Source organism: Providencia hangzhouensis (genome assembly GCF_029193595.2).
Lineage (GTDB): Bacteria > Pseudomonadota > Gammaproteobacteria > Enterobacterales > Enterobacteriaceae > Providencia > Providencia hangzhouensis.
The window spans coordinates 346,028-403,698 of record NZ_CP135052.1; the positions used below are offsets into that span (position 1 = coordinate 346,028).

Here is a 57,671-nt window from a genome sequence, read left to right on the forward strand (position 1 = left end):
TCCCAGCCGCGTTAGTCACGGCATGGTTAAACCACTATGGTATTGTACCAACCCGCACGACTGATTTCCAAATTATGTTCTTGTTTTCTATGGGGATCACAAAAGGAAAATGGGGAACCCTGGTCAATGCGTTGCTGTCGTTTAAGCGCCATTATGACAACAATACGGCACTGAAAAAAGTATTACCTGAAGTGGTTGAAGCGTCTCCTGAGATCTATGGCGAGATGGGGCTACGTGATTTAGGCAATAAAATGTTTGTGTATCTACAAAAAAATAACCCAGGTGGCCAGTTAAATCAGGCTTATGAGCAACTCCCCGCCGTGATGATGAGCCCACGCGATGCCTATCAAGAAATTGTTGCTAACCGCGTTGAGGCGATTCCTTTAGATAAACTAGCCGGACGTATTGCCGCTAACTCGATTATTCCCTATCCACCGGGTATTCCTATGTTGTTATCAGGTGAAAGTTTTGGCGATAAAAATAGCCCGCATATCGGCTATTTGCATAGTCTTCAAGCGTGGGATAGCGAATTTCCGGGTTTTGAACATGAAACCGAAGGTACTGAAATTATTGATGGCCAGTATTATGTGATGTGTGTGAAAGAATAAGATTCAGTAATGATAAAAACGAAAAGCTATCAAAAGATAGCTTTTCGTGATTTTAATGGATTGTGATGTTTTATAACGAATTAATTTAATTCAAATTCACTGGTCATGGTTTCTAACTGCTCTTGCAGTTCCATCCACTCCATTTCCACATCTTCAAGAGCCGCTTTGTGTTCTGTTTGTTTTTTCAAACATTCCGTCAATTCGGCTTTCTTATCTTGTTCGTAAATGGTGGCATCAGAAAGTTTTGCTTCTAGCTCATTTAGGGCATTCGAGTGCTTATCCATTTGCTTTTCCAATTCCGTGATTTTTTTGCGGATCGGTTGAGTCAGTTGGCGGAACTCCGCTTCACGACGTTTTTGGTCTTTTCTATCTTGTGCCGTCACCGTTGCAGCGGCTGCTGGCTTGTCTTTTTCTTGTTGATCACGCGCTTGCTGTAATTCGAGCTTATTTTGCTCTGCCAGCCATTGTTGGTAATCTTCTAAATCACCATCAAATTGCTCTACAGAACCGCCGTGGACCAAATACAGTTCATCGGTAGTGGTGCGCAGTAAATGCCTATCATGGGAAACGACAACTAAAGCACCTTCGAAGGCCATTAAGGCTTCAGTAAGTGCTTGCCGCATATCTAAGTCCAAGTGGTTGGTTGGTTCATCGAGCAACAGTAAATTAGGGCGTTGCCAAACAATTAACGCGAGTACTAAGCGCGCTTTTTCCCCACCAGAAAAACGGCCGCTTGGGTCAGTAACTTGGTCGCCTTTAAAACCGAAGCCCCCTAAATAGTCACGTAATTGTTGCTCAGTTTGTTCAGGCGCAAGGCGAACTAGATGCTGTAGAGGCGATTCTTCAGGGTGCAAGTACTCTAATTGGTGCTGGGCGAAATAACCAAGTTTGATACCTTTTGCGAGGGAAATTTCCCCCTGTAACGGTGGCAAATCGCCCGCTAACATCTTAATTAATGTGGATTTACCTGCACCATTTCGGCCTAATAATCCAATACGTGAGCCTGGTACTAAGTTCAGCTTGATGGATTGTAAGATGACTTTTTCACCATAGCCTGCGCTGACTTTTTCCATTTTTAATAATGGATTCGGTAAGCTTTCTGGTTTACGGAATGAAAAATGGAATGGGTTATCCACATGAGCTGGGGAAACCATTTCCATTCTTTCAAGCATCTTAATGCGGCTTTGTGCTTGTTTAGCTTTGGTGGCTTGCACTCTAAAACGGTCAATATAACTTTGCAAGTGTGCAGCTTTAGCCTGCTGGCTTTCATATAGTGCTTGCTGCTGAGCCAGTTTTGTTGCGCGCTGACGTTCAAATGAAGAGTAGTTGCCCGTGTATTCGAACATGGTTTCTTGTTCGATATGCAGCACTTTATCAATAATCGGGTCGAGGAAATCCCTATCATGGGAAATCAAAATCAGGGTGCCTTGGTAGCTTTTTAACCATTTTTCTAACCAAATCACTGCATCTAAATCAAGGTGGTTGGTTGGTTCATCAAGTAGCAATAAATCTGAACGACATAACAAGGCTTGTGCTAAGTTCAAACGCATCCGCCATCCACCAGAAAATGATTTTACTGGAGAGTTTAATTGCGCTTGGCTGAAACCTAAACCATGTAGCAAACTGGCTGCACGGGAGCGGATGGTCCATGCATCAATGGCATCAAGTTGCTCATGAACCACAGCGATGGCATGGCCGTCATTTTTTTCATTGGCTTGTTGAAGTTTTTGCTCTAAAGCTCGGAACTCGCGATCACCATCAATCACATATTCAAGAGCGGGCACATCAAGGGCAGGGGTTTCTTGGTTCACCCATGCCATGGACCAATTGCTTGGAAAGGTTGCAGAACCTGCTTCAGCTTGTAATTCGCCTTTTAATAACGCAAGAAGTGTCGATTTACCGCAGCCGTTTTTACCCACTAAACCAACTTTTTGGCCGGGGTTAATAGTCGCAGTGGCATTGTCTAGTAGGACACGAACACCTCGGCGAATTTGGAGTGAAGAGAAAACAATCATAGCAACCGTCTATTAAAAATATGTTAGATTATCAACGTATATACTCTAAATAATTTACGGTGCTGTTAGGCGACAAGCACATGAGTCGCTAGGAGCCTAATTAAGTAGGTGACTAGTGCGAATGCGCGTAGTCAACAACACAGCAACGTGAAGTATGACGAGTATAGCAGGCAGCATGGTAACGGAAAATGTTCCGTCTGACACGCCTTTGAGGAGGGAAAGATGTCAAATACACCGAAAGTGCTGGTGGTCTACGCTCACCCGGACCCCGACGAATCGATGGCTAATAAGGCGTTATTGGAGGCAGTGCGTGATTTTGACCATGTGACTGTACACGATTTATACGCAATTTACCCAGATTATTTTATTGATGTAACCGCGGAACAAAAATTACTGTGCCAGCACGATATCATTGTTTTTCAACATCCTCTCTATACATATAGTTGCCCTGCGTTGCTGAAAGAGTGGTTTGACCGCGTGTTAACTCGCCGTTTTGCGACCGATGTAGGGTACCAAAAATTAAAAGGCAAATACTGGCGTTCTGTGATTACCACAGGCGAGCCTGTTCACGCTTACCAATATGATGGATATAACCATTATCCACTTACAGAAATACTTCGCCCATTTGAATTGACCGCATTAATGTGTGATATGCAGTGGTTGGAACCAACCATTATTTATGCAGCACGTCGGCAGCCTAAAGAACGATTTGAACAGATTATTGATGACTACCGTCAATGGATGCAACAGCCGCTAGGTGCGGGAGGGTTATCCTAATGTCAGAACTAGGGCTATTTGAATCCGTTATCATCTTCCTCTGCGCAGGGGTAGTCATGGTACCTATTGCACAAAAAATCCGCTTAGGTGCTGTACTGGGGTATTTGCTTGCCGGGATCATGATTGGGCCATTTGTTTTTGGCTTTATTCGTAATGTTGATGATATTTTGCACTTCTCCGAAATGGGAGTGGTGTTCCTGATGTTTCTCATCGGGTTAGAGCTAAAACCTTCTAAATTATGGGAGCTTAGGCGCTCGATTTTCGGTGTAGGTACGCTTCAAGTGGTTGTCACTGCGGCTATCATGGCGTCACTGTTGTTTTTAGCCAAATTTTCTTGGCAAGCTGCCATTGTTGGTGGATTAGGAATGGCGATGTCATCAACGGCAATGGCACTTCAGTTGATGAACGAAAAAGGGATGTCCAACAAAGAAAGCGGGCAACTCGGTTTTTCTGTTTTGTTATTCCAAGATATGGCCGTGATCCCAATTATGGCGCTGATCCCATTGCTAGCCGGGGACTCAGCAACCAGTGATTGGCAAAAAATTGGCTTGAAGATAGTGGCGTTCGCAGGTTTATGGGTAGTTGGCCGCTATTTATTACGGCCGATGTTCAGGCTTGCCGCTAAATCTGGCGTTCATGAAATTTTTACGGCTGCAGCGCTGTTGGTGGTATTAGGTTCCGCACTCATTATGGAAAGCCTTGGGTTTTCTATGGCTCTGGGAACCTTTATGGCAGGGGTCATGTTAGCGGAAACAGAGTTCCGCCATGAGCTGGAAATTAATATCGAACCGTTTAAAGGTCTGCTACTGGGGCTATTTTTTATCTCAGTAGGTATGTCATTGAATTTAGATGTGTTGTGGGCTTATTTACCACAAGTATTGATTGCTGTTGCGGTATTAGTCGCAGTCAAAGCGTTAGTGCTTTACGGACTGAGTTTAGCCGCTAGGCTTCGAAATGGAGCAAGAGCTCAATTTTCCGGGGTGCTTAGCCAAGGTGGTGAATTTGCTTTTGTGATCTATGCAACTGCTTTTGGTGCAAGTGTGATAAATGAACGGCAGATGGACTTATTACTGGTAGTTGTCACACTTTCGATGATGACTACTCCACTTGTGATGCAGTTGATAGATGCCTATTTAAACTACCGTTATAATCAACAACCAGCCTCGAGTGAAAAACCATTTGTAGAAGACAATGACCCACATGTTATTTTGGTCGGTTTTGGTCGCATGGGGCAAGTGGTTGGCCGCTTATTAATGGCGAATAAGGTTAAAATTACAGTACTAGAACAAGATGTTACAGCGATTAGTACCATGCGCCGCTACGGCTATACGGTCTATTACGGTGATGCACGTGAACTGCAATTATTGCGCTCAGCAGGAGCCGATAAAGCAAAATCTATCGTCATCACCAGTGATGTGCCTGAAGAAGTGATGGAAATTGTGCAAATTTGCCAAGAAAATTTCCCTAACTTACATATTATTGCACGTGCTAAAGGTCGCCTTGAGGCCCATGAGCTATTACAAAGTGGAGTGACTGATTTTAGCCGTGAAACATTCTCGAGCGCACTTGAATTAGGAAGCAAAGCGCTTGTTAGCACAGGGATGCATCCTCATAAAGCTTATCGCGCGAAGCAGCATTTTCGCCGTTTAGACATGAAAATGCTTAGAGATATTTACCCAGAGAATGAAAATAGTGACAGCGGGCAAATTTCACGCATTAAAGAGGCACGTCGTGAACTTAATGAACTCTTTGAGAAAGAAATGCAAAGAGAACATCGGCAGCCTCATAGCTGGAATAATGAACAATAAGGGTTAGAAATGGCTTCAACACGTAAACGCTTTATTGCCGGGGCGACGTGCCCTAAGTGCAAGTCACAAGACACATTAATGATGTGGCGTGAAGATAAAATTGATGTTGTCGAGTGTGTCAATTGTGGCGATCAGCAACGCCAAGCAGGGGATGAAGCAACGGGACATGTTAGGCAAAAAGAGCAGGTTATTGGAATTTTTACACCTGAATAATAGAAATTTGTCAATTCTCAATACATCACTATAGTTTTTCGGTACAATTGGCAAAAATTTTTCCCTTACGGGTAGTAGGAGATGTCATGAAAGTAGCAAAAGACTTGGTGGTCAGCTTGGCTTATCAAGTAAGAACAGAAGACGGTGTTTTAGTTGATGAGTCGCCAGCAAGCGCGCCAATGGACTATTTGCATGGTCGTGGGTCTTTAATTTCAGGTTTAGAAAAAGCATTAGAAGGTCGCTCTGTCGGCGAAAACTTCGATGTTGAAGTCGCTTCAGACGATGCATATGGCCAATACGATGACAACTTAGTTCAACGTGTTCCTAAAGATGTATTTATGGGCGTTGATGAGCTAGAAGTCGGCATGCGTTTCTTAGCTGACACTGACATGGGCCCAGTTCCTGTTGAAATTACAGGTATCGAAGGTGATGAAGTTATCGTTGACGGTAACCACATGTTAGCAGGTCAAAACCTGAAATTTAATGTTGAAATCATGGCTATCCGTGAAGCAACAGAAGAAGAAATCGCACATGGCCACGTCCATGGTGCAGGTGGTCACGACCATGACCACGACCACGAAGGTGGTTGCTGTGGCGGTGGCGGTCATAGCCACGGTTCAGAAGGCGGTTGCTGCGGTGGCGGTGAAGGTCACGGACACGGTCACAAACAAGGCGGCTGCGGCTGCCACTAATACTTCGTATTAGTGTTTATAAAAAAAAGGAAGCGAAAGCTTCCTTTTTTTAATTTAAAATCAATAGGTTTGCATTTTAAATTAATAATGTGGTGGCGGCGTTTCTTCTTCAGGCCTTGCTAAGTGAGAATCTTGGGATGATTTCAGCCTTTCAGCTACAATGCGTAAATGTTCCTGCAGACGGCTCATTTGCATTTGTTGGTCAGTAATAACCTGGTTTAGTTGTTCAATCGCCAGTTCTTGAAAGGCAACTTTACTTTCTAAAAGTTCTAGGCGTTGTTCAAATGTATCAGATGAGTCCATATTCGACTCTCCTTAAGCGTTTATATCGTAATTAAACCATCATAATAACTGAACATTACAAATCAATAGATAAGTTTTAGTTAAAGATATAGGCGACGAAACGACTTTTTGTTAATGTGGTCTCAGTAGTTATTATATTTTTTTAATACTCAATGGGGTAACGGGGTCTAAACTTAAAGAGCCCTACCCATAAAACGAATAGTTCGCTATTCGAATATAATCGAATAAAAGTTATCGGAGACTAGGATGAAATCACTGTTTAAGGCAAGCCTTTTAGCAACTACGCTAGCATTTACTTTTGCTGCTCCGCAAGTGATGGCAGCGGAAGCCAAAGCACAAAGCAGCGCATTCAAAAACGCAGAAGAGCGTAATGCGTATGCACTGGGTGCGTCTTTAGGCCGCTACATGCAGAATTCTTTAGAAGAACAAAAAACAATTGGTATTAATTTGGATAAGGCTCAATTACTCGCTGGTGTCCAAGATGCATTTAACGGCAAAAGCAAAATGACCGATGCAGAAGTTGAAGAAACATTGCGTCAGTTTGAAGGTCAAGTCAAAGAAGCTGCCGACAAAAAAATGAAAGAAGAATCAGCCAATAATGAGAAAAAAGGCGCTGAGTACCGCGAAAAATACGCGAAAGAAAAAGGCGTTGTTAAAACTAAATCAGGCTTACTGTACAAAATTGAAAAAGACGGTACAGGGGCGAAACCTAAAGCAGATGAAACCGTTGTGGTTCACTACAAAGGTTCTTTGATTGACGGTACTGAATTCGACAGCTCATATTCACGTAATGAGCCACTGACAATTCCATTAAATTCAGTGATTAAAGGCTGGACTGAAGGTTTAGTTAACCTGAAAAAAGGCGGCAAAATGCAGTTGGTTATCCCAGCTGAATTAGCTTACGGCGAAAATGGCGTGCCGGGTATCCCAGCAAATTCAACATTAGTCTTTGATGTTGAGTTATTAGACATCAAGCCTGCTGCTAAATAAGTCCTCACTAAGCATTAGCTAAGTGTATTTTGATGCCCAATGCATTCATGCCTTGGGCTTTTTTATATTTCTCATCAAAAAAACTCTCAAATTGTTTAAAACTTGTGATAAAACAGACTGTCTTGCATTCATTCGCTTGACGGCAACGCCGTGGAGTTTTAACTTCAGAAGACTCTATTTTATTTTTTATCATCACAATTGTTGGCTACAAACAAAGTAATGAAGGCCAAATAGTCGAATAATGAACGCCTTTTTAGTCAACAGGATGAGTTTTTACATTAGAAGGATGATGTTGAAATGTCTGATTCTATACAATCACACGACCTCAGCGATATTAACATATTGGATAACCAACCTTTTTCTGAGACAGACCATGAGATTTTAAAATCGTATGAAGCTGCTGTGGATGGTCTGGCAATGCTAATCGGTGGGCACTGTGAAATTGTTCTTCACTCTTTAGAGGACCTAAACTGCTCTGCAGTCAGAATCGCAAATGGCCAGCACACTGGGCGTAAAATCGGCTCACCGATTACAGACCTAGCGTTGAGAATGCTGCATGATATGGCAGACGAAGAATCGAATGTCTCGAAGGCTTATTTTACGAAAGCGAAAAGCGGTGATTTAATGAAATCCGTTACTATTGCTATTCGTAACCGTAAGCAACGTGTGATTGGCTTGTTATGTATCAATATGAACTTAGATGTGCCGTTCTCTGAAATTATTCAATCGTTTGTTCCAGAAACTAAGCAAGAAGTTACTTCAGATGTAAACTTTGCCTCTTCAGTTGATGACCTTGTCGCACAAACATTGGAGTACACAATTGAAGAAGTTGGCGGTGATCGTAATGTCTCAAATAATGCGAAAAACAAGCAAGTAGTTCTTAACCTATATGAAAAAGGTATTTTCGATATTAAAGATGCCATTAACCAAGTTGCTGACCGTTTGAACATTTCTAAACACACCGTTTATTTATACATTCGTCAATTCAAGAGCGGTGAATGAGTAATACAAATTCGTTAACCTACTGCTTAGTTGTGACAGGCCCTGCTTATGGTACACAACAAGCAGCGAGTGCGTATCAATTTGCAAAAGCCCTTCTTGAAGAAGGGCATATATTGAAAACACTCTTTTTTTATCGTGAAGGGGTTTTTAATGCGAACCAGCTTACGTCACCGGCAACAGATGAATTTAATTTAGTTTCAGCTTGGCAGGAACTGGCAAAACAATCTGGGTGCGAAATGCATATCTGTGTTTCTGCCGCATTGCGTCGGGGGGTTGTTGACCAAGAACAAGCGCAAAGTTTATCACTTCCAACGGCTAACCTTGCTGAGGGCTTTATCATGAGTGGGTTAGGAAGCCTTGCGGAAGCGATGATAACCACAGACCGGACAATTCAATTCTAAGAACAGCTCAATACAAGGTACCGTGTGAAAAAAATAGCTTTTGTCTTTACAACCATGCCCCATGGAAATGCCAGTGGCCGAGAAGGGTTAGATGCATTATTAGCAACTTCAGCACTGACAGAAGACATTCAGGTGTTTTTTCTCTCTGATGGCGTTTATCAGCTTCTAGCAAACCAACATCCCGCTGAAGTGCTTGCTCGAGATTACATCGTAACATTTAAAATATTGCCGTTATATGACATTGAAAAAGTTTATCTCTGCGGCTCTTCGCTACAAGAACGGGGGCTGGGAGAGCATTGTGAATGGGTTTTAACACCAACAATTCTTAGCAAGAAAGAGGTAAGCGCTAAAATAGCGGAATGTGATGTGGTGCTTAATTTTTAATCCATTGTGTGAATTTTGAGCTTGGGTTGTTTTTTGATCTATAGTAGGATCTTTTCTATGCTGTATACATTAGCAACATCTCCGTTTAAATGTGATTTTTCTACAATGGTAGGCTTTATTACGGCTGAAGATGTCGTTTTACTGATGCAAGATGGCGTGGTTGCGGCAGTCGCACAGTCGCCTTATCTTGTTGCACTACAAAAAACAGGGGCGCAGTTGTACGCTTTGGATGTAGACATCAATGCTCGTGGGTTGCAAAATACCCTATCAACCGCAGTTTCTGTAATCACATATCAAGGTTTTGTGAAGCTAACAGAAGTCCAAAAACAACATTTTGCCATATAAAGGCACTAAAAGTTGTATATTTCTTGACACCTGAGCCAGTCAGCAATAAAATTTCGCGTCCTCGTGTATCGTCATGTTGGCGAACGGGGTCAAAATCCGTGTTTACGAAGCAATAAAACCAGGAGCTTTTTTAATAATGGCAACTATTAATCAGCTGGTACGCAAATCTCGTAGCTCGAAAGTTGTTAAAAGCAACGTTCCAGCACTGGAAGCTTGCCCGCAAAAACGTGGCGTATGTACTCGTGTATATACTACCACTCCTAAGAAACCAAACTCAGCATTACGTAAAGTATGCCGTGTTCGTTTAACTAACGGTTTCGAAGTTTCTTCCTACATCGGTGGTGAAGGCCACAACTTGCAGGAGCACTCCGTTATCCTTATCCGTGGTGGTCGTGTTAAAGACTTACCAGGTGTGCGTTATCACACCGTTCGCGGCGCACTGGACTGTTCTGGTGTTAAAGACCGTAAGCAAGCTCGTTCTAAATACGGCGCGAAAAAACCTAAGGCTTAATGGATTTCCGTTAAGTAAGGCCAAACATTTTAATCTTAATGTCAAAATACTCTCGTAGAGTTTTGGACAAACCTGAATTAACAACGGAGTCATATCCATGCCACGTCGTCGCGTAATAGGTCAACGTAAAATTCTTCCAGATCCTAAGTTCGGATCAGAATTACTGGCCAAATTTGTAAATATCCTGATGGTAGACGGGAAAAAATCTACTGCTGAAGCAATCGTATATAACGCACTTGAAACCCTTGCTCAGCGTTCTGGTAAAACTGAACTTGATGCATTCGAATTAGCACTAGATAACGTGCGTCCGACTGTGGAAGTTAAATCCCGCCGTGTTGGTGGTTCAACTTACCAAGTTCCAGTTGAAGTTCGCCCGGTTCGTCGTAATGCCCTGGCAATGCGTTGGATCGTTGATGCTGCTCGTAAACGCGGTGATAAATCTATGGCGCTTCGCCTGGCAAATGAATTATCAGACGCTGCTGAGAACAAAGGTTCCGCTGTTAAGAAACGTGAAGACGTTCACCGTATGGCAGAAGCTAACAAGGCGTTCGCACACTACCGTTGGTAATTATTTCTTACCTACATTAGTGATGTATCTCAGGGTAGCCATTTGCTACCCTTTATATGAAGCATTGAACGCCCACGAGAGAGGAAAAAATGGCCCGTCAAACGCCCATAGCACGTTATCGTAATATCGGTATCAGTGCACACATCGACGCCGGTAAAACCACAACTTCTGAACGTATTCTGTTCTATACTGGTGTAAACCATAAAATTGGTGAAACTCACGAAGGTTCTGCAACAATGGACTGGATGGAGCAGGAGCAAGAGCGTGGTATTACTATCACATCTGCAGCGACTACTGCATTCTGGTCTGGTATGGCAAAACAGTATGAGCCACACCGTATCAACATCATCGACACCCCGGGACACGTTGACTTCACTATCGAAGTAGAACGTTCTATGCGTGTTCTTGATGGCGCAGTAATGGTTTACTGTGCAGTTGGTGGTGTTCAGCCACAGTCTGAAACTGTATGGCGTCAGGCTAACAAATATAAAGTTCCACGTATCGCGTTCGTTAACAAAATGGACCGTATGGGTGCGAACTTCTTACGTGTTGTTGAGCAATTAAAATCACGTTTAGCTGCTAACGCAGTTCCACTGCAATTACCAGTCGGCGCAGAAGAGTCGTTCACTGGTGTTGTTGACTTGCTGAAAATGAAAGCAATCAAGTGGAGTGATGAAGACCAGGGCGTTACCTTCGAATACGAAGATATCCCTGCGAACATGCAAGAAGCTGCTGAAGAGTGGCACAACAACCTGATCGAAACCGCAGCAGAAGCATCAGAAGAACTGATGGAAAAATATCTGGGCGGTGAAGAACTGACTGAAGCAGAAATTAAAGCTGCATTACGTCAACGTGTTCTTGCAAGCGAAATTATCCTGGTTACCTGTGGTTCTGCATTTAAGAACAAAGGTGTTCAGGCGATGCTGGATGCAGTTGTTGATTACTTACCTGCGCCAACAGATGTACCTGCAATTAATGGTATTCTGGACGATGGTAAAGACACTCCTGCAGAGCGTCACGCAAGTGATGATGAGCCATTCTCATCATTAGCATTTAAAATTGCAACCGACCCATTCGTTGGTAACTTGACGTTCTTCCGTGTTTACTCTGGTGTTGTTAACTCAGGTGACACAGTACTGAACGCAGTTAAAGCGAAGAAAGAGCGTTTTGGCCGTATCGTACAGATGCACGCTAACAAACGTGAAGAGATTAAAGAAGTTCGCGCTGGTGACATCGCGGCTGCTATCGGTCTGAAAGACGTAACTACAGGTGATACTTTATGTGCAGTTGATGCACCAATCATCCTGGAGCGTATGGAATTCCCAGAGCCAGTAATCTCTGTTGCAATCGAACCGAAAACTAAAGCTGACCAAGAAAAAATGGGTATCGCATTAGGCCGTTTGGCTCAAGAAGACCCATCTTTCCGCGTATCAAGTGATGAAGAGACTAATCAGACTATCATCGCTGGTATGGGTGAGCTGCACTTAGACGTTCTGGTTGACCGTATGCGTCGTGAATTTAAAGTTGAAGCGAACGTTGGTAAACCTCAAGTTGCTTACCGTGAAGCAATCACTATGAAAGTGACTGATATCGAAGGTAAACACGCGAAACAGTCTGGTGGTCGTGGTCAGTACGGTCATGTCGTTATCGATATGTTCCCTCTGGACAAAAACGATAAAGACGGTGTTCCAATGGATTACGAATTTGCCAACGACATCAAAGGTGGTGTAATTCCTACTGAATACATTCCTGCAGTTGACAAAGGTATCCAAGAACAGCTGAAATCTGGCCCATTAGCTGGTTACCCGGTTGTTAACATGGGTGTTCGTTTACATTTCGGTTCTTACCATGATGTTGACTCCTCTGAATTGGCGTTTAAACTTGCGGCTTCAATCGCGTTTAAAGATGGCTTCAAAAAAGCTAAACCAGTTCTGCTTGAGCCAATCATGAAAGTTGAAGTGGAAACACCAGAAGACTACATGGGTGATGTTATTGGTGACCTGAACCGTCGTCGTGGTATGATTGAAGGTATGGATGACCTGCCTACTGGTAAAGTCGTTCGTGCACAAGTACCATTGTCAGAAATGTTCGGTTATGCTACTGACCTGCGTTCTCAGACACAAGGTCGTGCTTCATACTCTATGGAGTTCCTGAAGTACAATGAAGCACCAAACAACGTTGCACAAGCTGTAATCGAAGCTCGTAACGCTAAATAATCGATTTTTATCGGTTAACTACTTTAATTTAAGTTCCTTCTTTATCGTGAAGAGGGAACTCCATAAGGAATAGAGTCGTGTCTAAAGAAAAATTTGAACGTTCAAAACCGCACGTTAACGTTGGTACTATCGGCCACGTTGACCACGGTAAAACTACTCTGACAGCAGCTATCACTACTGTTCTGGCTAAAACTTACGGCGGTTCTGCTCGCGCATTCGACCAAATCGATAACGCACCAGAAGAAAAAGCGCGTGGTATCACCATCTCTACTTCACACGTAGAATACGATACTCCAACTCGCCACTACGCACACGTAGACTGCCCAGGACACGCCGACTATGTTAAAAACATGATCACAGGTGCTGCTCAGATGGACGGTGCAATTCTGGTTGTTGCTGCGACTGATGGCCCAATGCCACAAACTCGTGAGCACATCCTGTTAGGTCGTCAGGTTGGTGTTCCTTACATCATCGTTTTCCTGAACAAATGTGACATGGTAGACGACGAAGAGCTGTTAGAATTAGTCGAAATGGAAGTTCGTGAACTTCTGTCTCAATACGATTTCCCAGGCGACGACACTCCAGTTGTTCGTGGTTCAGCTCTGAAAGCGCTGGAAGGCAACCCAGAGTGGGAAGCGAAAATTGTTGAATTAGCAGGCCACCTGGATACTTACATTCCAGAACCAGAGCGTGCAATTGACAAGCCATTCCTGCTGCCAATCGAAGACGTATTCTCAATCTCAGGTCGTGGTACAGTAGTAACAGGCCGTGTTGAGCGTGGTATCATCAAAGTTGGTGAAGAAGTTGAAATCGTTGGTATTCAAGACACGGTTAAAACAACTTGTACTGGCGTTGAAATGTTCCGTAAACTGTTAGACGAAGGTCGTGCAGGTGAGAACGTTGGTGTTCTGCTGCGTGGTACTAAGCGTGAAGAAATTCAACGTGGTCAAGTACTGGCGAAACCAGGTTCAATCAAGCCACACACTAAATTTGAATCAGAAGTTTATATTCTGAGCAAAGATGAAGGTGGTCGTCATACTCCATTCTTCAAAGGTTACCGTCCACAGTTCTACTTCCGTACAACTGACGTAACAGGTACTATCGAACTGCCAGAAGGCGTAGAGATGGTAATGCCAGGTGATAACATCAACATGATCGTTACCCTGATCCACCCAATCGCGATGGACGACGGTTTACGTTTCGCAATCCGTGAAGGTGGCCGTACTGTAGGTGCGGGTGTTGTTGCAAAAATTATTGCATAATACCGCTCTTTCTGAATAAGAAAGAACCACTTAGTAAAAAAGGGCGTCTAATAGACGTCCTTTTTATACGTTGCAAAATTCAGACGTTGCAAAATTAAGAACCTATCTCATCAATCATTTGTATAATTATTGGTGAGATAGGCTCTGAAACAACGAATTGATAACTGTGCGGGCTACTTTGCGCAGTTATATGAGATTTATTAAGGTTTTGCTCGGAAGATATGGTATATTTTACTGCTGCCACAAAAAGAAAGTCACTTTCTTGATTGGTGTAGTTAAAAAATTTACTGGGCATGCTGAAATTCCTGCAAAATGGAATAGCACTTGTGAAATGGGTAGCACTTGTAAAGTGATAGTACTGACGTACACGTAGTACTTGCGAAATAAAATGTTACTGCAACTTGTTATTTTTGCAGAACGAATAACGCTAATTACCTCCATTAACAAGGCTAATTACTTTTTAGATCGCAGGTGATGCTATTGATATCCCTATCAAATTTTTGCAGGCTTAGTTTGTAGTAATTGAGGGATATGTTGGCATATTCTATTGGTTTGGCTTGGTTGGCTTACCTTTGTAAACAAGCAAGCTTTGTACATACTTCATGGTAACAGGTTGAATTATGAGTGCGAATAGCGAAGCTCAAGGAAGTGGACGCAGTGCAGACATCTTCAAGTGGATCATTGTCTGTGCCTTATTAATAATTGCTATTGTTGGTAATTATTACTTCCGTCAATATAATCTCGCGCTGCGTGCTTTTGCAGTTGTGGCTGTTGTCGCTATTGCAGGTGCTGTCGCTTTATGGACCACAAAAGGTAAAGCAACACTGGCGTTTGCACGCGAAGCTCGCGTCGAGATGAGAAAAGTCATTTGGCCTACTCGCCAGGAAACATTACAAACTACTTTAATTGTTGCTGCAGTAACGGCTGTAATGTCATTAATACTGTGGGGACTAGATGGTATCCTGGTGCGTTTAGTTTCATTTATTACAAGCCTGAGGTTATTCTAAATGTCCGATTCACCTAAAAAGCGCTGGTATGTCATTCAGGCATTCTCTGGTTTTGAAGGTCGCGTAGCACAATCTTTACGTGAACATATCAAATTACATGCTATGGAAGATTCTTTTGGCGAAGTTATGGTTCCAACAGAAGAAGTTGTTGAAATCCGTAGCGGTCAGCGCCGTAAGAGTGAACGTAAATTCTTCCCAGGCTATGTCTTAGTCCAAATGGTCATGAATGATGACTCTTGGCACTTAGTGCGTAGTGTACCGCGTGTAATGGGGTTCATTGGCGGGACGTCAGATCGTCCAGCGCCAATTAGCGATAAAGAAGTTGATGCTATCATGAACCGCTTACAACAAGTTGGTGATAAACCACGTCCGAAAACACTGTTTGAACCGGGTGAAATGGTTCGTGTTAGCGAAGGTCCGTTTGCTGACTTTAACGGTGTGGTTGAAGAAATTGATTATGAAAAGAGCCGCTTGAAAGTCTCTGTTTCTATCTTCGGTCGTGCAACTCCAGTCGAATTGGATTTTGGTCAGGTAGAAAAAGCCTAATCTAAACGACAAAACTGACTTGCAAAAGGCGTGAAATTTGACTACAATTTCGCGCCTTTTGTTTTTATGTTCGGCGCAAATTAATGTGCGGGGCATGTTTAATGTAACGGGGAGCCTTGCAAACTGTAAGGCGCTATCACCCATCTAGAGGAAATATCATGGCTAAGAAAGTTCAAGCCTACGTTAAGCTGCAAGTTGCAGCTGGTATGGCGAACCCAAGTCCACCGGTTGGTCCAGCACTGGGTCAACAAGGTGTTAACATCATGGAATTCTGTAAAGCGTTCAACGCAAAAACAGACAGCCTGGAAAAAGGTTTACCAATTCCTGTTGTTATTACTGTTTACGCAGACCGTTCTTTCACTTTCGTTACCAAAACTCCACCTGCAGCAGTTCTGCTGAAAAAAGCAGCTGGCGTTAAGTCTGGTTCAGGTAAGCCGAACAAAGACAAAGTTGGTAAAGTGACCTCTGCTCAGATTCGCGAAATCGCTGAAACTAAAGCTGCGGACATGACTGGTGCTGATGTTGACGCAATGATGCGTTCAATTGAAGGTACTGCTCGTTCCATGGGCCTGGTAGTGGAGGACTAAGACAATGGCTAAACTGACTAAGCGCATGCGCAATATCCGTGAAAAAGTTGATGCAACTAAACAGTATGACATCAATGAAGCCGTTGCACTGCTGAAAGAATTAGCAACTGCTAAATTCGTAGAAAGCGTTGACGTAGCTATCAACCTGGGCATCGATGCTCGTAAATCTGACCAAAACGTTCGTGGTGCAACTGTGCTGCCACACGGTACTGGCCGTTCAGTTCGCGTTGCTGTGTTCGCACAAGGCGCAAACGCTGAAGCTGCTAAAGCTGCAGGTGCTGAACTGGTAGGTATGGAAGATCTGGCTGATAAAATCAAAGCTGGTGAAATGGACTTTGACGTTGTTATTGCTTCTCCAGATGCAATGCGCGTTGTTGGCCAATTAGGTCAAGTTTTAGGCCCACGTGGTCTGATGCCAAACCCGAAAGTTGGTACTGTAACTCCAAACGTTGCTGAAGCAGTTAACAATGCTAAAGCAGGTCAGGTTCGTTACCGTAATGACAAAAACGGAATCATCCACACCACTATCGGTAAAGTTGATTTCGACGCTAACAAACTGAAAGAAAACTTAGAAGCACTGCTGATCGCGCTGAAAAAAGCAAAACCAGCTTCTGCTAAAGGTGTTTTCATCAAGAAAGTTAGCCTGTCCACCACTATGGGTGCAGGTGTTGCTGTTGACCAAGCTGGTCTGTCAGCGACAGTTTAATTGCTATAGCTTCGGCTAATTGGTAATTAGGCTTTACCTTTGCGTCAAATTTGTATAAAATTTGACGCCTTGAGTTTGTTGGGTACACAAAATGTATCCAACAAACCACGAATTTCGGTATGGAGTCTGGCCTTTCCAGACCCCGTCCAAGACCGCAGGTGTGGTTTATTAGTTATAATAGCTACTTAATTTACCTGCGTAGACGGTGACAGAGATACCTAGAATTTAATTCTGGATTCTATTCTGCTCACCGTGTTTTAGCGCTCTTACATAATGTTGTGTTTGAGTGATGTGAGTCCCGGGTTTTCCCGGTTAATCCAGGAGCAAGAAGCTAATGGCACTAAATCTTCAAGACAAACAAGCGATTGTTGCTGAAGTCAGCGAAGTAGCCAAAGGCGCGCTTTCTGCAGTTGTTGCTGATTCACGCGGCGTAACTGTAGCAAAAATGACTGAACTGCGTAAAGCAGGTCGCGAAGCAGGCGTTTATATCCGTGTTGTTCGTAACACACTGATCCGTCGTGCTGTTGAAGGTACTTCTTACGATGTACTGAAAGACGTGTTTGTCGGTCCAACCTTAATTGCTTTCTCTAACGAACACCCGGGCGCTGGCGCTCGTCTGTTCAAAGAGTTCGCGAAAGCGAATCCAGCATTTGAGATTAAAGCTGCGGCCTTTGAAGGTGAGTTAATCCAAGCGAAAGATATCGATCGTCTGGCAACTCTCCCAACTTACGATGAAGCAATCGCACGCCTGATGTCAACCATGAAAGAAGCCGCTGCCGGCAAATTGGTTCGTACTCTGGCTGCTCTGCGCGATCAGAAAGAAGCTGCATAAGCCCTTTCCTTCGTTGCTTTTTAACGTATAAACTATTTCTGAATTTTAGGAACACTTGTTATGTCTATCACTAAAGACCAAATCCTTGATGCAGTTGCAGAAATGTCTGTAATGGACGTTGTTGAACTGATTACTATGATGGAAGAAAAATTCGGCGTTTCTGCTGCTGCAGCTGTTGCTGTTGCTGCGGGCCCAGCTGAAGCTGCTGAAGAAAAAACTGAATTCGACGTTGTACTGTCAGCTGTTGGCGGTAACAAAGTTGCAGTTATCAAAGCAGTTCGTGGCGCAACCGGTCTTGGCCTGAAAGAAGCTAAAGATATGGTAGAGTCTGCTCCAGCGACCATCAAAGAAGGCGCGAGCAAAGACGAAGCTGAAGCTCTGAAAAAATCTCTTGAAGAAGCAGGCGCTTCTGTTGAACTTAAATAAGTTCAGTTTCAAGAACGCAGCCTAATCTAATTAGGCTGACGGCTGGTGATTTTTTAATCACCAGCCTTTTTGCGCTGTAAAGCGTGATGGGTGTTAACAGCTTTTCACGCAGTTTTAATGTTAACAACAACCCTCCAATACTTCTTTCTATTGACGACTTAATATACTGTGTTCTTCGCTACGACCCACTCGGGTAGCTCGGTAGCAATGGCAACGCAATGAAATGATTTAAGAGTAATAGCAATGAGTATTAAGGAAAGTATTCATTTTCCGTTTCTTATAAAAAAACGCGTTGCGGTTCAGTCTCTTATACTAAGAGCTAACCACTTGGGTCACTGATCAACGAGCTGAGGAAACCTATGGTTTACTCCTATACCGAGAAAAAACGTATCCGTAAGGACTTTGGTAAGCGTCCACAAGTTTTGGACATACCTTATCTCCTTTCTATCCAACTTGACTCGTTCCAGAAGTTTATCGAGCAAGATCCAGATGGCCAGAATGGGCTGGAAGCAGCTTTCCGTTCTGTGTTTCCAATTCAGAGCTACAGCGGTAATGCTGAATTACAATATGTCAGCTATCGTTTAGGCGAGCCTGTTTTTGATGTTAAAGAATGTCAAATTCGCGGTGTAACTTACTCTGCGCCTTTACGTGTGAAATTGCGTCTCATCGTTTATGAGCGTGAAGCACCGGAAGGAACTGTTAAAGACATCAAAGAACAAGAAGTCTACATGGGTGAAATTCCACTCATGACTGAAAACGGAACTTTCGTTATCAACGGTACTGAGCGTGTTATCGTTTCTCAGTTACACCGTAGTCCTGGTGTATTCTTCGACAGCGATAAAGGTAAAACACACTCTTCAGGTAAAGTGCTATATAACGCACGTATTATCCCTTACCGTGGTTCATGGCTTGATTTCGAATTTGACCCGAAAGATAACCTGTTTGTACGTATTGACCGTCGCCGTAAATTACCTGCGACCATTATTCTGCGTGCAATGGATTACAATACCGAAGAAATCTTAAATCTGTTCTTCGAAAAAACTGTATTCCAAATCCGTGATAATAAACTGATGATGACGCTGGTTCCTGAGCGTTTACGTGGCGAGACAGCTTCATTTGATATCGAAGCGAACGGTAAAGTCTATGTAGAAAAAGGCCGCCGTATCACTGCACGTCACATTCGTCAGTTAGAAAAAGAAGAAGTGAATAGCATCGAAGTTCCTGTTGAATATATCGCAGGTAAAGTCGTTGCTAGAGACTATATTGATGAAAGTACTGGGGAGCTGATTTGTGCAGCGAACATGGAACTTTCTTTAGATATGTTGGCACGTCTGAGCCAGTCTGGTCATAAAACAATCGAAACATTGTTTACCAATGACTTAGACCACGGTGCTTACATTTCTGAAACCGTTCGTGTCGACCCAACTAACGATCGTCTGAGTGCATTGGTAGAAATCTACCGCATGATGCGTCCTGGTGAGCCGCCAACCCGTGAAGCCGCTGAAAACCTGTTCGATAACTTATTCTTCTCTGAAGATCGTTACGACTTGTCTGCAGTAGGTCGCATGAAGTTCAACCGTTCACTGAACCGTGAAGAAATCGAAGGTTCAGGTATCCTGAGTGAAGAAGACATCATTGATGTTATGCGTAAACTCATCGATATCCGTAACGGTAAAGGCGAAGTGGATGATATCGACCACTTAGGTAACCGTCGTATTCGTTCCGTTGGTGAAATGGCAGAGAACCAATTCCGTGTCGGTCTGGTTCGTGTTGAACGTGCAGTGAAAGAGCGTCTTTCTCTGGGCGACCTCGATGCATTAATGCCACAAGATATGATCAACGCGAAACCAATTTCAGCCGCAGTTAAAGAGTTCTTTGGTTCTAGCCAGCTGTCCCAATTTATGGACCAGAACAACCCGCTGTCTGAAATTACGCACAAGCGTCGTATCTCTGCGTTAGGCCCAGGTGGTCTGACTCGTGAGCGTGCGGGCTTCGAAGTACGTGACGTTCACCCAACTCACTACGGTCGCGTTTGTCCAATCGAAACGCCTGAAGGTCCAAACATCGGTCTGATCAACTCATTATCTGTTTATGCACAGACCAATGAGTACGGTTTCTTAGAAACCCCATACCGTTTAGTCCGCGATGGCTTAGTAACAGACGAAATCCATTATTTGTCTGCAATTGAAGAAGGTAACTTCATCATTGCTCAGGCAAACACCGTTTTAGGTGATGATGGTAGCTTTGTTGAAGAACTGATTACTTGCCGTAACAAAGGTGAATCAAGCTTATTCAGCCGTGAACAGGTTGAATATATGGACGTTTCGACTCAACAGGTTGTTTCTGTTGGTGCGTCACTGATCCCATTCCTTGAACACGATGACGCCAACCGTGCATTGATGGGTGCGAACATGCAACGTCAAGCGGTTCCTACTTTACGTGCCGACAAACCATTAGTTGGTACAGGTATGGAACGTGCAGTAGCGGTTGACTCTGGTGTTACTGCTGTTGCAAGACGTGGTGGTTCGGTTCAGTACGTTGATGCTTCTCGTATCGTTATCAAAGTTAACGAAGATGAGATGTACCCAGGCGAAGCTGGAATCGATATTTATAACCTGACTAAATATACTCGTTCTAACCAGAACACCTGTATTAGCCAGATGCCTTGTGTATCTTTAGGTGAACCTGTTGAACGTGGTGACGTGTTAGCGGATGGTCCTTCAACAGACCTCGGCGAATTAGCACTTGGTCAAAACATGCGCGTGGCATTCATGCCATGGAATGGTTATAACTTCGAAGACTCCATCTTAGTTTCTGAGCGTGTTGTTCAAGAAGACCGTTTTACAACTATTCATATTCAAGAGCTCTCTTGTGTGTCTCGTGACACTAAATTAGGGCCTGAAGAAATCACTGCAGATATTCCAAACGTCGGTGAAGCTGCTCTGTCTAAACTTGACGAATCCGGTATCGTGTATATTGGTGCGGAAGTGAAAGGCGGCGACATTCTGGTTGGTAAAGTAACACCTAAAGGTGAAACTCAACTGACTCCAGAAGAGAAACTGTTACGTGCTATCTTCGGTGAAAAAGCATCAGACGTTAAAGACTCTTCTTTACGTGTTCCTAACGGTGTATCTGGTACGGTTATTGACGTACAAGTATTTACCCGTGACGGTGTAGAGAAAGACAAACGTGCATTAGAGATCGAAGAAACTCAGTTACGTGATGCGAAGAAAGACTTAACAGAAGAGCTGCGTATTTTCGAAGCTGGCCTGTTTGCACGTATCCGTTCTGTACTGGTTAACGGCGGAATTGAAGCTGAAAAACTGGACAAACTGCCTCGCGACCGTTGGTTAGAGTTATCTTTAGCAGACGAAGAGAAGCAAAACCAGTTAGAGCAATTAGCTGAACAGTATGACGAACTGAAATCTGAGTTCGAGAAAAAACTCGATGCAAAACGTCGTAAAATTACTCAAGGTGATGACTTAGCACCGGGTGTACTGAAAATTGTTAAGGTTTATCTGGCTGTTAAACGTCAGATCCAACCGGGTGATAAAATGGCGGGTCGCCATGGTAACAAAGGTGTTATCTCAAAAATCAACCCAGTTGAAGACATGCCTTACGATGAAAACGGTAACCCAGTTGATATCGTTCTGAACCCGCTGGGCGTACCATCACGTATGAACATCGGTCAGATTTTGGAAACCCACTTAGGGATGGCAGCGAAAGGTATTGGTGAGAAAATCAATGCTATGCTTAAACAGCAAGAAGAAGTTGCCAAACTGCGTGAGTTTATCCAAAAAGCATACGATTTAGGTGATGATCCACGCCAGAAAGTTGATTTGAACACTTTCACTGACGAAGAAGTTATGCGTTTGGCTGAGAACCTGAAAAAAGGTATGCCAATTGCAACACCAGTATTTGATGGTGCGAAAGAGAAAGAAATCAAAGAACTGCTGAAACTGGGCGGTCTGCCGACTTCAGGTCAGATTACATTATTCGATGGTCGTACTGGCGAGCGTTTTGAGCGTCAAGTTACTGTCGGCTACATGTACATGCTGAAACTGAACCACTTGGTTGACGATAAGATGCATGCCCGTTCAACAGGTTCTTACAGCTTGGTTACTCAGCAACCGCTGGGTGGTAAAGCGCAGTTCGGTGGTCAGCGTTTCGGGGAGATGGAAGTGTGGGCACTGGAAGCATACGGTGCAGCCTATACTCTTCAAGAAATGCTTACAGTTAAATCGGATGACGTTAACGGCCGTACGAAGATGTATAAAAACATCGTCGATGGTAGCCATCAGATGGAACCTGGTATGCCGGAATCTTTCAACGTATTGCTGAAAGAAATCCGTTCACTGGGTATCAACATCGAGCTGGAAGACGAGTAATTCGTTTTATGCCGGAAAGCTTGCTTTCCGGCACATGTAAGCACTGGGATTTGGGGAGAGTGTCTTTGAATACTCACCTGACAGGTCTAACTCCGACAGGAGCATTTTGTGAAAGACTTAATAAAGTTTCTGAAAGCGCAAACCAAGACCGAAGAGTTTGATGCTATCAAGATTGCTCTGGCATCACCTGATATGATCCGTTCATGGTCATTCGGTGAAGTTAAAAAGCCAGAAACCATTAACTACCGTACGTTCAAACCTGAGCGTGACGGTCTTTTCTGTGCGCGTATTTTCGGGCCAGTAAAAGACTATGAATGTCTGTGCGGTAAGTACAAACGTTTAAAACACCGCGGTGTGATTTGTGAGAAGTGTGGCGTAGAAGTTACACAGACCAAAGTCCGTCGTGAGCGCATGGGTCACATTGAACTTGCATCTCCGACTGCACACATTTGGTTCTTAAAATCACTGCCATCCCGTATCGGTTTGCTGCTTGATATGCCACTGCGTGATATCGAACGCGTTCTGTACTTTGAATCATATGTGGTTGTTGAAGGCGGTATGACTAGCCTTGAGCGTGCACAGATTCTGACAGAAGAGCAATATTTAGATGCGTTGGAAGAGTTCGGTGACGAATTTGATGCGAAAATGGGTGCGGAAGCAATCCAAGGCCTGCTGAAAAACCTCGATCTTGAGAACGAGTGTGAAACGCTGCGTGAAGAGTTAAACGAAACTAATTCTGAGACTAAGCGTAAGAAGCTGACTAAGCGTATCAAACTGCTGGAAGCATTTATTCAATCTGGTAACAAACCAGAGTGGATGATCTTAAACGTGCTGCCAGTATTACCACCGGATCTGCGTCCATTAGTTCCACTGGATGGTGGTCGTTTCGCAACATCAGATCTGAACGATCTATATCGTCGCGTAATCAACCGTAATAACCGTCTGAAACGTCTTCTGGATCTGGCTGCGCCAGACATCATCGTACGTAACGAAAAACGTATGCTGCAAGAAGCGGTTGACGCCCTGTTAGATAACGGTCGTCGTGGTCGCGCAATCACTGGTTCTAACAAACGTCCTCTGAAATCTTTGGCAGATATGATCAAAGGTAAACAAGGTCGTTTCCGTCAGAACTTACTTGGTAAGCGTGTTGACTACTCAGGTCGTTCTGTTATCACCGTAGGTCCATACCTGCGCCTGCATCAGTGCGGTCTGCCGAAGAAAATGGCTCTTGAGTTATTCAAACCATTTATCTATGGCAAATTAGAATTACGTGGTCTGGCTACAACCATTAAAGCTGCGAAGAAAATGGTTGAGCGCGAAGAAGCGGTTGTTTGGGATATCTTGGATGAAGTCATCCGTGAACACCCAGTCATGTTGAACCGTGCACCAACACTTCACCGTCTGGGTATCCAAGCTTTCGAACCTATTCTTATCGAAGGTAAAGCTATCCAATTGCACCCACTCGTTTGTGCGGCATATAACGCCGACTTCGATGGAGACCAAATGGCGGTACACGTTCCTCTGACTCTGGAAGCTCAGTTAGAAGCACGTGCGTTGATGATGTCAACCAACAACATCCTGTCACCTGCAAGTGGTGAGCCGATCATCGTTCCTTCTCAGGACGTTGTATTGGGTCTTTACTACATGACACGTGACTGCGTAAACGCGAAAGGCGAGGGCATGGTATTAGCCGGTCCTAAAGAAGCTGAGCGTGTTTACCGTTCAGGTCATGCATCACTGCATGCCCGCGTTAAAGTCCGTATCACTGAAGAAGTAAAAGATTCGGAAGGTAACATTACAATCAACACTGGTTTAGTTGACACCACTGTTGGTCGTGCAATTTTATGGATGATCGTACCGAAAGGTCTGCCTTATGCTCTGGTAAACCAAGCGTTAGGTAAGAAAGCTATCTCCAAAATGCTGAACACCTGTTACCGTGTTCTGGGCCTGAAGCCTACTGTTATTTTTGCTGACCAAATCATGTATACCGGTTTTGCCTATGCGGCACGTTCTGGTGCATCAGTTGGTATCGACGATATGGTTATTCCAGAGAAAAAAGCTGGGATCATCGCCGAAGCAGAAGCTGAAGTTGCAGAAATTCAGGAACAGTTCCAGTCTGGTCTGGTAACAGCAGGCGAACGTTACAACAAAGTTATCGATATCTGGGCAGCAGCAAACGAACGTGTTGCTAAAGCGATGATGGAAAACTTGTCGACTGAAGCGGTTATTAACCGTGATGGCGTCGAAGAACAACAAGTTTCTTTCAACAGTATCTTTATGATGGCCGACTCCGGTGCTCGTGGTTCTGCAGCTCAGATTCGTCAGCTAGCAGGTATGCGTGGTCTGATGGCTAAGCCAGATGGCTCCATCATCGAAACACCAATCACGGCAAACTTCCGTGAAGGTCTGAACGTTCTTCAGTACTTTATCTCTACGCACGGTGCGCGTAAAGGTCTTGCCGATACCGCATTGAAAACAGCGAACTCCGGTTATCTGACTCGTCGTTTAGTTGACGTTGCACAGGACTTGGTTGTGACTGAAGACGACTGTGGAACTCATGAAGGTATCCTGATGACTCCGGTTATCGAGGGTGGCGACGTTAAAGAACCACTGCGTGAGCGTGTATTGGGTCGTGTGACTGCAGAAGATATCCTGATCCCAGGAACGGCAGATATTCTGGTTCCACGTAATACATTACTGCACGAAAAACTGTGTGACCTGTTAGAAGCTAACTCAGTCGACAGCGTTAAAGTTCGTTCAGTTGTAAGTTGTGAAACTGACTTCGGTGTGTGTGCTCACTGTTATGGTCGTGACCTTGCTCGTGGTCATATCATCAACAAAGGTGAAGCTATCGGTGTTATCGCGGCACAGTCAATCGGTGAGCCGGGTACACAGTTAACGATGCGTACGTTCCACATCGGGGGTGCGGCATCTCGTGCGGCGGCAGAATCTAGCATTCAAGTCCGTAACACAGGTACTCTGAAGCTGGTTAACGCGAAATTCGTTACTAACACAGAAGGCAAACTGGTTATTACTTCACGTAATACAGAGCTGCGTCTGATTGACGAATTCGGTCGTACGAAAGAAAGCTATAAAGTCCCTTACGGTGCACACTTGACCAAAGGTGATGGCGAGGCTGTAACGGGCGGCGAAACTGTTGCGAACTGGGATCCACATACCATGCCAGTCGTCAGTGAAGTTTCTGGTTTCATCAGCTTCTCTGACATGCTTGATGGTCAAACAATGACGCGTCAGACTGATGAATTAACCGGTCTGTCTTCAATCGTTGTTCTGGATACTGCGGAACGTACCAGTGGTGGTAAAGACTTGCGTCCTGCTCTGCGTGTTATTGACGCAAATGGTAACGATGTTCTTATCCCTAACACGGACATGCCAACTCAGTACTTCTTACCGGGTAAAGCAATTGTTCAGTTAGACGATGGCGTTGCTATTAATGCGGGTGATACTTTAGCGCGTATTCCACAAGAATCTGTGGGTACTAAAGATATCACGGGTGGTCTACCACGCGTAGCTGACTTGTTCGAAGCTCGTCGTCCGAAAGAGCCTGCAATCTTGGCTGAAATCAGCGGTATTATCTCGTTTGGTAAAGAAACCAAAGGGAAACGTCGTCTGGTTATCACACCATTAGATGGTAGCGATCCGTACGAAGAGATGATCCCTAAATGGCGTCAACTCAACGTGTTCGAAGGTGAGATCGTTGAACGCGGTGACGTGGTTTCCGATGGTCCAGAATCTCCACACGATATTCTGCGTCTGCGTGGTGTCCATGCTGTTACGCGTTATATCACTAACGAGGTTCAGGAAGTTTACCGCTTACAAGGCGTTAAGATTAACGATAAACACATTGAAGTTATCGTTCGTCAGATGCTGCGTAAAGTGACTATCGCGGATGCAGGAAGTTCTGAATTCCTCGAAGGTGAACAAGTCGAGTACTCACGTGTTAAAGTTTCTAACCGTAAACTGGAACAAGAAGGCAAAATTCCAGCGAATTTTGCTCGTGACCTGTTGGGTATTACTAAGGCATCTCTGGCAACAGAATCCTTTATCTCAGCAGCATCGTTCCAAGAAACGACACGCGTACTGACTGAAGCCGCAGTTGCGGGTAAACGTGACGAATTACGTGGTCTGAAAGAAAACGTAATTGTTGGACGCCTGATCCCAGCAGGTACTGGTTTTGCGTATCACCAAGACCGTATCCGCCGCCGTCATCTGAACGACGTTGTGGATGCACCACAAGTCAGTGCAGACGAAGCAACAGCAAACTTAGCTGAGCTGTTAAATGCAGGTTTTAGCAGTGACAACCAGAACTAATTTCTGATTTCACTGTAAAACGCCTGACAAAAGCCAGTGCCGAAAGGTACTGGCTTTTTTTATGTCTTAGGTTTATCTGAATATGTAACGCGTATTTCTATTTTTAAAATATATCCAGCAGTAAAAAAAATGAATAATAAATTGCTTGGCTAAAAATAAACGGTAATAAAAATTATTTTTAAATTATTTAATAGGAATATGCGATGGATAAAAAAAAGACAAATGAACAGGTTGATGTGAATCAAGCTAATCTCTCGGCTTATCATGGAATATTATCAGACTCATTAGGGGCCATAAATACATCTCAGATAGTGACGGGAAATGGGCAAATTGCATTAGATTTAGTTGTTGTTATTGATACTAGTGGCTCAATGTCTGATGAGGCAGGGGATTTAAGTAAACAGATTGATGCGACGATTGAGGCGGCATCAGCAAAGTGTCCATCCCACCTTCGGGCGACATTTTTAGGTATCGAAGGGACTTGGGCAAATACGAAGTTTGATCAATCTGCCAGTGAATATTTAATTAAGATCGGTGCGAACGAAAGGGATCTGCAAGCAAGATTACCGTTTAAAGAATCCGATGGGCGAGATCATGCTGGAAATAAAGAAGATTTATGTCGTGCGGTTATTGATATTAGTAAACACTTTGATTGGCGAGATGATGCGCGTAGGGCTATTTTTGTGCTGGGTGATGAAGGGATGGAAGGTGGCGGTGGAATTCTTACTCGTGCTGCGATTGCAAAAAATAATGAAGCCATATCTGTCGCTCAAGAAAGAGGAATTAAGGTGTATACCTACCAAGGTACACCGGATGATAGCCCAACAAATCTAGATCGTTTTCCGACTCTTGCTGATAGAGATAACGTGACGAGGGAGTATGAACGACTAGCCAAAGAAACCGACGGACGTGCGTACATTTACACCACAGGGATTGCAAATTTCTCGTTGGTTTTACAGGAAATATTATGTGATAGCTTAATACCACCAGCCAAACCAGATCGAAGGCTTTCAGAGTGTGATTCTGTCTGTGAAAACTTGCCACTCATTATAAATACTGTGAATACATTGTCTGATATTATAAAAAAGACCATAGATTCTTGCTGCCCTGATCCCAAGCATGATGACCACTCAGATTGTCAGTGTAAACATTAGAATTGGTTAGCTAGAAAAAGTAAAAGCGGGAATATTTCCCGCTTTAATTATGTGAATGGTAAATATAGTAATTAGTAAAAAATACCAATGATCGCACAGTGAGCCACAAAACCTACCATCAGCGGCACGGCGGTTCGTTTTACCACATCAAATGGCTGCAGTTTTGCACCACTGGATACGGCAATGATTACCCCCGCGACTGGGGACATACCTCGGCCCATGTGTGAGGCTTGTTGCATTGGTAAAATCATTGCAATAGGGTTAACGCCCATACTATGTGCAATTTGTGGAATTAACTCAACGAACGCGAGGAATGGCGCATTACCTGAACCCATAATAATAGCAGCGGCAAGTGTGACGAGTGCGAACACAATCGCCATGGCAAATGGTGGCAAGCCGACGGATTCAGCACCTAAAATCAGTTGGTCAATTGCTCCACTGACTTTAATACCATGAGCGAACACTCCAGCGGCAACCAATAAGCCGACCACATTACTGAATGCATGACCCATACCATTTAGAAATGTTTGGAAGCCATTACAAACCGCTTTAAAATTACGTACGCGAAGTGTTTCAATCACCATGCAAATGGCCATCGCAATCAGCACGATAGTCACAACATCTAAGTGAATACCGGAAAAGAACAAATTGGACGTTCCTACTGCCATAATAATGGGGAGCATAGGAAGAAGTGCATAATATCCAGGAACTGACTTAGTAATTTCTTCTTTTTCATGTGACTGAACGGCTTTACCAATTTCAGGTACGAAACCTTGTTTTCGGTCACAGTGACGTTGCCAGAAAATATGGGTAATACCGACGACCAATACAGTGGCTAATGCCGCTGGCCCTTGATAGTAAAGCACATACTCAACGACAGACATATCGACCGCTTTCGCACCACGAATGGCATCAATCGCGGTTGGTGTGTAAGCCACCCCAAGAGAAGTTGCGATAACCCCAGCCGCAGAAGCAGGTGATAATCCCAAACCAATCATAATTGGGAACATGGTTCCCATTAATAATACGGCTAAGCCTGTTGCTGATGGGATAGCTAACTGCAAGATACTCGCCAGCAAGAAAGAGAAAAATAGCAGTACATAAGGGGAACGCATATTTTTCAGTGGCTTAGTTGCAACACGTACTACCGCTTCATTGGCACCGATATGGTCCATATAGTGCGCAAAGCCCATCAATGCCATGATCATTAAACCGAGATCCGCTGCGCGGCTACTGAATAAATCTCGCATGACTTCAAATGGGTCGAGCCAAGTGATACCAGTGGTGGCGACATTTTTAGGGAGGATTGGACCCCAGCCAAGGGCTAGGGTGAATATCATCAATACTAAGCCAGCGATTAATAGTACTGGCTCAGCTTTGTACCCCTTTAAAATAAATCGCGCAACCAAAACAACGATAATCAGAACCGTTAGAATTGGGATCATGCTTTAGCTCCTGGTTTGAAGCGTTCTGCGGTGATTTGTACCACTTGTTTTAATACATCGCTGGCGGCATGTAGGGATTTAACGGGTAAATATTCATAGATTGAATGGAAGTTATGTGCGCCTGTGAAGATATTAGGGCAAGGCAATCCATTTTGCGATAATGCAGCTCCATCATAACCCCCACGCATAGGAATGACTTTTGGTGTGATACCACAAGCTTGGTAGGCATCAACGGCAATATCAATAGGGTAACGGTTATCACCTTGTAGGCTATTGTAAACGTTAGAGTAGCGGTCTGATAGCTTACAAACAACACTTTCGCTTCCCCAAAGGCTTTCGCAGCTCTCTGCTAATTGTTTTAAGAAAGCCATACGTTTGCGATAGCCGTCTTCGGTAAAATCACGCACATCCATTTTTAAAACAGTACGGGCGCTGTTACCTGACATTTGTTTCACCCAATAATAGCCTTCGCGTCCATCGGTATACTCAGGAGCTTCACCACCCGGTAACATGGCAATAAATTTTTGTGCCATTAATAATGAGTTAACCAGTTTGCCTTTTGCGGACATTGGATGAGCCGATTTACCCGTAAAGATGATTTCGGCATCACCTGCGTTCCAGTTTTCATACACCAGTTCACCGATACCGCAGCAGTCCAAGGTATAGGCAAAATCAGCACCAAACTCTTTAACATCAAAGACTTTTGCGCCACGGAGGCCTTGCTCTTCATCTGGAACGAAACCAATTTTAATGGTGCCGTGCTTAATTTCTGGATTTTGCTTAAAGTATTGCAGCATATCCATGATAGAGGCAATTGCCGCTTTATCGTCAGCACCTAATAGGCTAGTTCCATCAGTGACAATTATGTCATCACCAATGTAATTCACTAATTCAGGGAACTCACTCTTACGTAGATAAATATTAAGCTCTTTATTCATGCATAAATCTTCACCGGTGTATGGCAAAATTTGTGCTTTAGTATCATTGGTTTGTTCTGCGCTAGTGTCTAAATGGCCGAAGAAAGCGACGGTTGGGACATCATAATCAAGATTGGAAGGCAAAGTTGCGGTGACAATAGCTGTGTCACGCAGCTTAATATCTTCAACGCCCAGAGCTTCTAATTCTTGGACCAGCTGTTTCGCAAGGACGCGTTGTCCTTCTGAGGAAGGCATAATTCCTGCCGCACCCTTTTCCCTATCAGTGGTGGTGTTAATTTTGGTATAAGAAATAAACCGCTCAACAATATTCATTCTTTTTATTCCCCAGCATCTTATAGAATGCGTTTTACATTAGTTATATCTGTGGCTGTAATTTCATTTCACAGTATTATTCTTGTATCACAATTAAAGATATTCTGAATATCAGACCTGTTGAATTTTTCTAAGAAATGCTAGTGAGAATATAAAATTGATAATTAATAGTGGCATTATTCGAATAATGAATTAAAATGGGCGACTTTACTCCTGCCTTATTTTTCGTCTTAAATAATATTGTTAAATTATTGATATTAAATCGTAAGAATATTCTTTCGTAATGTGTTTTTTATTTAACACCTTATTTTAAACTTATCCTATCTTAAATTTAATTAATATATATTGCTGTTAGATGTTCAAAAGATAATTTTTCCTAGAAATAAAAATTTTTAATTAGCAAAATTAATAGAAAATTAGATGGAATGAATGCTTAAAATCATATTTTGATATTTTATTTCTTTGCCTTTCATTTAGATAATTGAATCAATTTTATACTGACTGTTTTTTGCAGGATGGTGATAAAAATTTTCTTTTGTCTTGTTTCGTATTACCTCTACTTTTTTGCATTGAAAGCAAATGAAGATTTACTGGCAGGTATTTCTTCGTCATTTGATATGTAATTTTCAAGCAAAATTTTACTTCTGTGCTCAGCATCTCTGAATTATTTATTTTTATTAAAAATCAGCATGTTAATTTTGATTGTCATAAGTTTGCATCATATCTTTATTGTGGGGAAATTGACTTATTTTCTACGAATTGATTACTTTTTGTGATCTCCACTTGAATTTTGATATTTTCGATCACTTACTTTTTGATATTATGCAAAAGTATAAATAATATGTATTAATCAAAAACGAAAGAAAACGTAAACAAAAGAGGATGAAGCAATGACTGTTTCGCGCAGAACCTTTATAAAAGGATTAGCAGCCAGCGGTGCAGCAATGTCGGTTTCTAGTCCCATTTTAGCCAATGATGGAAAACCTTCAAATATTAAGCCTTACCGACCCGATAACGCCCCTAACTTATTGATAGTATTCCCTGATGAGATGCGTGCCCATGCATTACAATTTATGGGAGAAGACCCGTCAATTACCCCTAATTTAAATAAGTTTGCCAAACAAGCGAAAGTCATGACGCAGATGGCATCCAATTACCCATTATGTTCCCCATTCCGTGGCATGTTTATGACTGGGCAATATCCTGTTCGTAACGGTATTACAGGCAACGCACATGATTATGGTGGAAAGGTAGGGATTGATTTATCACCTTATGCCAATTGTTGGTCTGATGTTTTGAAATCATTGGATTACAGCACGGGATATATTGGTAAATGGCATTTAGATGCGCCATATGCACCTTTTATTGAAAGCTATAATAACCCAATGGAAGGTCGTTATTGGAATGAATGGGCTGCTCCAAACCGCCGCCATGGCTTTGATTTTTGGTACTCCTACGGCACATATGATCTGCATATGAAACCGATGTATTGGGCCAATAATACACCACGGGAAAAACCGATTTATGTAGACCAATGGGGACCAGAGCACGAAGCGGATATAGCCATAAAATTCTTACAAAATAAAAATGGGCAGTACCGTGATAATACCAAGCCATTTGCGCTGGTTGTTTCTATGAACCCTCCGCATTCACCGTATGACCAAGTTCCACAAAAGTATCTCGATGCCTATAAAGGAAAAACCTCGCAAGAGTTAAATACTCGGCCAAATGTTAAATGGGATGTGGAATACCAAGAAGGCTATGGACCTCAATATTTCAAAGAATATCTGGCGATGGTAAACGGCGTTGATGAACAATTTGGTCGCATCGTTGATGAGCTTGAAAAACAAGGGCTTGCGGATAATACATTGGTTGTTTTCTTCTCTGATCATGGTAGTTGTCTTGGCGCAAATGGCCAGCCGACAAAAAATAACCCTTATGATGAGTCGATGCGTGTTCCGATGATGTTTCGGTTACCGGGTAAAATTCAACCAGGGCAAGATGATGCATTAATGTCAGCGCCGGATATCTACCCAACGATTCTAGGTTTATTGGGGTTAGAGCAATGGATCCCTGGCTCAGTTGAAGGAAGTAATTTAGCTGAACGTGTAGTCACTGGTGAGGGGGAAGTCGCTAACTCTCAACTTTATTTATTTATTCCGTATGGTGAACCTTCGTTTGGTAAACGTGGCGTGAGAACGAAAACACATACATTGGTTATTGACCGTCAGGATGGGCAACCACTGAAATATACGCTTTATGATAATGTGAATGATCCTTATCAAATGAAAAATGTGGCAGATGAGAACAAACCCATTATTGATAAATTAATTAAAGAAGAGCTTATACCGTGGTTAGAAAAAACCGGTGATTCTTGGAGACCAACAGAGTTTATTACAGCAACAACAAATAAATTAAATAAAAAAGTTTCAGCTTGTGAAGTTAAATAAATCATTTTTTGCCACCTAATAAACTAGGTGGCATTAATTAAAAAAATGAAAATATTATTCTCTAATAAAACAGGGAATCACTATCCTCGTGCTTAAATAGTACACAGCTTTGGAATAAAGATAATGAAAAAATTAATTATTGCTAGTGCAGTATTATTTTCAATTTCATCACAATATGCTCTCGCAAATAACTATAAAACAACAATTGAATATCGTCATCAATATTTAGACGCATCAGGGAAAAGCGGAGATAGAATTAAAGCTTTTTTGGATACAGGGAAAAATATTGGATTTGAGTTAGATGCACGCTATGGAAATAAAGATGGTGCTTATGACGCAATGAAAATTGATGGTTCGGAATTTTCAGCTTTTTATTATACAAAATTGAATCCAAATTTAGTGGGGCTTGTCGGTGCTTCTCTTGATTTCGATAAATTAGGTTTAGTTTATGTTCCTTATGTCCGTTTAAATTATACATTCGATAATGGTATTCGTTTACAAGGCCGTTATAAATGGAAAGTGTGGGATTATGGTCAAGTAGGAGAGAATGGCAGTAATTATCACTCTAAAATCCAAGAGTTTGATAGCTGGATAGGTTACAAATGGGGTAACTTAGATTTACAGTATCAATTGGATTTAATGTGGGAAATGGCTGACAATGCTCAACCTCTTTATAATGATAAGAAATTCGATTATCAACACAACGTTCGCCTTCGTTATGATATTAAAGCAGATGATGGTGCGTTATGGCGCCCATTTGTTGAAGTGGGCAATGTGAAAGAAAATAGGTTTTCAAGTGACCGTCAAACACGATTCCGTGTGGGTATTCAATATACTTGGTAATATCATTTTCATATAAATATATATTTGCCCACGAGTGATCGTGGGTTTTTTATTGCCGGTTTGCAAAGAAGAGAAAAGAATAAATACTGAAAAACAAGAAAAATGGCCAATAAATTGGCCAAAAGAAAGTAATGAAATGACAACTTGAGCAATGGTAAATCGGGTTGTAATGAATCAAATTTTGAGTTTAATAACTTCACTTGCTGCTAATAAATAGGCTCCAGCTCCATAATCCATATTATGGTCATATTTGACATCTCGTGGGTTGAACGCCGGAAGCTGTACCCAACCTAGCATTCCATTGGGGTGAATACAGTTTTGTAGTGCACACCATGATTTTTCGAGCAGAGGCAGGTAGCGTGCTTCTTCCAGTAAACCTTGGTTTAAGCCCCACGCTAATCCATAGCAAAATAATGCAGTGGCACTACTTTCAGGGGCAGGGAAGCTTTGGGGATCAAGTAAACTAGTGCGCCAGAAACCATCTTCTTGTTGGTATTGAATGACAGTTTCCATTAGGTCGGTAAATAAATTTACATATTGCTGGCGGGCAGGAAACTCTTTAGGTAACGATTGTAAAATACGTGGGATAGATGCAATGACCCAACCAATACCTCGGCTCCAAAATACTTTTTCACCATTTTTTTCACGTAATTCACCACCCTTGCCATCAGGAATGTAGCGATAATCGCGATAAATTAAGCCAGTTTCAGGATCACGCAAATGTTCTATCGCATCCCAATAAGCGGTATGCATGTAGTCTAAGTAGCGATTGTCATTTGTTTTAGCTGATAACGCGGCAAAAGCAGGGGGAGCCATGAAGAGTGCATCACACCACCACCAGTCTTCTCGACCTGGTTTTGGCTCTGCTAACATAAGGTTGAATGCATTAATAGTGGGTTCAAGGATTTCTGGATGATCAAATTGCGAACTTACAGCTAAATAGGCTTGAGTACAGACATGGTCATCGGCAAAACGCGGGTTAGGTCCTGTACGAAATCCAGTATGTAATGTGTAATCCAATACACCAGCGAGATATTCGTTATCCTGTGTTGCTTGCCATGCAGCAGCAACACAAGACCACAGAACACCACGTTCCCAGTCCGTATCTTTAATAAAACGGGTTTTGCCACTACGACGAAGTACACTGCGTACTTGGTTTTTTGATTGATAACGGTAAACCCGTTTCATATCATCTAAAACCGTATTACGTTGTAATAGTTTTGGTAATGATGATTGTTCCATTATTTTCTCCAGATGGGTTAGCGAGCTAACCAGCCACCATCAACAGCAATGGTATAACCATTAATATAGTCACTTGCTTTGGAGGCTAAAAAGATGGCTGGCCCTGCTAAATCCTCAGGAGTTCCCCAACGGCCCGCAGGAATGCGCTCTAAGATAGCTGCGTTGCGATCCGCATCAGCGCGCAGTGCTGCCGTGTTGTCTGTTGCCATGTAACCTGGGGCAATCGCATTCACATTAATGTTGTATTGGGAAAGCTCAGTAGCGAGAGCACGAGTGAGCCCCATGACGGCTGACTTACTTGCAGTGTAAGATGGAACCCGAATACCACCTTGGAATGAGAGCATTGAGGCAATATTAATAATTTTCCCACCATTACCTTGCTTCACGAATTGGCGTGCAACACGTTGAGATAAAAAGAATAAGGTTTTTTGATTAATATTAATCACATCGTCCCAATCTTTTTCACTAAACTCTAATAAGTCTTCACGGCGAATAATACCCGCATTATTGACAAGGATATCAATATGGCCCATGGCGGATACCGCATCATCAACCAAAGTTTGTAACCCGTCTTGTTCCATTAAATTCATAATAATGTAGTGAAACTTACGGCCTAAAGCTTCGACTTGAGCGCGTGTATCAGGAGCATCTTGGATGCCAACTCCAACAATATCTGCGCCTGCTTGTGCTAAACCAATTGCCATTCCTTGACCTAAACCGGTATTACATCCAGTGACAATCGCAACTTTTCCTGTTAAATCAAATAAGTTCATCTGTACCTCACTTACGATGTGACAGTACTGCCACATCGTTTTTTATTATGTTAAAAAAGATAAAAGGGTTATTTCAGATCTTTCATGGCGACATGATCCATATCGTGGAACACCTGATTTTCGCCAACCATTCCCCAAATAAATGTATAAGCAGCAGTTCCCACGCCTGAGTGAATAGACCAACTTGGGCTAATGACGGCTTGTTCATTACGAACAACAATGTGGCGTGTTTCCGAAGGCTCACCCATATAATGGAAAACAACGTTGTCTTCTTTCATATTGAAATACAGATACACTTCCATGCGACGTTCATGGGTATGGCATGGCATGGTATTCCATAAGCTACCGGGCTCGAGTACTGTCATGCCCATTGATAATTGGCAGGTTGGTAAAATAGATGGGTGTAAGAATTTATAGATGGTACGAACGTTACAATTCTCTACATTACCTAATTTTTCTGGTGAAGCTTGTTCGATAGTAATTTTGCGTGTTGGGTAGGTATGGTGTGCAGGTGCACAGTTCATATAAAAACGTGCAGGGGTAGTCGTATCAGTACTGATAAACTCGACAGATTTGGCTCCCATACCAATATAAATAGCTTCTTTTGGTGCGATATCATAGGATTGGCCATCAACGATAACTTGACCTGCGCCCCCAATATTAATTGCACCCAGCTCACGACGCTCAAGAAAGAACTCAACGCCTAATGCTTTTCCTGCCATTAGAGCGAGTGGCTTTTGTGTTGGAACAATGCCACCCACAATAATGCGGTCGATATGGCTATAAGTGAGATTCATTTCCCCTTCACGGAACAAGTTCTCGATCAGGAACTGTTTGCGTAAGCCTTCAGTATCAAGTGTTTTTGCATGCTCACTGTGAATTGGTTGACGAATTTCCATTATAAATACCTCATGATTTACTGATAGGTAACCGACTTTAATGGTCGGTATCCCCGAATACAGAGTGAACGTGTTCACCTCTGATGAATGTGTCTGTTAGATAAAAATTGTTATCAACAACGGCAAAATTAGCTTGAGCCCCAACTCGGATGTAACCAAATTGGTCATCGATTCCAAGGTATTGAGCGGGAACCGAAGTAGCCATTTGTACGGCTTCCCATTCAGGAACATGCGCGAGTTGCACCATGTTGCGCAATGCGTTATCAAGGCTACATGTACTACCCGCAAGAGAGCCATCAGCTGTGCGAGCTTGCCCTTGAGTGACCTTCACCGTCTGTGCCCCAAGGGCATAATCACCATCCGGTAGCCCACCAGCTCGCATACAATCCGTAATTAAAGCGAGCTGCTGATAACCTTTCATTCGATAAGCTAGCTGCATCATGACAGGGTGAACATGAATGCCATCGGCAATCAGCTCTGCAAGGACATCGTGGTACAACACTGCGCCACAGCAACCGGGCTCTCTATGATGTAAACCCGTCATGCCGTTATAAAGATGCACGCCACAATCTGCACCATGTGAAAATGCGAGACTGGTTTGTATGAAATCAGCGGCAGTATGTGCAACACTGGTCTTAATATTGTGTTGTACTAACCAATCAATAGCCTCAATGGCACCTTCTGCTTCAGGTGCAACAGCAACTCGCAAAAGTGTGTGATTAGCACATTGCACAAGGTCTTCCAATTCATGAATGGTCGGCGATTTTAAGTACTTAACAGGATGTGAGCCTCGATGACGTTCAGTGAAGTAAGGGCCTTCTAAAAAACTGCCGACTAACTGGGCTCCTGATGTTTGCGGCTTGGCGATAAAGTCACTCACTTGGGTGAGTGCGCGTTTGATATCATCCATTGGTGCGGTGACGGTGGTTCCCACCCAAGCCACAACACCAGTTTTGACTAATGCATCAGCGATGGTTTGCAACCCTTGTTGGCTTGCATCCATGACGTCTGCGCCAGCACGACCATGAATATGGATATCAACAAACCCCGGTAGTAAGGAGCGCCCTTCAAGACGGATGACTGGGCAGTGTTCGGGGGCGGTATCCGTAATTTCCTGTATAACACCGTTGCACACTCGAACATACTGCTGATAGCGAATTCCCTCAGGTGTAAAGGTACGATCCGCTAAAATGGCATATTGCTGTTTCATAGGCCATCTTCTTCACATTCAGGCTCTGACATCATAGCCAGTTTTTGACGTAGATCTTGAATACTACTCGTGCCAATATCGTGTAAGATAGAAAGAAGTTCTTTTGCATCAACCCCTTCACGTTCCAATGCCGCATTGACAATCATCGGCAGATTAACGCCAGCTAAAACTTCAACGGATTTATCTTCCATCATAATTGCCATAGCGCGGTTACAAGGGGTTCCACCAGGAAGGTCGGTGAGAAAAAGTATTTGTTCACAATTCATGGCACTCATTGCTGCTCGCATTTGTTGTTCCAATTCGTCGGGAGAAAGGGTTTCAACAAAATCAATAAACACCATATTTTCCTGTTCACCTGCGATGGCTTTGACAGCGGAAGCCATACCGCTTGCAAAATTAATGTGCCCAGAAACAATCAAACCAATCATTTACAACTCCTTGCTGGTGGGTAACTTAGCTACCCACCTAAAAACAATTTAATACGATCCTGTTACATCACACCAAGTACATGGCCAATAACACCGAAGGCCAAGACAGAGAAGATAAGCACCGGCGGTTTTGCCCAGAAACCTGTCCCTTTCACCATTTTGAACATCAAAAAGACAAGGCACAGAGGGAGTAAGTTAGGCATGATTTTGTCGAACAAGGCGGTTTGTAGTTCGACCACCTTGCCACCTACCTCAACAGCAGCGGTGGTTTGTACTTTTATGAAAGTGGCGGAAAGTGCCCCAATCACAAAAATCCCCATGATGTTGGCGGCTTTCGCTAATTTTTCTGTTGCGTCGCTCATGTTAACCATCGCCGCAGTACCTGCGCGATATCCCATGAACATCAAGCCAAAATAGACAAAAAAGTGAACAATTTGGTATAAAAAGAAGAAAACAAATGGGCCGGCAATTGAGCCTTCCATTGCGATAGATGCACCTAATGCTAAAGTCAGTGGCATCAATGTCATATGGTCGATAGCATCGCCAATTCCACCTGTTGGCCCCATACCTGCCACTTTCATTACGTTGACAGTAGAAGGCTTCTCTTTGTTCTCTTCCATGGCAACGGCAGTACCAAGTAAGAAAGTAAATAATTTTGGACTCGCATTGAAAAACTGTAAGTGATTTTTCAGTGCAGTTGCATAATCGCGTTTGTTATTACCATGAATTTTGCGTAGGGCTGGGATGATGGAGAATGCAAAGCCTCCCCCCTGCATACGTTCAAAGTTAAAGTTACCTTCCATAAATAGCCCGCGAAATGCACAACGCCATAGATCGCCTTTCGTGATGACTTTGCGGACAGTGGTATCTTGGTACTCATCAATGCCATCAACGTAGGATTCCACTGGTAAGTTTTTGGTTTCTACTGCTGTTTTGTTATCAGATACCATCTTCAAAATCCTCATTTTGTTGTGAGTTATTCTTGTTGTTGTTACCGCTGAAGAAGTAATACAGGGCTGCCGCAGATGCGCCGAGTATTGCTACTGCCATAATTGGCAGTTTGAGATAAGTGGTCATAACGAAACCAACAAAGAACACACCAGCCACTTCTTTTGACCACATGATTTTCAACAACATCGCGAAGCCAATTGCTGGAACCATTTTGGCGCCAATACCTAAGCCTTCGAGGAGTACTTTTGGTGTATTTTCATCAATCCACTGTGCCGCGTGTTCACCAAAGTAAACCGTTACAAAGGCGACGATCGCGTAGAGTAAAGAACGAACGGTAATTGTGGCGATTAATAACCGGGAGATCCCCGCCGCATCGGCTTTTTCAGCGTAGCGATCAGCTTTACCCATGGTGAACGCGGTAATAGCAAAAAAGCCGATAATGATCATTTGCATGAGAACGGCAATTGGCATACCAATCCCCATCGCTACCGCTGGTGATTGATTAGTCATAATGGCGAATGCAACGGCGGCGATAGTGCCTAAAGTAACATCAGGTGGCTGAGCCCCTGCATTTGGAACAAGCCCAAGCCAAGCTAATTCTAATGTTGCACCCGCAATTAAACCGACTTGCATATCACCCATAATCAGGCCAACAACAGGCCCTGTGATCAGTGGGCGGTGGATATTGAGTGCAACGTCATACTTATCTATACCGCAAAAGAAGGCCCATAAAGCCACGAGAGAAGCTTCATAAATCATAATAGTTTTCCTTAAACGCCTTAGTGTTAAGTTGTTATCTCAATCTGCTTATGCTGTTGCGAGAGTAAGAACATTAACGGGGGTTTGGTCTGGAGTATTTTGAATTGTGCAAGCTACTCCTTTGTCGACAAGCCGACGAAATGCTTCTAAGTCGCGCTCATCCACAGACACTGTTTTGGCAATTTGGCGCTTTCCTTCATGGAAATGCATATTGCCGACATTGCAGTGAGTGATAGGAACTCCACCTTCGACAAGGCGAGCAACATCTGTTGGGTTATTGCAAAGAATAAAGATTTTTTGACGAGGAGACGCTTTGTGAATGACATCGATGGTTTTTTCGATAGAGAAAAATCGGACGGCATATTCTCCACCTGCGGACGCTTTCATCCCTGCTTGCATAAAAGCAGAATTAGGGCCATCCGCAGCATCATCATTAGCGACAAGAATTAAATTTGCTTCAGTGTGTTTACCCCAAGTGATTCGAATTTGCCCATGTAATAAACGCTCATCGATTCGGGTCCAGACAATATTTGGTGCGTGCATATAATTGCTCTCTTATTATTAGCTATATTTATCATTAAGAAGGCATGAAGCCATCTTCTTGATATGAGAACGGGTAAATAGTGACACCTTGAACAACCCGATTAATTTCTCCAGTTGGAGATGGGTTATCTGGTGTATTCCCCAGTGCAATGGAACTATGGAATGCAAAGGCCTGCGCTAACATTAAATAAGGAAAAAATAGGGCTGAGTCTGAGCACTGCTCCATTTTTTTAATATAAACGAAACTTTCCTCTATTTGTGTGTCATCAGAAGAGGAGGTGACCGCGATCACTTTTGCTGAAGCATTATCGTGAATTACCTCTCTTAATAAGTCAGTCTCATACTGTCTGGTGTATTTATCGTTTGACAGAAACAGCACGACTAACGTTTCTTTATTGACGATAGATTTCGGTCCATGGCGAAACCCTAAAGGCGTGTCAAAGTTAGCAACGACCTTACCAGCCGTTAATTCCAACATTTTTAGGGCAGCTTCTTGTGCAAGGCCTTGTAAGCCACCACTACCTAAATAAATGACTCGTTTAAATTTACCTGCATAATCTTCACGGATACGGCGGTTAAATTGAGTGTAACTGTCGTGATAATCTTGGAAATAGGGTTTAATTTCATTCAAATAGAAGGATTCGGTTAAGAAAATACACAGCGCAGCCATCATCATGGATGAAAAGCTTGACGTCATTGCTAATGAACGGTCATTTGATTCTTCTGGCATTAAAATGGCTAATGCATTGGTATTATTTTGGCAATAACGATATAGCTGCCCTTGCTCGTTGCAGGTTAAAACTAAGTGGTAACACTGAGTTAGGCATTTTTCTGCCACATTAAGAGCAGCAACACTCTCGGGACTATTGCCAGAGCGAGCAAAAGAAATTAGTAACGTTGGTACGTTTTCCGCTAAATATTCTTTTGGGTCGGCGACTAGATCCGTGGTGGCAATGGCATCAATACGGCGTTTTAAATGGCCTGTTAGAACGGGGGCAAGGGCGCGGCCTGCGAAAGCCGATGTTCCAGCTCCCGTCATGATAATGCGTGCGTCTGGTGCCTGAAGCACTTTAGCTAAAAATGTATCAATTTCAGCACGTTGTTCTTGTATTAGCTGGTTTGTTTTTTCCCAGCATTCAGGTTGTTGCTCAATTTCTTTTGCTGTCCAGAATGCGTTTAGCTTTTCGAGTTCAGGTGTTTGATAGCTTAAATATTCCATGTCAAACCTCAGTGACTAAATTTACATGCATCGGCATATACCGAAAGTACGTCGCGAATTTTTGCAAAAATAAAGGATTTCGCTGAGCCATCGATCATGCCTTCTCTTAATTGTTGGAATTGATGTGGCATGTATTGGCTTAAAAGTGGTAACGGGATCGGTTTTGAAGATAAGTTAGCCATCAGCGTTTCTATGGCTTGGTTAATTTCTTTATCAGGCCAGTAATAACGAATACGGTCACTAAAACTATAAACGCGTGCAAAAGCTTGCTGCTGGGCATCACCATGGTAGTATTTTTGCCAAAATTCGGGCTCACGGCACATCAACTGTTCCATTTTCTCTTTTAAGTGAGAACACTGTTCTGCTGGGAACATTTCATTCTCAATTTCACACAGAGAATAGAGGGCTTCTCGCATAGCAAATGTTAAAGCCGGGCCCACTTTTAAAATAGCAAAGTGGTCTTGAACGAGTTGCTTATAAGCATCTGGTGTTTGGTAATCGGTTGAGTGTGCTTCAAAAACAAGATGAGGGTAGTCATCAACAACTTTACTTAATGCTTGTGCTTTTTCGGGTTGATAATCAATAACACCGGTATGGTCAAATTCCACGCCAGGTTGGACGACGAGGCCAATAACACGTGTCCAGCAGTCACCGACACCTGCTTTTTCGAACGCTTTCGCATGGCAGTCTAAGGTTTTTCTCGCAGCTTGTGGGTCTGTGACTTCAACACCTTCAAGCGCTTCAGTTGCTCCACCTGGTACGGGAACTTCCGTACCAATAACATAAACGATATCGCTGTAGCCAAATTTTTCTTTGGCGGTTTTTTCTGCAATAACTGCGAGTCGGGCGGCACGTTGTGCAACGATTTCATCCGTGAGTGGAACAGGGTCATCTGCACAGGACATACTGCAATCAAGGTGGATTTTTTTGAACCCTGCGGCAACGTAATGTTCAATTAGGACATCGGCATTATCCATGGCATCAGCGGCATTAAGCCCTTGCCAACGGTTAGGACCTAAATGGTCACCACCAAGAATTAGCTTATTTAGAGGAAAATTGATTTTTTCTGCTTTCTCAACCACATAATTGAAAAAGTCAGCCGGAGTCATACCCGTATAGCCACCAAATTGGTCAACTTGATTGGATGTGGCTTCAATTAAAAGAAAGGAATCATTATCCAGCGCTTGGTGCAATGAAGCTTCAATAACAAATGGGTGGGCTGAGCAAACAGAATAAATGCCATTCTGTTTACCAAGTTTATTTTGCTGAACAATCTTTTCTAAAGGATGCATTAATACTAACTCCACAATCAACACGGTTGTATTGTTAATGGAGTTAGCGAGTTATTGCTCTTTATCGACGATGATCACTTCAATTTTATGGTTTTTCAACTCTTGGACATATTCATCAGGGATCCCAGAGTCTGTCACCAAAACATCAATATCAGCGAATTCACGGATCATATGACAGCTGCGCTTACCAAATTTCGTAGAATCAGCAACCGCAATAACAGTTTCCGAGATTTCACACATTAACCGGTTAAGGCTAGCTTCCTGTTCATTGTGTGTCGTGATACCAACGCGTAAATCGAACCCATCAACCCCAAGAAAAACCTTGTCAAAACGATAATTTCTGAGGCTATTTTCTGCTTGTGAGCCAGAAAACGATAAAGCATTTTTGCGCAATGCGCCGCCAGTCATTAGTACATCAACGCCAGCGGCTGTTGCTAACTCCATTGCGACATCTAAACCGTTAGTCATGACAACGACGCTATCCCGCGACTTTAAGTGTGTCGCAATTTCTCGTGTCGTTGTCCCCGAGTCTAAAATGATCGTATCGCCATCATTAATGAGCGCGGCGGCTGCTTTCCCTATTAATGTTTTTGTGCCCGCATTCTGCCCACGTTTTTCATGGATGCTAAGTTCAGCAATAAACCCAGTATTTGGAATTGCTGCCCCATGGGAGCGGACCACATAACCATTCTTTTCAAGAAAGCTTAAATCGCTACGGATGGTGACACTTGAAACTTTAAATATTTCGGCTAAATCTTCGACTCGTGCTTTACCTTGTTGGTTAATCATGTCGAGGATTTCCATGCGCCGTTCAACTGCCGCTTTCACTTTCATCTCCTTACGAAACCAAATGATCTTCTTTCATTTGATTTCGAATTAAGTTTACTACGCTAAAAAATACCGACAACGAAAAAAAACAAAACTTTTGATCTCTTTCACAAAGTTTCGATTCGTGTGTTGTTTGCTTACGGATATTTTCAAATTTTAAATATCATATCTTCGAATAAGAAAGTATCCAATCAATAAAGTAGCAATAATTGTACTTTTACTAAGCAACCCCTGTGTTTTGCATAAATATTAGCAATATTTGCAAAAAATTCGCTAAATATAAGCTCAAAAATTGGCATAAAGTGCGATGGTGGTAATTGAAGTTCGAAAGGAATAGAAGTTTCTTTAAAGCAAAAACAAAAGTTACTGGGCTACTGTGTGTTATTTATATGCTTTTCAACGTTTCTGACTCAAATTAAACGCTTTCAAATTCTTTCATTTTTTGATTTTGTGATTTCAATCTCTTTTGATTTTTCGTGTTTTGCGTAATGCTATAAAAATAACCTGACTGTTTCGGATTAATTTAAATGCCTGCAAACCAACCTACTTATTTTCATATGATGGCGAAACCCACCAGTTATCGCTGCAATATTAAATGCGAATACTGTTTTTATCTTGAAAAAGAAAATGTGTTTCACGAGCAACCAAAGGAAGACCTGCATGACGTTATGCCTGATAACGTACTACGTCGTTATATCAAAGACTATATCCAGTCCCATGCTGGTGAACAGGTAGACTTTTCATGGCAAGGTGGGGAGCCAACCCTTGCAGGGCTCGAATTTTTTGAGCGTGTTGTTAAGTACCAAAAGCAATATGCCCAAGGAAAAATCATCACGAATAGTGTGCAAACTAACGCTATTGCGATTAACCGACAATGGGCGCAGTTTTTTGCAGACCACGGTTTTTTAATCGGTGTATCTATTGATGGCTTAGAAGCTGTTCATGATAAATATCGAATTTCCGTTAATGGTAACCCAACTTTTGAGCGTGTGAAGAAAGCGATTCAGCTCCTGATTGAATATGGTGTTGAATTTAATACCTTAACCGTTGTTAATGACCAAAATTGGCGAAAAGGAAAAGAAACGTATCGAGCTTTGAAAGCATTGGGTTCCACTTTTTTTCAGTTCATCCCCATTGTTGAAGTGGATAGGCGCTTTCCACATACTCAAGGTGGCCATTATGCCCCTGGGCCAAATGCCGCGATGGCACCATTTTCAGTACCCGCTGAGGGATATGGGCAGTTTATGGCTGATGTTTTTGATGAATGGATCCACCAAGGAGACATTGGCAAAATTTATATTCGTCTATTTGATAGCTTATTAGGCACTTGGATGGGCTATCCGGCATCAACCTGTGTGCAATCTAAAACGTGTGGGCAAGCGCTGATTATTGAATCTAATGGGGATGTCTACTCCTGTGATCACTATGTGTACCCTGCCAATCGGTTAGGTAACGTACAACAACACTCCCTTTCTCGTATTGTCTCCTCTAAACAGCAAGTCCGTTTTGGGCAAAATAAATATGACAAGCTAACGAGTCTTTGCCAGCGCTGTGAGGTTCAAAGCCTTTGTTATGGCGGCTGCCCTAAGCACCGGATCACGGCGATAGAAGGTGAAAAATATCGCCATAACTATTTATGTCGTTCATATAAAAAGATTTTTCATCATACCGCTTTAGGTATGCAGTTAATGCGTCAAGCGATATCTGGTGGTGCTTTAGCTAGTGATGCACTTGGCGCAATACAGCGTGCTTATAAGCAATAATAATATTATCTGGAGATATTTTTGTGAGATTACCTTCTATGAAGAAAAGCCTATTAGCAGGGCTGATAGCAGCAAGTAGCTTAGTACCTCCCATTGCAGCGAATGCAGGTGGTACACCGGAAAAGCCGAATGTTTTACTGATTATTATGGATGACTTAGGAACAGGGCAGCTCGATTTTGTGCTTGATAGCCTTGATGTCAAAGAGCTTGCGCAGCGCCCATCACCACAGCGTTATCAAGGTGATATTAATAAGATGGTGGAAGCGGCCAGAACGGCGATGCCAAATGTTGCGGACATGGCTGCAGGCGGAATTAAGATGACCAATGCATTTGTGGCTCATCCTGTTTGTGGCCCATCACGAGCGGGTATTTTTACTGGGCGCTCTCCTGCAAGTTTTGGCACTTACAGTAACGATGATGCGATGTTAGGTATTCCTCAAGATATCAAACTATTACCCGCATTATTCCAAGAAAATGGCTATGCCACAGCCAGTATTGGAAAATGGCATAATGCGAAGGTATTGAAAAAACCTAAAATTGCACCAGAAAAGCAAACTCGCGATTATCACGATAATATGATTTCGACACCGGAGCCAGGTTTCGCACCTCATGAAAGAGGTTTCGATTATGCATATAGTTTCTATGCATCAGGGGCGGCACTTTGGAATTCCCCCGCAATGTGGCGAAATGGTGAAAATGTGCCAGCTCCTGGCTATACCACGCATTTGTTAACGGATGAAGCCATTAATTTCATTGATGGGCACAAAGACAAACCTTTCTTTATCAATCTTTCATACAGCGTACCACACATCCCATTAGAAGAAGCTTCACCAGCGAAATACATGGATAAATTCAATACTGGTAATGTTGAAGCCGATAAATATTTTGCTGCGCTAAATGCGGCCGATGAGGGAATTGGTAAAATTATCAATACACTAAAGGAAAATGGTGAATTAGATAATACGCTAATTTTCTTTATTTCTGACAATGGTGCGGTGCATGAGTCGCCAATGCCAATGAATGCGATGGATAAAGGCTTTAAAGGGCAAATGTTTAATGGTGGCGTACGCGTTCCATTTGTTGCTTATTGGCCGGGGCATATTCCCGCAGGTAAACACAGTGATGCGATGGTTTCTGCGATTGATATCTTACCAACTGCATTACAAAGTGCAGGGATCACCATACCCGATAGCATGAAAGTAGAAGGCAAAAATATTATGCCACTATTAACGGGTAAAACAGAAAAGTCACCACATGACTATCTGTATTGGACAGGTCCAGGGACGAAACATTACAGCGAAGAAAACCAAGATTTTTGGCATGGCTACCATGAATGGATCACTTATCAACGCAAAGAAATTCCAAACAACCCTAATTTAGAAAAACTATCGAAAGGCTCATGGGCTATCCGTGATGGGGAATGGGCGCTTTATTTTTATGATGATGGTTCTAACCAGCTCCAATTATTCAATGATAAACAAAATCCAGCCGAATCGAATAATTTAGCAGCTCAATACCCAGAAAAAGTAAAAGAGTTGAAATCTGCTTATTATCAATGGATTAAGGATAAACCAAAACCTGTCGTATGGGGACAAGACCGTTACCAAGTCCTGATTGAATCAGCAAAATAAATACAAACTTTTGTTCTAATCTGCGCGCAAGGATGCGCCAGTTTGCATCATAGAGAAACACGTATGACAATACCGACTGAACGCCCAAAGCTGCCTTATGAGCACCCAGATATAAAAATTTATCAGAAGTTATTCAAAGAGAATATCATTCGAAGATTAATTAGAAAGTCAGCCTATCAATGTAACGATAACCACATCATCAAAGCCTTTCAAGATGAAAATCAACCACTTTCAGTTCTTTGCGAATTATTAGTGCGCTATACCACGGAAGCTTTTGTTCATTATCAAACATGGGGTTACTCTCACGCATACTATCCTGGCAGCCCAGGCCAGCAAACGGTGCGGACAGATGCCCTTGAAGGGGTTAGTAGGGTACTGCCTTTACTTGCTTCATGGCTAGTTCATAGCCAAAAAGCAATATTGAATGGGTTAAATTTAGCATCAATTGACCTTTCTGAAATCATCAAAAATGCATTTTTACATGGTACAGACCCTGCTCATAAAGGCTATTGGGGAAGGCTTGAAAATTATGACCAAAAAATTTGTGAATCTGCAGATTTAGCGCTGACTCTCTGGTTGAGTCGTGAGTGGGTATGGGATAAATTGGATAACTCTGCGCAACAACGCATTATTGAGTGGTTCGAACAGGTTAATCATTGCGATATCGTTGATAACAACTGGCACCTTTTCCCTCTTACCGTGCAATTTGTGATCCGAGCTCTCACAGGTCGAGATACCATTGCAATGTGGCGGTATGAAAGAGTGAAACAATTTTACGTGGGTGATGGCTGGTTTCGGGATGGCGCGAAAGGTAACTTTGATTACTATAATGCATGGGGCTTTTACTATTCATTATATTGGCTGAACCAAATTTGCCCCCACTTCGATGATGAATTCATTCGTAGTTCATTAAATCAGTTTAACCATCATTATCGTTATTTTATGACACCGCAAGGGATTCCATTTTTTGGCCGCAGTGCATGTTATCGCCTCGCGGTGTCCGCGCCTTTATTAGCCGGTGTTGATTTAGGTGGGGATGCTGTGAGTGTGGGGGAGGCTAAAAACGCACTAGAAAGTACTTTGCGTTATTTTATTGGTCATGGTGCCTTAAAAGCGGGAGCGCCAACTCAAGGTTTATTTAGCTATGATGCCCGCCTAGTCGATAATTACAGTGGTCCTGCGAGTAGTTTTTGGTCATTACGTGCTGTAATTATTGCTTTGTATTGTGGCAATCGAATTCAACTTTGGGATAGCCCTTGTAGCCCACTGCCAGTTGAAAGCTCAGACTTTCATTTCGAAATACCATCAATTGCGGTAACGGTTATTGGTGTGAAAGAAACACAAGAGGTCACCGTGATATTTCGTGAAGATTACCTCAAACAGCAATCCCCATTGACGCGTCGCTTAGAGAAACAATTATGCTCTCAGAAAGTAATTGAAACGCTACTAGGCCAATCAAAACGACCTAAAAACAACTTGTTACGTAAAGGAGTGACAAGTTATAGCTCTAAAATGACTCACTACTTCTAATCTTCCTTTCATTTGCTTTCAGTGCGAAAGAAATAGAAATGTGATTTAGATCTTTTACCTTTCTGTTTCTTTCGTTTAATATTATTCGAAATTAATCGAAAGCTGAGAGGCGATTATGTACTTGGTATCTACCCGTAATATGTTGAACAGAGCCCAACTGGGAGGCTATGCAGTTCCTGCATTTAATATTCATAATTTAGAAACCATTCAAGTTGTTATGGAAACTGCTGCAGAAATGGCATCTCCCGTTATTTTAGCAGGAACCCCGAGTACGTTTTCTTATGCAGGAAGTGACTACTTGATAGCTATTTGCCAGCAAGCGGCTGAGCGCTATAAAGTCCCAGTGGCTTTGCATCTAGATCATCATGAAGATATTCCAGATATTTTCCAGAAAGTCTCCGCGGGTGTGCGTTCTGCGATGATTGACGCTTCTCATTTTCCGTTTGAAGAAAATATTCAAATAGTTAAACGGGTTGTTGATTTTTGCCATCAATGGGACTGCACAGTTGAGGCTGAGCTGGGGCGTCTAGGGGGGCAAGAAGATGACTTAGTTGTTGATGCCGCAGATGCACTTTTCACTGACCCTGACGCTGCGATTACTTTTATTCAAAGAACTGGTATTGATTCCTTAGCTGTTGCAATTGGAACCGCTCATGGCATGTATAAAAGTGAGCCACATTTGGATTTTGCTAGGCTGGACGCAATCCGTAAGAAAACGAATTTGCCTTTAGTTCTTCATGGTGCTTCGGGGATCCCTGATGCAGATGTCAGGCATTGTATTGAGCTTGGAATTTGTAAAGTCAATGTCGCGACAGAGCTAAAAATCGCGTTTTCTGATGCAATCAAGCAGTATTTCATTGAGAACCCAGAAGCTACTGACCCTCGCCATTATCTGGTTCCAGGAAAGGCAGCGATGAAAGCGGTGGTGATGGATAAAATTCGTGTTTGCAAAAGTGATGGAACACTTTAACAAGTAAAAATCATCTAGATTTGCTGGGGTATAACCCAAATTTATTGTTGATAGTCCGCAATAAATCGTTTTGAAAATAAAAGGAATATTATGAAACAAGTTGCTGTTTTGCTCGCAGATGGCTTCGAGGAAGGGGAAGCGGTCGTTTTCATTGATATCATGCGTCGGTTAGATATTCATGTCGATGTCTTATCTTGCATGGATTCGCTTATTTTAAATACGTATTTTGGTACTAAAATTAGTGCAGATTATCTGTTAGTCGAAAAGTTATCCCATACTTATGATGCAGTTATGATGCCTGGTGGGCCAAAAGGAACTGACCGTTTGTATGCGAATGAAAAAGTAGTTGATTTCCTTCGGCGGCATATACATGAGGATAAGTATATTTGTGCGCTATGTTCTTCTGGTGCGAAAGTATTAGCAGCTCATGGGTTACTGGAAGGTAGACATTATAGTACAGGGGACAAGTTGGCTGAGAAATTTGATGATGGCATCTATGTTGACCAAGATGTTGTTATTGACGGAAAATTTATCAGTGCAAAAGGGCTTGGTGTAAGCTTTGAATTTGCATTTACCGTCGCAAAACATTTGCTGGCTGACAATGTTGATAAAGTGGATTGGCAAGCTAAGCATATATATTTTAAACATTGGCCACTTCCCTATCTATAACTTTTATCGGTGATCAAGATAAAAAATAAAGCGGGAATGATATTTTTTCCCGCTTTATTAATATTAAATAGCAGAATAATGATCAAAAATCAGAGTTAATAGTGTATGAAGCTAGTTCTCATCATGATAAGAATTAATTGTAATTTATCAGTATTATAACAGCTGGATTTAAATTAGAAATTTTCCGTTATAAACATTAAGCTGGTCAGATATATAATCGCCGGTAAGGAATGAATATGCGGAATATTGCTATTACAAAAAATAATATTATTTCTGGTTTTCAATGGTTCTTTTTTATCTTTTGTAATACGGTTGTTATTCCTCCGACTTTACAATCTGCGTTTCATTTATCACCACAAACCACGTTTGTAATAACCCAATATGCTTTTTTATTAACGGCTCTGGCTTGCTTGTTGCAAGCGTTTATAGGCCATAAACGCTCTGTGATGGAAGGGCCAACTGGGCTGTGGTGGGCAACAATTTTAACCGTAACCTTGTCAGAATCTATGCAAGGAACTTCTCTTGAGACGATAGGATGGAGCTTGGCTATAGGGATTTTTCTGTCTGGGATTATTACCATTTTTATTGGTTTAAGCGGTCTTGGTGGTTGGTTAGCTGGTTTGTTCAAGCCGGGAGTGCTTGTGGTGTTTATGTTTTTACTTGGTGCTCAACTGGTCACTATTTTTTTAAAAGGGATGTTAGGACTACCATTTGGTGTTGGCAGTGAAAATATTACAGTTAATTATCCTGTCTTCTTTTTAGCCCTCGCAGTACTGATATTTGTCATCGCGATGATCATTTATTTACCTATGAGTATCAGTAAATATGCATTATTGATTGGAACAATTACCGGATGGCTTGCTTATAGTGGGTTATTTGGCAGCACGATATCACCTGTTTCATCAGGGCAATGGGTGTTATTTCCATTAGGTAGATCCGATGAAATCAATATAAGTATTGCGCTGACAGCGATTTTGGCTGGAATATTAAACACATCCAATACGTTTGGAGCGATGCGAGGAACTGATGTTTTTTATCCCAATTCATTACCCGTTAAATCCTTATATCGGCGTAGTTTTATGATGTCAGGGGTTGTAACAATATTAGCAGCGCCGATAGGCGTAGTGCCTTTTTCACCGTTTGTCTCATCTATTGGTCTAATTACTCAGACAAAAGACAGTTCACGTATCTCTTTTACTATTGGCAGCCTTATTTTCTTATGTGTGGGGGGCATTGCGGTATTGACTCAATTTTTCCGCTCTTTGCCGTTAGCCATTGGTAGCGCGGTTATGTTAGCGACGTATTTGCCGCTGCTATTTTCTTCATTTTCATTTCTTGCGGATATGAAACTGAATGCACGTAATATTTATCGCCTCGCATTACCTATTTTTATTGGCATCTTTTTGATGTCAGCACCTGCTGCGGTATTAAATTCTTTGCCAACAATGTTTAGTTCTTTACTAGGTAATGGGTTACTCATGGGCATTATATTGGCACTTATTTTAGAAAATACGATCAAGTGGGATAACATAGCTTAATGTTTTGATAAAAAAAGCAAAGATGAAGGAAAATCTTTGCTAGAAAAGAAATAAAAAGGGATGTGATTTCATTTGGGCGTTTATTTTTTAGTATAAACCCAATTTTTTATATCAATAGGCTTAGTGATAATTTTGTTATCAATCAAAAATTGTTGAGTTTGCTTTAACTTACGGATGTCATTATCAGTAATATTAACGGAATAGCGTTTAGAAAAACTATCTATACTATGAAAATCATGTATTTTTTTTATGATTTCAATATTAGTATCGCTTTCTTTAGCAAGTAAAATTTCTGCCTGATCGGGGTTATTTTGCGCATATTTACTTGCTTTTAATAAAGCAATATTCATTGCTTTAATCACCTTCTCATTTTGATTTATGAATGCTTCTCTCCCTACGATAACAGAAATACCTGAGAGTTCAGGTTCAGTACGGGTTGAATAAAGTGTTGTAATCGTCGGAGATTTATTTTCTAAACGGGCGGTACTTTGCTCAGTCCATACCATCGCATCAATTGCTCCGTTTAATAATGCGGATTCAGCATCATTTGTCATTTGAATAATATTGAAGTCAGATAATTTATATCCTTGTTGTTCAATAAATAGCGTGAAATACCGTTGCATATACGTTCCTCGTGGTAATGCAACTTTCTTGCCTTTAAGGTCAGCTAACGAGTGAATATTGCTATCTTTTCTTACTGCGATATTAGCATTGATGGAAGAATCCTCTGACATGATTAATTTTAAGGGAACACCTCTCGATGTGGCTATAATTCCCGGAAAATCTGCATAAACAGCAATATCAATAGCATTTGTCGCGAGGCCTTCATTGACGGCTGGACCTGCTCCTGCAAAACCAGAAATGGAATATTGGTAATCAACTTTTTGTAGCTCTTCTTCAAGATATCCTAGCTGTTTTGCTAAACCGAGCAAACCACTTAAACGACCATTATTATCTGCTGTACCAATACGAACAATTTTTTCATTATTTTTACTGTCAGGTAGCCTTTCATCCCCACAACCAACTAAAATGAAGGAAATTAATACTATGATAGGAAATTTGATATAATTTAATAATGTCATGATATGTTCCTTCTAGATTTCATATTCACTTGAAAAAAGTTCTGCAGAATTATCAAAAAATTCTTGAAGAATAATTCTCTTATAATATGCAAAATCAGAACTACCTCGATTTCGTGGATAAGGAAGATTAATATCAATTATTTTTTTTATGTTTCCAGGGCGGGATGACATTATAATTACTCGATTTCCCAAATATATTGCCTCTTCAATATCATGGGTAACTAAAATCATCGTCAGTTGCTTTTCTTGTTTGATAGATAAAATCTCTCGTTGCATTTCAATTTTGGTTAAAGCATCAAGTGCGCCAAGCGGTTCATCCAATAACAATAGTTCAGGTTGGGTGATTATTGTACGGGCAATTGCTGCACGTTGTGCCATTCCTCCTGAGAGTTGTTTAGGATAAGCATTAGCAAACTCAGTCAAGTTTACGAGTTTTAAATAATTTTCAACTAGAATTTTCTTCGTTTTTTTATCTATATGGTCTAATCCGAAAGCGATATTATCAGCAATTGTTAACCAAGGTAGAAGCCTATTTTCTTGAAAAACCATTCCTCTTTCTATATTTGGTTCGGTTATCTCTTTATTTTTAAATAGTACACTTCCACTATTGAATTGGTTTAAGCCTGCAATTATGCGTAGTAAAGTACTTTTCCCACAACCACTATGGCCAACGATAGCAATAAATTCACCTTGTTGAACTTGAAGGTTAATATCTTCTAAAACAGAAAGTAACTTATTATTGATAGTGAAATTTTTAAATCCATTTTTGATTGATAGCATATTTATTTCCTTTCTGTTCTTAACCATGGCAGCAGGTAATAAGATATAATTAATAAAATCTTATCTAATAATAAACCGACTATACCGATAACAAGAATACCCACTATAACGACTGGGGAATCTAGCATAATTCGGGCATCATTGATGCGATAGCCAATACCTGAGTTAGCTGCGATCATTTCTGCTGCAACGACTGTTGCCCAAGATAACCCCATTGCAAGCCTTAAACCTGTAAATAGGTTGGGAAGTAGTGATGGAATATAAATTTTTCGTAATTTTTGCCAGATATTGAATTGATAAAGATTACCTAATTCAATATAAGTCATAGGTGTCGTTTGTATTCCATTGATGGTACTTAGTAATATAGGGAAAAAGGCACTTTTTATAATAAGAATAATTTTAGTTACTTCACCAATCCCAAACCATAAAATTAATAATGGTATCCATGCTAGTGGAGGAATTTGACGTATAGCATTTAATGTCAGGTTGAAAATTTGGTTTGTTCGTAGCGACAATGCCATGATAATACCAAGAAAAAAAGCAAAAATAGCAGCGATAGCAAAGGCTATTAATACTCGGGATAAACTAATTGATATATCTTGCCATAATTGCCCAGAATATAATTGGAAATTCAAAGAATGCCATGCTTGCGGAATAGATGGAAAAATAACAGGAGAAACACCTCCAATTGTTGTTGTAATATACCAAATTGTAAAAATAATGACTGGAAGTAGAAGTAAATAAAAACTGTTTTTCAACATGATATATAAACCTCAACTTATTTTATCGAAATATTGATTGAGGAAGCTCACATATGTTTTTGTATCCTGTAATCCAACGAGTTTATCCACTAATTTCCCATTATTTGAGACTGCAATAATAGGTATACTTCTAAGTGAATACTTTTGAAGAATTTCAACAGAATTATCTACAGAGAGATAATTGATTTTATTTATTGAGTAAAGTTTCACTAATGAAGGTAATAACTCATTCAATACTTTACATTTATTGCACCAATTAGCACCGAAGAAAATCAAATTATTTTTATTTTCATTAATAATTGAATCGAATGTTTCACTATCTATTTCATATATTTTATCGGAAAAGAAAAATATGTCAGATTTTTTGGAGGAATGATTATCTCCAGTGCGAGCAATACATAAGATATCATCATCTGGAATTTTATGTTTTATTATCCCTTCGATATACACTCCTGTAATTGTATCTTTAGGGGCTGCATTTGGTAATCGAAATTGAGAGACATCCATAGGTGCTATGCTATTTTCTTCAGGTATATCTAATTGAGGGATCCAATCATAAGGGATTCTATAAGCACGATAGATCATATTATTGCGTTTTTTTCCTTCTCGCCAGTAAGGTGAGACATATTCCCACACAATCTCATGTTCAGCTGTTATTTCAATCAATCGCCCATTTGAGCCTTCGGTAATTAAAGTATTACCATTTGGTAGACGCTGAGCGCTACTTACATATGGGCTATAGAATCGACTCGAATCCATGGGAGATGCAAAACCTAGTTTTTCTGCATCATGTTGCCAAATAATTTCGAGAGTAACTGGGTTTATTTCTAATACTCGAGAACTATCTCGCCATGCATTTTTTAAGCCATATACAGATGAAGGGTTTGGTGCTCCATAACCAGCCCAACCTCCATTATCAAAAATTAACAGATTTCCTGCACCTGGAAGGCCATGAGGTATAATATGAGCATGATGAGGTCCGATAATCCAACCAAGATGATGAACTTGTTTGTCGTTATAATCTGGCCCTAATTGCCAAACTATTTTTCCAGTTTTTCGACTAGTTATTCCTATTATATTTGCTTCTCTAGAATCCCAAATAATGTTATCAGGATGAAAACGTTCGTCTCCATTATCATAATGTAGATTTGGCCCTATACGAGACATGGTATTAATATGTAGATAATCTCCCATGCCTCCACCAGCACTACGCATATTTGGATCACGATATAAAACATTTCTAGCTTCTTCGCTGAAATTTAATTCTGAAAAGTGATCGCTAAATGCCCATTGCCAGATAATATTACCTTGCCAATCTACTTCGATAAAAATATCATCAAGTAGCCATTTATCTGATATTTCAGGTTTGTAAATATTTTGATGGCATAGTATTAGAGTATTTCCGCTATGGGTTTGTGATGTTAATGTAGGAGAATAATAACCAACAGGGTTTCCATCACGTTGAAAATCATGATGTTGTCTTGCCATCCATATTATTTCTTGATTAGGATCTTGTATTTTTTCTAATTTATTGAATGACCATATAATGTTACCATCCCAATCAAATTGAACTAAATCAACTTGATCTTGAACACCATATTTAGGTGATCGCAAACCATGACTACCAAATAAATATCCACCAGGTAAAATTTTATTAGGGAAACCATCAACTCCTTGCCATAAATGCACTTCTCGACCATTCATATCAATTAATAGCGCACCTTTTCCTGGTGCGTTAAAAAGGATATAACCACTAAATGTTTTTTCTTTATTGAAAATAGTAGTTCCTGAAGGATAAATACTTGGATGCCCCATATTAAATATTCCTATAGTAAATTTTTCTATGTGGAATAATGGTGTAAAGGTAATGGCTTTTGAAATATTTTTTATTATGGTGTTATAACTTAATAGAACAATACAGTAATGTTCTATTAAGTGCTTATATTTATAATATTAAGTGATAAGAATATAATACGTAATTAATACAAAAAGTTAAAAATATAATTGATTTTTTCCTAGTGATGGTATGAGTATTGTTCATATCTTATGATCAGTAACACAGTATGAAGGATATTAAACTATACATTATGTTAATTCATTTACTGATCGTTATTTACGGGCTAACATTGCGTTAGCCCGTAAAATTTAACGGCCTAAATAACTATCCCAATCTTTCCAAACGGGCTGTAAACCGGCTTGCACAAGGGCATGTGCGACTTGAGCGGCACTGCGGTTATCATTTGGGGAAAACTGTTCTAGCTCTTCTTTGGTATCTGCATAGCCCCCCGGTTGGGTTTTTGAGCCGGCACTGACGTTGTTAATTGCCAATGGCACCACGTGATCACGGAAATAAGGTGATTCGCGGGTTGAGAGTGAAAGCTCGACATTCGGCGCCAGTAGGCGAAAAGCACAAATCAATTGCACTAATTCGGCTTCATTCATCAGTGATGCTGGTTCAACGCCACCTGCACAAGGGCGCAAGCGAGGAAAAGAGATAGAATAACGACTTTGCCAGTAGTATTGCTGTAAGTACAACAAATGTTCTGCAACCATATAGCAATCGGTACGCCAACTGTTTGATAAACCAATTAACGCGCCAAGGCCGATTTTATCTATACCTGCTTCTCCTAAACGTTCTGGAGTGGCTAGGCGCCAGTGAAAATCCTGCTTTTTACCTTTGAGATGATGTAGTTGATACGTGGGCTCATGGTAGGTTTCTTGATAAACCATCACACCGTCTAA

General features: G+C 41.8%; 52 protein-coding genes (2 of these 52 running past the window's edge). 31 read left to right on the forward strand and 21 right to left on the reverse strand.

Annotation, left to right across the window (positions count from 1 at the left end; translation table 11 throughout):
• Window positions 1-608: the 3' end of an arginine decarboxylase gene (gene adiA / locus PZ638_RS01530; RefSeq protein WP_144138779.1), read on the forward strand. The gene continues 1,660 nt to the left of window position 1, outside the view; 608 of the gene's 2,268 nt are visible here — the last part of the coding sequence; its start codon lies off the left edge, out of view; its stop codon occupies window positions 606-608.
• 80 nt (window positions 609-688) lie between these two features.
• Here adiA and PZ638_RS01535 read toward each other — a convergent pair whose 3' ends face one another.
• Window positions 689-2,623, reverse strand: coding sequence for an ABC transporter ATP-binding protein (locus PZ638_RS01535; protein ID WP_206277682.1), 1,935 nt, complete (start codon window positions 2,621-2,623; stop codon window positions 689-691).
• A 222-nt stretch (window positions 2,624-2,845) separates the two neighbouring features.
• On the opposite strand from PZ638_RS01535, the gene kefG reads away from it, so the two are divergent.
• From kefG to slyD, 4 genes are all read left to right on the forward strand, one after another.
• A complete protein-coding gene (kefG, locus tag PZ638_RS01540; RefSeq protein WP_136135504.1) occupies window positions 2,846-3,400 on the forward strand; it encodes a glutathione-regulated potassium-efflux system ancillary protein KefG in 555 nt (184 codons plus the stop codon).
• Complete coding sequence (gene kefB, locus PZ638_RS01545) at window positions 3,400-5,208, forward strand: glutathione-regulated potassium-efflux system protein KefB (RefSeq protein WP_004262513.1); 1,809 nt, start codon at window positions 3,400-3,402, stop codon at window positions 5,206-5,208. The genes kefG and kefB overlap by 1 nt, the downstream gene beginning before the upstream one ends.
• Before the next feature lie 9 nt (window positions 5,209-5,217).
• On the forward strand, window positions 5,218-5,421 hold the full coding sequence (locus PZ638_RS01550) for a YheV family putative zinc ribbon protein (protein WP_004262510.1): 204 nt from the start codon (window positions 5,218-5,220) through the stop codon (window positions 5,419-5,421).
• 86 nt (window positions 5,422-5,507) lie between these two features.
• Entirely contained in the window at window positions 5,508-6,113 is a 606-nt protein-coding gene (slyD, locus tag PZ638_RS01555) for a peptidylprolyl isomerase (RefSeq protein WP_004262508.1), read from the forward strand.
• An 81-nt stretch (window positions 6,114-6,194) separates the two neighbouring features.
• On the opposite strand, the gene PZ638_RS01560 is transcribed toward slyD, so the two are convergent.
• Complete coding sequence (locus PZ638_RS01560) at window positions 6,195-6,416, reverse strand: SlyX family protein (RefSeq protein WP_004262507.1); 222 nt, start codon at window positions 6,414-6,416, stop codon at window positions 6,195-6,197.
• 246 nt (window positions 6,417-6,662) lie between these two features.
• On the opposite strand from PZ638_RS01560, the gene fkpA reads away from it, so the two are divergent.
• The 9 genes from fkpA to tuf all read left to right on the forward strand — a co-directional run bounded on the left by fkpA (window position 6,663) and on the right by tuf (window position 14,095).
• Complete coding sequence (fkpA, locus tag PZ638_RS01565) at window positions 6,663-7,406, forward strand: FKBP-type peptidyl-prolyl cis-trans isomerase (RefSeq protein ID WP_004262506.1); 744 nt, start codon at window positions 6,663-6,665, stop codon at window positions 7,404-7,406.
• A gap of 297 nt (window positions 7,407-7,703) precedes the next feature.
• On the forward strand, window positions 7,704-8,408 hold the full coding sequence (locus tag PZ638_RS01570; RefSeq protein ID WP_004262503.1) for a helix-turn-helix transcriptional regulator: 705 nt from the start codon (window positions 7,704-7,706) through the stop codon (window positions 8,406-8,408).
• Window positions 8,405-8,809, forward strand: a complete 405-nt coding sequence (tusD, locus tag PZ638_RS01575) for a sulfurtransferase complex subunit TusD (protein ID WP_115166426.1) — start codon at window positions 8,405-8,407, stop codon at window positions 8,807-8,809. The genes PZ638_RS01570 and tusD overlap by 4 nt, the downstream gene beginning before the upstream one ends.
• 24 nt (window positions 8,810-8,833) lie before the next feature.
• Window positions 8,834-9,193, forward strand: a complete 360-nt coding sequence (gene tusC, locus PZ638_RS01580) for a sulfurtransferase complex subunit TusC (RefSeq protein WP_004262499.1) — start codon at window positions 8,834-8,836, stop codon at window positions 9,191-9,193.
• A gap of 57 nt (window positions 9,194-9,250) precedes the next feature.
• Window positions 9,251-9,538, forward strand: coding sequence for a sulfurtransferase complex subunit TusB (gene tusB / locus PZ638_RS01585; RefSeq protein ID WP_036958589.1), 288 nt, complete (start codon window positions 9,251-9,253; stop codon window positions 9,536-9,538).
• Window positions 9,539-9,674: 136 nt separating this feature from the next.
• Window positions 9,675-10,049 (forward strand): 30S ribosomal protein S12, encoded by a 375-nt coding sequence (rpsL, locus tag PZ638_RS01590; protein ID WP_004265905.1) that lies wholly within the window; start codon window positions 9,675-9,677, stop codon window positions 10,047-10,049.
• Between the two features lie 97 nt (window positions 10,050-10,146).
• The gene (gene rpsG / locus PZ638_RS01595; RefSeq protein WP_004262486.1) at window positions 10,147-10,617 is read left to right on the forward strand and encodes a 30S ribosomal protein S7; all 471 of its coding nucleotides are present in this window, start codon (window positions 10,147-10,149) and stop codon (window positions 10,615-10,617) included.
• Between the two features lie 89 nt (window positions 10,618-10,706).
• Window positions 10,707-12,833: an elongation factor G gene (fusA, locus tag PZ638_RS01600; protein WP_004262483.1), complete on the forward strand. Its 2,127-nt coding sequence runs from the start codon at window positions 10,707-10,709 to the stop codon at window positions 12,831-12,833.
• Between the two features lie 77 nt (window positions 12,834-12,910).
• Window positions 12,911-14,095 carry an elongation factor Tu gene (gene tuf, locus PZ638_RS01605; protein WP_004264373.1) on the forward strand — a complete coding sequence of 395 codons (1,185 nt, stop codon included), beginning with the start codon at window positions 12,911-12,913 and terminating at the stop codon, window positions 14,093-14,095.
• A 94-nt stretch (window positions 14,096-14,189) separates the two neighbouring features.
• Here the strand turns inward: tuf and PZ638_RS01610 are convergent, their stop codons facing one another.
• Window positions 14,190-14,390 (reverse strand): hypothetical protein, encoded by a 201-nt coding sequence (locus PZ638_RS01610; RefSeq protein WP_036958857.1) that lies wholly within the window; start codon window positions 14,388-14,390, stop codon window positions 14,190-14,192.
• Between the two features lie 325 nt (window positions 14,391-14,715).
• Between PZ638_RS01610 and secE the strand changes: the two genes are divergently transcribed.
• From secE to PZ638_RS01655, 9 genes are all read left to right on the forward strand, one after another.
• The gene (gene secE, locus PZ638_RS01615) at window positions 14,716-15,102 is read left to right on the forward strand and encodes a preprotein translocase subunit SecE (RefSeq protein WP_004264377.1); all 387 of its coding nucleotides are present in this window, start codon (window positions 14,716-14,718) and stop codon (window positions 15,100-15,102) included.
• Window positions 15,103-15,648 (forward strand): transcription termination/antitermination protein NusG, encoded by a 546-nt coding sequence (gene nusG, locus PZ638_RS01620; protein ID WP_004264378.1) that lies wholly within the window; start codon window positions 15,103-15,105, stop codon window positions 15,646-15,648.
• Window positions 15,649-15,806: 158 nt separating this feature from the next.
• A complete protein-coding gene (gene rplK, locus PZ638_RS01625) occupies window positions 15,807-16,235 on the forward strand; it encodes a 50S ribosomal protein L11 (protein WP_004264379.1) in 429 nt (142 codons plus the stop codon).
• A gap of 4 nt (window positions 16,236-16,239) precedes the next feature.
• Window positions 16,240-16,941 (forward strand): 50S ribosomal protein L1, encoded by a 702-nt coding sequence (gene rplA, locus PZ638_RS01630; RefSeq protein ID WP_004264380.1) that lies wholly within the window; start codon window positions 16,240-16,242, stop codon window positions 16,939-16,941.
• Window positions 16,942-17,275: 334 nt separating this feature from the next.
• A complete protein-coding gene (gene rplJ / locus PZ638_RS01635; protein ID WP_004264381.1) occupies window positions 17,276-17,773 on the forward strand; it encodes a 50S ribosomal protein L10 in 498 nt (165 codons plus the stop codon).
• Between the two features lie 60 nt (window positions 17,774-17,833).
• Complete coding sequence (rplL, locus tag PZ638_RS01640; RefSeq protein WP_004264384.1) at window positions 17,834-18,199, forward strand: 50S ribosomal protein L7/L12; 366 nt, start codon at window positions 17,834-17,836, stop codon at window positions 18,197-18,199.
• A 359-nt stretch (window positions 18,200-18,558) separates the two neighbouring features.
• Window positions 18,559-22,587, forward strand: a complete 4,029-nt coding sequence (gene rpoB, locus PZ638_RS01645; RefSeq protein WP_004264386.1) for a DNA-directed RNA polymerase subunit beta — start codon at window positions 18,559-18,561, stop codon at window positions 22,585-22,587.
• Window positions 22,588-22,695: 108 nt separating this feature from the next.
• A complete protein-coding gene (gene rpoC, locus PZ638_RS01650) occupies window positions 22,696-26,919 on the forward strand; it encodes a DNA-directed RNA polymerase subunit beta' (RefSeq protein ID WP_094962840.1) in 4,224 nt (1,407 codons plus the stop codon).
• A gap of 203 nt (window positions 26,920-27,122) precedes the next feature.
• On the forward strand, window positions 27,123-28,073 hold the full coding sequence (locus PZ638_RS01655; RefSeq protein WP_004264394.1) for a vWA domain-containing protein: 951 nt from the start codon (window positions 27,123-27,125) through the stop codon (window positions 28,071-28,073).
• Between the two features lie 71 nt (window positions 28,074-28,144).
• On the opposite strand, the gene dcuC is transcribed toward PZ638_RS01655, so the two are convergent.
• Window positions 28,145-29,518 carry a C4-dicarboxylate transporter DcuC gene (gene dcuC, locus PZ638_RS01660; protein ID WP_004264398.1) on the reverse strand — a complete coding sequence of 458 codons (1,374 nt, stop codon included), beginning with the start codon at window positions 29,516-29,518 and terminating at the stop codon, window positions 28,145-28,147.
• Window positions 29,515-30,768: a peptidase T gene (gene pepT, locus PZ638_RS01665; protein ID WP_004264401.1), complete on the reverse strand. Its 1,254-nt coding sequence runs from the start codon at window positions 30,766-30,768 to the stop codon at window positions 29,515-29,517. Before pepT ends, dcuC begins: the two co-directional genes overlap by 4 nt.
• Before the next feature lie 890 nt (window positions 30,769-31,658).
• On the opposite strand from pepT, the gene PZ638_RS01670 reads away from it, so the two are divergent.
• Together PZ638_RS01670 and PZ638_RS01675 are read left to right on the forward strand one after the other, a co-directional pair.
• The gene (locus PZ638_RS01670; protein WP_180312309.1) at window positions 31,659-33,218 is read left to right on the forward strand and encodes a sulfatase-like hydrolase/transferase; all 1,560 of its coding nucleotides are present in this window, start codon (window positions 31,659-31,661) and stop codon (window positions 33,216-33,218) included.
• A gap of 123 nt (window positions 33,219-33,341) precedes the next feature.
• A complete protein-coding gene (locus tag PZ638_RS01675) occupies window positions 33,342-34,061 on the forward strand; it encodes an oligogalacturonate-specific porin KdgM family protein (protein ID WP_004264412.1) in 720 nt (239 codons plus the stop codon).
• Between the two features lie 174 nt (window positions 34,062-34,235).
• Here PZ638_RS01675 and PZ638_RS01680 read toward each other — a convergent pair whose 3' ends face one another.
• The 11 genes from PZ638_RS01680 to agaR form a co-directional block, all read right to left on the reverse strand.
• Window positions 34,236-35,303 carry a glycoside hydrolase family 88/105 protein gene (locus PZ638_RS01680; protein WP_094962836.1) on the reverse strand — a complete coding sequence of 356 codons (1,068 nt, stop codon included), beginning with the start codon at window positions 35,301-35,303 and terminating at the stop codon, window positions 34,236-34,238.
• Between the two features lie 17 nt (window positions 35,304-35,320).
• Window positions 35,321-36,076: a 2-dehydro-3-deoxy-D-gluconate 5-dehydrogenase KduD gene (kduD, locus tag PZ638_RS01685; protein ID WP_036958862.1), complete on the reverse strand. Its 756-nt coding sequence runs from the start codon at window positions 36,074-36,076 to the stop codon at window positions 35,321-35,323.
• A gap of 68 nt (window positions 36,077-36,144) precedes the next feature.
• Window positions 36,145-36,975: a 5-dehydro-4-deoxy-D-glucuronate isomerase gene (gene kduI, locus PZ638_RS01690; RefSeq protein ID WP_004264427.1), complete on the reverse strand. Its 831-nt coding sequence runs from the start codon at window positions 36,973-36,975 to the stop codon at window positions 36,145-36,147.
• A gap of 37 nt (window positions 36,976-37,012) precedes the next feature.
• Window positions 37,013-38,185: an N-acetylglucosamine-6-phosphate deacetylase gene (gene nagA, locus PZ638_RS01695; protein WP_094962835.1), complete on the reverse strand. Its 1,173-nt coding sequence runs from the start codon at window positions 38,183-38,185 to the stop codon at window positions 37,013-37,015.
• Window positions 38,182-38,613 (reverse strand): PTS galactosamine/N-acetylgalactosamine transporter subunit IIA, encoded by a 432-nt coding sequence (gene agaF, locus PZ638_RS01700; protein WP_164454897.1) that lies wholly within the window; start codon window positions 38,611-38,613, stop codon window positions 38,182-38,184. The genes nagA and agaF overlap by 4 nt, the downstream gene beginning before the upstream one ends.
• Before the next feature lie 62 nt (window positions 38,614-38,675).
• Window positions 38,676-39,563 carry a PTS system mannose/fructose/sorbose family transporter subunit IID gene (locus PZ638_RS01705; RefSeq protein ID WP_036958865.1) on the reverse strand — a complete coding sequence of 296 codons (888 nt, stop codon included), beginning with the start codon at window positions 39,561-39,563 and terminating at the stop codon, window positions 38,676-38,678.
• Window positions 39,553-40,323 (reverse strand): PTS N-acetylgalactosamine transporter subunit IIC, encoded by a 771-nt coding sequence (gene agaW / locus PZ638_RS01710; protein WP_094962833.1) that lies wholly within the window; start codon window positions 40,321-40,323, stop codon window positions 39,553-39,555. The genes PZ638_RS01705 and agaW overlap by 11 nt, the downstream gene beginning before the upstream one ends.
• Before the next feature lie 48 nt (window positions 40,324-40,371).
• A complete protein-coding gene (agaV, locus tag PZ638_RS01715; RefSeq protein ID WP_094962832.1) occupies window positions 40,372-40,866 on the reverse strand; it encodes a PTS N-acetylgalactosamine transporter subunit IIB in 495 nt (164 codons plus the stop codon).
• A gap of 34 nt (window positions 40,867-40,900) precedes the next feature.
• Complete coding sequence (locus tag PZ638_RS01720; protein WP_004264442.1) at window positions 40,901-42,085, reverse strand: SIS domain-containing protein; 1,185 nt, start codon at window positions 42,083-42,085, stop codon at window positions 40,901-40,903.
• 8 nt (window positions 42,086-42,093) lie between these two features.
• Entirely contained in the window at window positions 42,094-43,377 is a 1,284-nt protein-coding gene (gene kbaZ / locus PZ638_RS01725; RefSeq protein ID WP_206277686.1) for a tagatose-bisphosphate aldolase subunit KbaZ, read from the reverse strand.
• Between the two features lie 51 nt (window positions 43,378-43,428).
• Window positions 43,429-44,205, reverse strand: coding sequence for a transcriptional repressor AgaR (gene agaR / locus PZ638_RS01730; RefSeq protein ID WP_036958927.1), 777 nt, complete (start codon window positions 44,203-44,205; stop codon window positions 43,429-43,431).
• 527 nt (window positions 44,206-44,732) lie between these two features.
• On the opposite strand from agaR, the gene PZ638_RS01735 reads away from it, so the two are divergent.
• From PZ638_RS01735 to PZ638_RS01760, 6 genes are all read left to right on the forward strand, one after another.
• Window positions 44,733-45,968 carry an anaerobic sulfatase maturase gene (locus tag PZ638_RS01735; protein ID WP_144140716.1) on the forward strand — a complete coding sequence of 412 codons (1,236 nt, stop codon included), beginning with the start codon at window positions 44,733-44,735 and terminating at the stop codon, window positions 45,966-45,968.
• A gap of 23 nt (window positions 45,969-45,991) precedes the next feature.
• Window positions 45,992-47,599 (forward strand): sulfatase family protein, encoded by a 1,608-nt coding sequence (locus PZ638_RS01740; protein WP_094962829.1) that lies wholly within the window; start codon window positions 45,992-45,994, stop codon window positions 47,597-47,599.
• 63 nt (window positions 47,600-47,662) lie between these two features.
• Window positions 47,663-49,129 (forward strand): DUF2264 domain-containing protein, encoded by a 1,467-nt coding sequence (locus PZ638_RS01745; protein WP_004264467.1) that lies wholly within the window; start codon window positions 47,663-47,665, stop codon window positions 49,127-49,129.
• Window positions 49,130-49,244: 115 nt separating this feature from the next.
• Window positions 49,245-50,099, forward strand: coding sequence for a tagatose bisphosphate family class II aldolase (locus PZ638_RS01750; protein ID WP_036958871.1), 855 nt, complete (start codon window positions 49,245-49,247; stop codon window positions 50,097-50,099).
• Between the two features lie 87 nt (window positions 50,100-50,186).
• On the forward strand, window positions 50,187-50,768 hold the full coding sequence (locus tag PZ638_RS01755; RefSeq protein WP_144140720.1) for a DJ-1/PfpI family protein: 582 nt from the start codon (window positions 50,187-50,189) through the stop codon (window positions 50,766-50,768).
• A gap of 236 nt (window positions 50,769-51,004) precedes the next feature.
• Entirely contained in the window at window positions 51,005-52,306 is a 1,302-nt protein-coding gene (locus PZ638_RS01760) for a uracil/xanthine transporter (protein ID WP_036958874.1), read from the forward strand.
• Between the two features lie 80 nt (window positions 52,307-52,386).
• Here PZ638_RS01760 and PZ638_RS01765 read toward each other — a convergent pair whose 3' ends face one another.
• The 5 genes from PZ638_RS01765 to thiH all read right to left on the reverse strand — a co-directional run.
• Entirely contained in the window at window positions 52,387-53,388 is a 1,002-nt protein-coding gene (locus tag PZ638_RS01765; RefSeq protein ID WP_136135117.1) for an ABC transporter substrate-binding protein, read from the reverse strand.
• Between the two features lie 12 nt (window positions 53,389-53,400).
• On the reverse strand, window positions 53,401-54,168 hold the full coding sequence (locus PZ638_RS01770; protein WP_226617260.1) for an ABC transporter ATP-binding protein: 768 nt from the start codon (window positions 54,166-54,168) through the stop codon (window positions 53,401-53,403).
• Between the two features lie 2 nt (window positions 54,169-54,170).
• Entirely contained in the window at window positions 54,171-54,929 is a 759-nt protein-coding gene (locus PZ638_RS01775) for an ABC transporter permease (protein WP_094962824.1), read from the reverse strand.
• Between the two features lie 12 nt (window positions 54,930-54,941).
• Window positions 54,942-56,744, reverse strand: a complete 1,803-nt coding sequence (locus tag PZ638_RS01780) for a DUF6568 family protein (RefSeq protein ID WP_206277595.1) — start codon at window positions 56,742-56,744, stop codon at window positions 54,942-54,944.
• Between the two features lie 330 nt (window positions 56,745-57,074).
• Window positions 57,075-57,671: the 3' portion of a 2-iminoacetate synthase ThiH gene (thiH, locus tag PZ638_RS01785; RefSeq protein ID WP_004264492.1), read on the reverse strand. It continues 525 nt past the right edge of the window; only the last 597 of its 1,122 coding nucleotides appear in the window; the start codon falls outside the window, past its right edge — the gene reads right to left on this strand; the stop codon is at window positions 57,075-57,077.

Bases quoted from the DNA above. Each gene is read 5' to 3' on its own strand.
- agaW (WP_094962833.1), bottom strand. From the start codon at position 40,323: ATGATTTATGAAGCTTCTCTCGTGGCTTTATGGGCCTTCTTTTGCGGT.
- PZ638_RS01745 (WP_004264467.1), top strand. From the start codon at position 47,663: ATGACAATACCGACTGAACGCCCAAAGCTGCCTTATGAGCACCCAGAT.
- PZ638_RS01550 (WP_004262510.1), top strand. From the start codon at position 5,218: ATGGCTTCAACACGTAAACGCTTTATTGCCGGGGCGACGTGCCCTAAG.
- slyD (WP_004262508.1), top strand. From the start codon at position 5,508: ATGAAAGTAGCAAAAGACTTGGTGGTCAGCTTGGCTTATCAAGTAAGA.
- kduD (WP_036958862.1), bottom strand. From the start codon at position 36,076: ATGAACTTATTTGATTTAACAGGAAAAGTTGCGATTGTCACTGGATGT.
- PZ638_RS01750 (WP_036958871.1), top strand. From the start codon at position 49,245: ATGTACTTGGTATCTACCCGTAATATGTTGAACAGAGCCCAACTGGGA.
- PZ638_RS01610 (WP_036958857.1), bottom strand. From the start codon at position 14,390: ATGCCCAGTAAATTTTTTAACTACACCAATCAAGAAAGTGACTTTCTT.
- PZ638_RS01670 (WP_180312309.1), top strand. From the start codon at position 31,659: ATGACTGTTTCGCGCAGAACCTTTATAAAAGGATTAGCAGCCAGCGGT.
- PZ638_RS01735 (WP_144140716.1), top strand. From the start codon at position 44,733: ATGCCTGCAAACCAACCTACTTATTTTCATATGATGGCGAAACCCACC.
- kefG (WP_136135504.1), top strand. From the start codon at position 2,846: ATGTCAAATACACCGAAAGTGCTGGTGGTCTACGCTCACCCGGACCCC.
- dcuC (WP_004264398.1), bottom strand. From the start codon at position 29,518: ATGATCCCAATTCTAACGGTTCTGATTATCGTTGTTTTGGTTGCGCGA.
- PZ638_RS01675 (WP_004264412.1), top strand. From the start codon at position 33,342: ATGAAAAAATTAATTATTGCTAGTGCAGTATTATTTTCAATTTCATCA.
- rpsL (WP_004265905.1), top strand. From the start codon at position 9,675: ATGGCAACTATTAATCAGCTGGTACGCAAATCTCGTAGCTCGAAAGTT.
- kduI (WP_004264427.1), bottom strand. From the start codon at position 36,975: ATGGAAATTCGTCAACCAATTCACAGTGAGCATGCAAAAACACTTGAT.
- PZ638_RS01560 (WP_004262507.1), bottom strand. From the start codon at position 6,416: ATGGACTCATCTGATACATTTGAACAACGCCTAGAACTTTTAGAAAGT.
- kefB (WP_004262513.1), top strand. From the start codon at position 3,400: ATGTCAGAACTAGGGCTATTTGAATCCGTTATCATCTTCCTCTGCGCA.
- tusD (WP_115166426.1), top strand. From the start codon at position 8,405: ATGAGTAATACAAATTCGTTAACCTACTGCTTAGTTGTGACAGGCCCT.
- PZ638_RS01770 (WP_226617260.1), bottom strand. From the start codon at position 54,168: ATGCTATCAATCAAAAATGGATTTAAAAATTTCACTATCAATAATAAG.
- secE (WP_004264377.1), top strand. From the start codon at position 14,716: ATGAGTGCGAATAGCGAAGCTCAAGGAAGTGGACGCAGTGCAGACATC.
- PZ638_RS01570 (WP_004262503.1), top strand. From the start codon at position 7,704: ATGTCTGATTCTATACAATCACACGACCTCAGCGATATTAACATATTG.
- rplK (WP_004264379.1), top strand. From the start codon at position 15,807: ATGGCTAAGAAAGTTCAAGCCTACGTTAAGCTGCAAGTTGCAGCTGGT.
- PZ638_RS01760 (WP_036958874.1), top strand. From the start codon at position 51,005: ATGCGGAATATTGCTATTACAAAAAATAATATTATTTCTGGTTTTCAA.
- PZ638_RS01705 (WP_036958865.1), bottom strand. From the start codon at position 39,563: ATGGTATCTGATAACAAAACAGCAGTAGAAACCAAAAACTTACCAGTG.
- nagA (WP_094962835.1), bottom strand. From the start codon at position 38,185: ATGAAACAGCAATATGCCATTTTAGCGGATCGTACCTTTACACCTGAG.
- PZ638_RS01775 (WP_094962824.1), bottom strand. From the start codon at position 54,929: ATGTTGAAAAACAGTTTTTATTTACTTCTACTTCCAGTCATTATTTTT.
- fusA (WP_004262483.1), top strand. From the start codon at position 10,707: ATGGCCCGTCAAACGCCCATAGCACGTTATCGTAATATCGGTATCAGT.
- agaF (WP_164454897.1), bottom strand. From the start codon at position 38,613: ATGATTGGTTTGATTGTTTCTGGGCACATTAATTTTGCAAGCGGTATG.
- PZ638_RS01720 (WP_004264442.1), bottom strand. From the start codon at position 42,085: ATGGAATATTTAAGCTATCAAACACCTGAACTCGAAAAGCTAAACGCA.
- agaV (WP_094962832.1), bottom strand. From the start codon at position 40,866: ATGCACGCACCAAATATTGTCTGGACCCGAATCGATGAGCGTTTATTA.
- fkpA (WP_004262506.1), top strand. From the start codon at position 6,663: ATGAAATCACTGTTTAAGGCAAGCCTTTTAGCAACTACGCTAGCATTT.
- rplL (WP_004264384.1), top strand. From the start codon at position 17,834: ATGTCTATCACTAAAGACCAAATCCTTGATGCAGTTGCAGAAATGTCT.
- nusG (WP_004264378.1), top strand. From the start codon at position 15,103: ATGTCCGATTCACCTAAAAAGCGCTGGTATGTCATTCAGGCATTCTCT.
- PZ638_RS01535 (WP_206277682.1), bottom strand. From the start codon at position 2,623: ATGATTGTTTTCTCTTCACTCCAAATTCGCCGAGGTGTTCGTGTCCTA.
- PZ638_RS01765 (WP_136135117.1), bottom strand. From the start codon at position 53,388: ATGACATTATTAAATTATATCAAATTTCCTATCATAGTATTAATTTCC.
- tusB (WP_036958589.1), top strand. From the start codon at position 9,251: ATGCTGTATACATTAGCAACATCTCCGTTTAAATGTGATTTTTCTACA.
- rpoB (WP_004264386.1), top strand. From the start codon at position 18,559: ATGGTTTACTCCTATACCGAGAAAAAACGTATCCGTAAGGACTTTGGT.
- rpsG (WP_004262486.1), top strand. From the start codon at position 10,147: ATGCCACGTCGTCGCGTAATAGGTCAACGTAAAATTCTTCCAGATCCT.
- PZ638_RS01780 (WP_206277595.1), bottom strand. From the start codon at position 56,744: ATGGGGCATCCAAGTATTTATCCTTCAGGAACTACTATTTTCAATAAA.
- PZ638_RS01655 (WP_004264394.1), top strand. From the start codon at position 27,123: ATGGATAAAAAAAAGACAAATGAACAGGTTGATGTGAATCAAGCTAAT.
- rplJ (WP_004264381.1), top strand. From the start codon at position 17,276: ATGGCACTAAATCTTCAAGACAAACAAGCGATTGTTGCTGAAGTCAGC.
- rplA (WP_004264380.1), top strand. From the start codon at position 16,240: ATGGCTAAACTGACTAAGCGCATGCGCAATATCCGTGAAAAAGTTGAT.
- kbaZ (WP_206277686.1), bottom strand. From the start codon at position 43,377: ATGCATCCTTTAGAAAAGATTGTTCAGCAAAATAAACTTGGTAAACAG.
- pepT (WP_004264401.1), bottom strand. From the start codon at position 30,768: ATGAATATTGTTGAGCGGTTTATTTCTTATACCAAAATTAACACCACC.
- PZ638_RS01680 (WP_094962836.1), bottom strand. From the start codon at position 35,303: ATGGAACAATCATCATTACCAAAACTATTACAACGTAATACGGTTTTA.